We start from the raw sequence: 57105 nt of genomic DNA, 5'->3' as shown, positions 1-57105 counted from the left end.
GAGCTGCCCGATCTCGACTGGCGCACCGCCGAGACGCAGAAGGACGTCGTCGACGCGATCGGCGAGTTCGGCGACACCCTGCGCGAGCGCAACGAGTCCGAGGAGCGGCGCCTCGCCTACGTCGCCGTGACCCGCGCCCGCCACCACCTGCTGCTGAGCGGATCGTGGTGGGCGGGGCAGTCCAAGCCCCGCGGGCCCGGCGTGTTCCTCCGCGACCTGGCCGAGGCCGGCACGATCCCCGAGCTCCCCGTCGAGCCCTCCCACCTCGAGAACCCCCTCGAGCGCGCCCCGCGCACCTTCCGCTGGCCGCACGATCCGCTCGGATCGCGCGGGGAGCGCGTGCGCGCTGCCGCCGAGCGGGTGCGGATCGCCGAGCCGGGGCTCCAGGGCCCGCGAGGCGACGACATCCGGCTGCTGCTCGCCGAGCGCGCCGTGCGACTCGCCGGCGGGGAGCGCGTCGCGCTGCCCGTGCGCATCCCCGCCTCGCGCTTCAAGGACGTCATCAGCGCGCCGGAGGAGGTCGCCGCCCAGCTGCGCCGGCCGATGCCCGAGCGCCCGTACCGCCAGACCCGGCTCGGCACGACGTTCCACTCCTGGGTCGAGAACCGCTTCGGCGTCCAGGGCGAGGCTGAGGCGGTCGACACGTTCCCCGACGAGCTCGACGACCTCGGCGGGGCGAGCGTCGAGCAGGAGCGGCTCGCCGCCCTCGTCGAGACCTTCGAGCACTCGGAGTGGGCGACCCGCCGCCCGGAGGCCGTCGAGATCGAGATCCACCTGCAGCTCGCCGAGCACGTCGTCGTCTGCAAGATCGACGCTGTCTACCCCGTCGCAGGCGGCTACCAGATCGTCGACTGGAAGACCGGCCGCGCCCCGAAGGACGCGGCCGACCTCGAGCTGAAGCAGTTCCAGCTCGCGCTCTACCGGCTGGCCTTCGCGAAGTGGAAGGGCGTGCCGCTCGAGAGCATCGACGCCGTCTTCTACTTCGTGGCCGACGACCTGGTGCTGCGACCCGAGCGGTTCTACTCGGAGCGGGAGCTCTCGGAGTCGCTCTCCTCGGCCCTCGGGGCGAGGCCGCGGCCGTGAGCCGAGGCGCCGGTCCGGGCGCCGGGCGTGCGGTTCAGCAGCTCCTCGACCTCCGAGACCTCGAGCACCGGGCCCGTGTCGGACGACAGCGGGGCGGAGAGGTCGCCGAGCACGCTGTCGACGAGCGTGTCGAGCATCGCCACCGCGTCGTCGACGATCGCGGAGTCGTCGGTCTCGGTGCCGTGCAGCAGCCAGCGCGCCAGCTCGAGCTCGGCGTAGAGCTGCGCCCGCTGGCGCAGGGTCCGGTCGACCGCTCCCGCGCGCATCCGCGAGTAGGCGGCGAAGGCGGTGCCGGCTCCGGGGGCGCTCAGCAGCCAGTGCAGATCGCGTGCCGGGTCGCCGACGCGCAGCGCCGCCCAGCCCAGCACCGCGGTGACGACCTCGCCCGAGCGCAGGAAGGAGTCCGACGTCATCGAGCCGTTCACCACGGTCGGGTCGAACTGCCAGAGCGACTCGTCCGAGGACGCCGTCTCCCAGCGCGCGACGAGCGCCGCGGGGACGTGCCCGGTGTCGGCGGCGCGCTCGATCACGGCGACCGTCTCGTTCACGCTGTCGCGGGCGGTCGAGACGGGCAGGCCCGCCTCCTGCACGAACGACGCCGGCAGCGAGTGGATCGCTCCGATCGCGCGACCGATCGAGTCGGCGAGCCCGCTCGCCGGGGCGACGTCGTCGATGAGGACGCGGTCGCCGTCGAGGAACTCGTAGACCACGGCCCGGGTGCCGTCGAAGGGCGCCTGCCCGACGCTCGTGTGGAGGTCGAACGGCAGGCGGCTGCGGATCCCCGCGGTCAGCGCGCGCAGCGCGACGAGGTCGCCGAGCTGCTCCTGCTCGGCCAGCGGCGAGGTCGGCACGCGCACGAGGAGCCGGGCCCCCTCACGGGTCGAGAGCAGGGCGGAGTCGAAGTCCCCGTGGGTCGAGTGGGTGAACGCGCGCGCGGTCCGGACGTCGAGGCCCTCGACGGCCGAAGTGGCCAGCGCGGCTAGAGTGAGATGGGATCTGGCCATGGCTCCAGGTTAGGTCGCTCCGCCCCCGACCGGCCCGTCCGCCACGCGCTCTCCCGCCGATGCCGTGCTCGGGAGACGGCTCCGGCCCAGCGGCTCCGCCCGACCCTTCCCGCGCCTCCCGATCCCGCGGCACCGCCTCCTGGAAAGAGCTCCGAATGACCACGCCCTTCATCGAACGCCTCCCGCTCGCCCGTCAGGCCGTCGATCGCGACTACCTCACCCGCGCCCGTCCGGATCTCTACGACGAGCTGCTCGCCGATCCCGCCACCCGGGTCCTCGCTCTGCGGAAGGATCGCGCCCTCGTCGACGGCGACGCCCTCGCCCTGCAGAGCGCGAGCGCGGTCACCGCGGGCACCCTCCGCGTCTACCTCGGCCGCACCACCGTCGACGCCCCGGGGGAGCCCGCGGGCACGCCCGTCGTCGCCACGGTCCTCACCGAGGCCGCCGCGCTCGAGCTCGAGCCGGACGAGGAGCGCTGGAGCGCGCTGCGCCCGATCGCCGAGCGCCTCAGCCGCCGCGACGCCGGCCTCTTCACCGAGGCGCTCGCGATCGCCAACTGGCACGCCTCCCACGCCTACTCTCCGCGCAACGGCGACCCGACGATCGTGGAGCAGGGCGGCTGGGTGCGCCGCTCGCCCACCGACGGCAGCCAGGTCTTCCCGCGCACCGACCCCGCGATCATCGTCTGCGTCCTCGACGCCGACGACCGCCTGCTGCTCGGCTCGAACGCCATGTGGGGGGCCGACCGCTTCTCGCTCCTCGCCGGCTTCGTCGAGCCGGGGGAGTCCCTCGAGGCCGCCGTCGTCCGCGAGATCTTCGAGGAGTCGGGCATGCGCGTCGTCGATCCCGTCTACCTCGGCTCGCAGCCGTGGCCCTTCCCCGCCTCGCTGATGGTCGGCTTCACCGCCCGCCTCGCGCCCGACCAGGAGCCGGCCGCTCTGCTCCCCGACGGCGAGGAGATCGTCGACCTCCGCTGGTTCACCCGCGACCAGCTGCGCGACTCGCTCGAGTCGGTCCTGCTGCCGGGCCGCTCCTCCATCGCCCGCGCCATGATCGAGGACTGGTACGGGGGCGAGCTCGAGAACGGGCCCATCGCGTGAGCCTGCTCGACGGACTCGACGAGGGGCAGCGCGAGGCGGCGGAGGCGCTGCTCGGCCCGGTCTGCGTGCTCGCGGGAGCGGGCACGGGCAAGACCCGCACCATCACGCACCGCATCGCCCACGGCGTCGCGACCGGCGTCTACACGCCGAGCCGGGTGATGGCGCTGACTTTCACGAGCCGGTCCGCAGCGGAGCTGCGCTCGCGCCTGCGCGTCCTCGGCGCCGGGGGAGTGCAGGCCCGCACGTTCCACGCCGCGGCGCTGTCGCAGCTGGGCTACTTCTGGCCCCAGCTCGTCGGCGGAACGATGCCGCAGCTGCTAGACGGCAAGGCCCGCCTGCTCGGCCACGCCGCCGAGCGGCTCCGGCTGAAGCTCGACACTGCGACGCTGCGCGACCTCTCGGCCGAGATCGAGTGGCGGAAGGTCTCGGCGCTGTCGCTCGAGCAGTACGCCGTCGCGGCCCGCACCCGTGCGCTCCCCGGTCGGCTGACGCTCGAGCAGACCGTCGCTCTCGTCGACGAGTACGAGGGGCTGAAGGACCAGCGCCGCCAGATCGACTTCGAGGACGTCCTGCTCGTCACCGCGGGCATGCTCGAGTCGGAGCCGGCGATGGCCATGCAGGTCCGCGAGCAGTACCGCTTCTTCGTCGTCGACGAGTACCAGGACGTGAACCCGCTCCAGCAGCGGCTGCTCGAGCTGTGGCTCGGCGACCGCAGCGACCTGTGCGTCGTGGGCGACGCGAGTCAGACGATCTACTCCTTCGCCGGCGCCCGCGCCGACTACCTCCTCGACTTCCCGGGCCGCTGGCCCTCCGCCACCGTGGTGCGCCTCGAGGAGAACTACCGCTCCGCGACTCCGATCGTGCAGACGGCGAACCGCCTGATGCGCGGTCGCCCCGGCGCGCTCGTCCTGCACGCCGTCGAGAAGGGCGAGGCGCCCGAGCCCTCCATCGACGCCTACCCCGACGACATCGCGGAGGCGCGCGGAGTGGCCGAGCGGGTCGCCGCCGACATCCAGGCGGGCGTCCGACCCTCCGACATCGCGATCCTCTTCCGCACCAACTCGCAGTCGGCGGTGCTCGAGCACGCGCTCACCGAGCGCGGTGTCAGCGCGCACATGCGCGGCGGCAAGCGCTTCTTCGACCTGCCCGAGGTGAAGCAGGCGGTCATGCAGCTGCGCGCAGCCTCGGTCTCGATCGCCGGCGAGCCCCTCTTCAAGTCGGTCAGCGACGTCCTTCGCTCGCTCGGCTGGAGCGCCGAGCCGCCGTCGGCCCCCGGCGCCGTCCGCGATCGCTGGGAGTCGCTCGACACCCTCGCCCGCCTGGTCGACGAGGCCCCCGCGGGCTGGAGCTTCCGGCAGTTCACCGACGACCTCCTCGCCCGCCAGCAGGTGCACCACGAGCCCGACCGGGCGGCGGTGACCCTCGCGACCATCCACTCCGCGAAGGGCCTGGAGTGGGAGTCGGTCCACCTGATGGGCCTGTCGGAGGGGCTGCTGCCGATCTCGTACGCGAGCGGTCTCGAGGGCATCGACGAGGAGCGCCGCCTCCTCTACGTCGGCATCACCCGCGCGCGCAGGCGGTTGCGCCTGTCGTGGTCGCGCTCGACCGTGGGCCGCGTCACGAGGCGGGAGCCGTCGAGGTTCCTGGAAGAGCTCGGCACGCGCACTCGCGGTGCGGCTCCAGCCTCCGCTCGCTGAAGCCGCCCGAGGCGTCGGAGTAGGTGCGCTCGCTCTCGCGCAACGCCGTCGATCCCGCGAGGACCCGGCGGAGCACCGCATCGGCCGCAACCACGGCGATCGAGGCGCTGGCGAGGCCCGTCCTGGTCGGGGCGCGGCGGCCGAGCACCTGGATCACGAGCCGCGGCCACTCGGGGTCGAAGTCGATGCGGTCGCGCTCGGCGCAGTGCAGGCAGGGCCCCGCGCCCGGCTCGACCAGCGGGCCGACCCGGACGGCCTCGTCGCCGAAGACCACCGCGAGGTGGGGGACGTCCGCCGCCAGCCAGTGCGCCGCCCGTGCGGGAGCGACGGCGAAGTCGGCGAGGAGCACCGCCACGTCCGGGACCTCGTCCTCCGCCACCAGCTCGCAGCCTTCGCCGCGCAGCAGGGTGCGCAGGGCGTCCGCCGCGGCTCCATCGCCCTCGACGACGACGCGCGGCGCCGGCGGCGGGGCGGGGGAGACGTTGCGGGAGAGCACCGGGCGCAGCGTCTCGAGCAGGTCGTCGATCCGGTCGTCGGAGGCGCCCGCCCGTCGCGCGATCAGCCGAGCGGTGCCGGCGCTCGTCCCGACCCGCAGGGCGTGCAGCAGCAGCTCCTCCGCGTAGCCGACGCCCTCGAGGACCGCGTGCGGGCGGTCGAGGCCGATCTGCACCGCGGTCGCGGAGCGCCAGAGGACGGGGAGTCGGGGATCGAGCCGGAGGACCATGCCGAGAGCATGGCCGAAACGACGGAGGGGCCCGCGGAGTTCTCCACAGGCCCCTCGCAGGCGTCGGATCAGACGGGACGGTCGCCCGTCGGGCCGGTGCCGTCCTCGGAGGAGGCGTCGGGCGTCCCGCCGTTCAGGAGCTCCTCGAGCGCGAGGTCCATCTCGTCCGGCTCCGGAGTCTCGCCCCGGGCCTCCGCGCTGAGCCGCGCCACGAGGCGGCTCGGGTCGTCCAGGTCCTCGGAGCCGGGCAGCAGGTCGGGGTGCGACCACAGGCTGTCGCGCGCCTCCGCTCCGACCGCGTCGGTGACGGCCTGCCACATGGCGGCGGCGTCGCGCAGACGCCGCGGCCGGAGCTCCAGGCCCACGAGGGTCGCGAACGCCGACTCGGCCGGCCCCCCGGAGGCGCGGCGGCGGCGGACGGTCTCGGCGATCGCTCCGGCACTGGGCAGGCGCGTCGTCGCGGCGGCGGTCACCACGTCGACCCAGCCCTCGATGAGCGCGAGGACCGTCTCGAGGCGGGCGTGCGCAGCGAGCTGCTCCTCCGTCTTCGGCGGGATCAGCGCGCCGGAGGTCATCGCGTCGCGCAGCTCCTCGGGGTTCGAGGGGTCGAAGGTCTCGGCGAGCTCCTCGAGGCGGGTGGTGTCGATGCTGATGCCGCGCGCGAAGTCGGTGATCTGCGAGATCAGGGCCAGGCGGAGCCACTTGCCGTGGCGGAAGAGGCGGGCGTGGGCGAGCTCGCGGACCGCCAGGTAGATCTGGACCTGGTCGATCGGGATGTCGAGGCCCTCGCCGAACGCGGCGACGTTCTGCGGCAGGATCGCGGCGTCGCCCTCTTCGAGCAGCGGGATGCCGATGTCGCCGCCCGAGACGACCTCGGCCGCGAGCTGCCCCACGACCTGCCCGAGCTGGAGGGCGAACAGCGTGCCGCCGATGCCGCGCATCATGTTCTCGGCGCCGGCGATCATCGCGCGCATCTCCTCCGGAGCCTGCTCGCGCATCACCCGGGTCAGAGCGTCCGAGATGCTCAGGGCGACGGGCTCGGCGAGCTGCGTCCACACCGGCATCGTGAGAGAGATCCACTCGAGGCGGCTGATGCTGCGCGGCGCACGGCTGAGCTCGGACACGTGGGCGACCTCGTCGAGCCAGAGGGCGGCGACGCCGAAGGCCCCGTCGAGCGGTGCGCGCACGGAGTCGGTGACCGGCACCGAGTCGGTGCGGGCGAGCTGCTTGGCCTGCTCGCTCGCGAGCGTCCAGTTGATCCCGTCGCCGTTCTGCTGCATCGCGCTCTGCAGCTGCGAGAGCAGGTTCTGCAGCGCGACCGGGTCGTTGGGCAGCCCGGCGGCACCGGCCAGCTGGGAGGGATCGATCGGCCCGTCGCCCGAGAGGAACCGGCTCAGCATCTCGCGGAACTCGTCCTCCGAGCCCTCGCCGGGTCGGTCAGCACTGTCGCCTGCGGCCATTCGGATCAGCCCTCCGTCGTTCGCGTGAACGCCCGGGATCGTGACTCGACTCCCAGTCGTGCAAGCTACGTTAGCCCGAGTGCCCGGGCGATCGGCCTGAAGACGACCGCAACCGCAGGGCCCGCTTCCGCCCGCCGCGAACACTCCGGCGGAGCTTCCCCGCACGCCCTGAGGAAGGCCCCCGTGACGCTGTTCTCCGACGATCCCCGGCGCTCTCCCACGCTGGAGCGGCGGGCCTGGGTGGGGCCGGCCGTGCTGTTCTCGGGAGTCGCGCTCGTCGTGGTGCTGGGCGTCGCCCCGGCCCCCTACGTCATCGAGCAGCCGGGCCCCGTCTTCGACACCCTGGGCACGAGCGAGGCCGACGGCGAGGACGTGCCTCTCATCTCCATCCCCGACGAGCCGACCTACCCCACCACCGGAACCCTCGACATGCTGACCGTCTCGGTCGTCGGCAACCCCGAGAGCCTGCCGAGCTGGGTCGAGATCGTCGGCGCCTGGTTCGATCGCAGCAAGGCGGTCGTGCCGGTCGAGTCGATCTTCCCGCGGTCGGTCACCGTCGAGCAGCGCGACGAGGCGAACCAGGCCGAGATGACGGATTCGCAGCAGGAGGCGATCGCCGCCGCGCTGACCGAGCTGGGGTACCCGGTCGAGCAGCGCGTGTCCGTCGTGCAGATCCCCGAGGGGTCGCCGTCGGTCGACGTCCTCGAGCCCGGAGACGCGGTCGTCGCGGTCGGGGGCGAGCCGATCACCGACGTGGCCGCGCTGCGCGAGGCGGTGCAGGCGTCCGAAGCGGGCTCGCCCGTCGACCTGACCGTCGAGCGCGACGGGGAGCAGCAGGACGTCCGCGTCGTGCCCGTCGACCGCGACGGCTCCGCTGTCCTCGGCATCGTCGCCGGCGCCGCGTTCGACTTCCCCTTCGAGGTCGACATCCAGCTCGACGACGTGGGCGGCCCCAGCGCCGGCATGATGTTCGCGCTCGGCATCATCGACAAGCTCACCGAGGGGTCGCTCAACGGAGGAGCGGCGGTGGCCGGCACCGGCACCATCGACGCCGCCGGCGAGGTCGGGCCGATCGGGGGGATCCGGCAGAAGATGTTCGGAGCGGTCGACGCCGGAGCCGACTGGTTCCTCTCTCCTGCGCAGAACTGCGGAGAGGTCGTCGGGCACGTGCCGGACGGGCTGCAGGTGCTCAGCGTCTCGACGCTCGACGAGGCGCTCGCCGCGCTCGAGGGCATCGCAGCGGACGACGTCTCCGGGCTGCCGACCTGCGACGCGGCCGAGCCGATCGACTGATCTGCGACTCCCGGCGGTCGGGGCCGACGCTCAGGTGGGCCGGACACCCGTCGCATAGCATGGGTGCCCTCCCCTCACATCTCGACAGCAAGAGGCTTATCCGTGAGTTCCACAGCAACCGAAACCCCGCCGCGGAAGAGACGGAGCGCCCTCGCCGTCACTGTCGTGGTCGTGGCCGCTCTGGTGGTGGCGTTCTTCGTCTTCGCCGGTCTCTACACCGACATCCTCTGGTACGACCAGCTCGGCTTCCTCTCCGTGCTCACGACGCAGTGGGCGGCCGCGGGCGGGCTCTTCGCCATCGGCTTCGTCGCGATGGCCGTCCCGGTCTTCATCAGCCTCAGTCTGGCGTACCGCCTCCGGCCGGTCTACGCGAAGCTCAACTCGCAGATCGACCGCTACCAGCAGGTTGTCGAGCCGCTGCGGCGCCTGGCGACCTTCGGGATCCCGGCGGTCCTGGGCCTCTTCGCCGGAGTGTCCTCCGCGTCGCGCTGGCAGACCAGCCTGACCTTCTGGAACCGCACGCCCTCGGGTGACGTCGACCCGCAATTCGGTCTGGACACCTCCTTCTACCTCTTCGAGCTGCCCTTCTACCAGAGCATCGTCGGCTTCGCCTCCGCCGTCCTCATCATCTCGGCGCTCGCCACCCTGGCCACCGGCTACCTCTACGGAGCGATCCGCGTGAACGGCCGCGAGGTGCGCGTCTCGAAGTCCTCCCGCATCCAGGTCGCCATCATCGCTGCGCTCTACCTGCTGGTGCAGGCGGTCAGCCTCTGGCTCGACCAGTACGCGACCCTCACCGACCAGGGAGCCCGCATCACCGGAGCGACCTACGCCACCGTCAACGCCACGATCCCGGGTCTGCAGATCCTCGCGCTGGTCGCGGCGCTCGTCGCGGTCCTCTTCGTCGTCACGGCGTTCATCGGCCGCTGGCGCCTCCCGGTCATCGGAACCGCGCTGCTCATCGTGTCGAGCCTGCTCGTCGGGTCGCTCGCCCCCTGGGTCGTGCAGACCTTCCAGGTGGTGCCGAACGAGCGCACGCTCGAGTCCGAGTACATCCAGCGCAACATCGACATGACCCGGCAGGCTTACGGCGTCGACGACGTCGAGGTGATCCCGTACGACGCAACGACCGATGCCGCTCCGGGGGCGCTGCGATCGGACGCGGAGACCACCGCGAACATCCGCATCATCGACCCCGCGGTCGTGACCGACGCGTTCTCGCAGCTCCAGCAGTTCCGCCAGTACTACTCCTTCGGCGACGACCGCAACTCGCTCGACGTCGACCGCTACTCGATCGACGGCTCCACCCAGGACGCGGTCGTCGGCGTCCGCGAGCTGAACCTCAACGGCCTGGGCAACAACCAGACCTGGTACAACCAGACGCTCGTCTACACCCACGGCTACGGCCTCGTCGCCGCCTACGGCAACCAGCGCTCGGCCGACGGTGAGCCCGTGTTCATCGAGTCCGGTGTGCCCACGACCGGCGACCTCGGCGACTACGAGCCGCGGATCTACTTCGGCGAGAACTCGCCGGCGTACTCGATCGTCGGCGGCACCGAGTCGCGCGACATCGAGCTCGACTACCCCTCGGGCACCGACGGGGCGCAGCAGACGTACACGACCTTCGACGGCGAGGGCGGTCCGTCGCTCGACAACGTCTTCAAGAAGCTCGTCTACGCGATCAAGTTCCAGTCCGAGCAGATCTTCCTGTCGGACGGCGTGAACAGCGAGTCGCAGATCCTCTACGACCGCAATCCGGTCGACCGCGTGCAGAAGGTCGCTCCCTACCTGACCCTCGACTCCGACGCGTACCCGACCGTCGTCGACGACCGCGTGGTCTGGGTGGTGGACGGCTACACCACGTCGGCCGAATACCCCTACTCCGCTGTGCAGAGCCTCTCGCAGGCGATCGCCGACACCAACACCCAGCAGCAGTTCCCGACCGACGACGTGAACTACATCCGCAACTCGGTGAAGGCCACGGTCGACGCCTACGACGGCAAGGTCACCCTGTACGCCTGGGACACCGAGGACCCGATCCTGCAGACCTGGCAGAAGATCTTCCCGTCGACGGTGAAGCCGGTCAGCGACATGTCGGCCGACCTGATCAGCCACGTCCGCTACCCGGAGGACCTCTTCAAGGTCCAGCGCGCGGTGCTCGGCACCTACCACGTGACCGAGGCGGGGTCCTTCTACTCCCGTGAGGACGCCTGGTCGACGCCGAACGACCCGACGAGCGGAGCCGCGACCACGGCCGCCGCGACCGGCGACACCCTGCAGCCGCCGTACTACCTGACGCTGCAGACCCCCGACCAGGACGTCCCGTCGTACTCGCTCTACTCGACGTACATCCCGGCGAGCGTCGCGGGCAGCCAGACGAGCCGCAACGTGCTCACCGGCTACCTCGTGGCCGACTCCGACGCGGGATCCGCGGACGGCGAGGTGGCCGACGGCTACGGCACGCTCCGCCTCCTCGAGCTGCCCAAGGACGACACTGTCCCCGGACCCGGCCAGGTGCAGAACGCGTTCACGACCGACCCCACGGTCGCGAACGAGCTCAACATCCTGTCGCGCGGTGACACCACGGTCACCCGAGGCAACCTGCTGACGCTCCCCGTCGGCGGCGGTCTGCTGTACGTGCAGCCGATCTACGTCCGCTCCAACGGCGACACGAGCTTCCCGCTCCTCCAGAAGGTGCTGGTCGCGTTCGGTGACGACATCGCGTTCGAGGACACCCTCGACGCCGCGCTCGACAGCCTCTTCGGCGGCGACTCGGGAGCGACGGCCGGCGACACGGGCACGCCCACGACTCCGGACACCGGCACCGACCCGGGCACCGACGTCGGGACGGATCCGGGAACGGACACCGAGACCGGTGGATCGGACGCCGACACCGGCGACCAGACGCCGCTGCAGCAGGCGCTCAGCGACGCCCGGACCGCGCTCGACGCTCGCGAGGCGGCCCTGCGCGCCGGCGACCTGACCGCGTTCGCGGCGGCCGACGAGCAGCTGACGGAGGCCCTCGCCCGGGCCCTCGAGGCCGAGGGGGCGCAGTAGCACGATGGTCCAGGTCGACCGCGGCGAGCACCTGCGCTCGGGGGAGTGGCTCGATCTGAACCGCGCCCTCTGGGACGAGCGCGTCGCCGCGCACGTCGACAGCTCGTTCTACGACCTGTCGGCGCTGCGCGGCGGGGCGGGCCGGCTCTTCCCCGTCGAGGAGGAGTCGCTCGCCCGCGTCGCGCCCGACGGCTGGGAGGGCAAGCGGGTGCTGCATCTGCAGTGCCACTTCGGCGCCGACACCCTGGCGCTCGCCCAGCGCGGCGCGGACGTCATCGGAGTCGACTTCTCGATGCCGGCCGTGCGCAAGGCGCGCGAGCTCGCGGCGGAGCTGGGCCTCACGGACCGCGCCCGCTTCGTCTGCGCCAACCTCTACGAGCTGCGGCACATGCTGCCGGAGCCCGACTCGTTCGACGTCGTCGTCACCACCTGGGGCACCGTCGTCTGGCTGCCGGACCTCGTCGAGTGGGCGCGCATCGTGGAGTGGTTCCTCGCTCCCGGCGGCTCCTTCGTCTTCGTCGACACGCACCCCGCAGCGGCGGTCTTCACCGGCTCGCCCGAGGGGCAGGAGCCGCGGTTCCAGCAGCCCTACGACGGCCGCGGCGAGCCCGTCGTCGTCGAGAACTCGGGTGACTACGCGGTGTCGGACGCCTCGTTCGAGAACGTTCGCGCCCACGAGTTCAGCCACCCGATCGGCTCGATCGTGTCGGCGCTGCTCGGTGCGGGCCTGTCTCTGACGGAGCTGCGCGAGGAGCCGATCGCGCCGTGGCGGGTCGTTCCGCAGCTCGTCGAGAGCGACGGAGTGTGGTCCTGGCCCGACCGGGAGTGGCTGCCGCTGGCGCTCGCGATCACGGCCGTGAAGCGGCGCTGACGGTCGGACCCTGCCGCCTCCTGCCTCTCGATTTGCATCGCTCGCGATCCGCGTGTAATGTCTTCTCTTGTGCCGCGGGGTGGAGCAGTTCGGTAGCTCGCTGGGCTCATAACCCAGAGGTCGTAGGTTCAAATCCTGCCCCCGCAACAAGAAAGCGAAACCCGGTCTCCTCGGAGGCCGGGTTTCGTCGTTAACGGGCACCCGATTGTCGCCCCTTCGCCGATCGAGCAGCCCGCGTCTCCTGCTGATCGAGTAGCCCGCGCAGCGTGCGTATCGAGATCCACGTACTCCAGCGGCCCCGCCTCCCGCACTCCGTGCTGTGAGGGTCGCGGCACGGTGACCGACGGTCAGGGGATGCGGGTCTCGATACGCCCCTGCGGGGCTACTCGACCAGCAGGCAGACGGGGTCTCCTGTCTGGAGGTCTGCCTCCGCGTGCCCGGCCCGTGGAGGTCGCCTCTCCTCGTGCTGATCGAGCAGCCCGGGCAGCGGGCGCATCGAGCTCCGGTTCAGTCCGCGGCGATCACGCTCAGCACGTTGCCCGCCGGGTCGCGGAACCACGCGATCTCCGGGCCGTGTCCGCGCATCACTCCGGTCGCGTCGGTGGGGAGCTCGTCGTCGTCGTAGATCTTCGTCACGACGTCGGCGCGGTTCAGCTCCGCCACCGCGTCGTCGACCGACTCGACCGAGAGGTTCAGGATCGTGAAGGTCGCGGGCACGTGGTCCTGCTTGGGATACGCGATCGCGTGACCTCCACCGGGGAGGGCGATCTCGAGGATGCCCATCGAGTTGAGCGACACGTCGAACCCCAGCGTCGTCCCGTAGAAGGCCCTCGCCGCCTCGATGTCGTCGACGCTGAAACCGCTGAACACGCGCTCGCTCCGGACCACGGTGCATCACTTCCCTCCGCGGGTGGCGCCGTTGCCGCCCTCTCGGGCCAGACGCTACTCTGGTCGGCTGCCCGCGTCACCACCGCGGAGGAGGGATCGGCATGGCCCCGGCCCTCCCTCGCGCGCTCCGCCCCTTCGAGACGCGCGGCTACCGCTTCCTCGCCGGCTCCCTCGGCCTCTCCCTCCTCGCGAGCGGGGTGTGGATCGTCGCCCTCGTCTGGCAGGTCATCGCCCTCGGCGGCGGCCCCGGGGACGTCTCGCTGGTGGCGACGGCCAGCGCCCTCGGCCTCGTGCTCGCGGTCCTGCTCGGGGGAGTGCTGGCCGATCGGGTGCCGCAGCGGCGCATCCTGATCGTCGTCGAGGCGGTGCGGGTGCTCGTCGTCCTCGCCGCGGTCGCCCTCTCGTCGGCCGGGATCCTCACGGTCTGGCAGCTGACCGCGGTCGCGTTCGTGCTCGGCGTCGGCGAGGCGTTCTTCTTCCCGGCGTACTCCGCGCTCCTCCCTCGCCTGCTGCCGGCCGATCAGCTCCTCGCCGCGAACGGCGTCGAGGGGGCTCTGCGCCCGATCGCTCAGAGCGCCGCCGGGCCCGCGGTCGCGGGTGCGGTGATCGCGGTGTCGGCGCCGTCGGCGGCGTTCGCCGTCGCGGCGGTCGGGTACGCGCTCGCACTCGCGGGACTGCTCCTGGTGGGACCCGTCCCGTTCGAGCGGGCCGTAGACGCCGGAGGGAGCGCGCTCGGCTCGGCGGTCCGCGACCTCCGCGAAGGTTTCGGCTACATGGTGCGCACGCGGTGGCTGCTCGCGACGCTGCTGTTCGCGATCGTCCTCGTGTTCCTGGTCGTCGGTCCGATCGAGGTGCTCGTGCCCTTCGCGGTGCGCGATCAGACCGGGACCGGCGCCTCGGGCTACGCGCTCGCCCTGACGGCCTACGGCGTGGGCGGCGTCGTCGGATCCCTCGTCGTCTCCTCGCGCCCCGTGCCGCGCCGCTACCTGACCACGATGATCCTGCTGTGGGGCTTCGGTGCGCTGCCCTTCGTCCTGCTCGGCGTCGTCGACCAGCTGTGGATGATCGCGGCGATCCTCTTCCTCGACGGCGTCACCGGGGCGGCGGCGCAGGTGCTGTGGGGGACGCTCCTGCAGCAGAGGGTGCCGTCGGCGCTGCTCGGGCGCGTGTCGAGCCTCGACTTCTTCGTGTCCCTCGCTCTGATGCCGGTGTCGATGGCCGTCGCGGGCCCGGTGGGCGAAGCGGTCGGGATCGCGCCGACGTTCGCGGTGGTCGGCGTGCTCGCGGCGGCATCGGCGGTCGTCACGCTCCTGCTCGCACGGCTGGGCCCGGACGAGCTCGCCCATCCTCTCCGGGACGGGTGAGCAGGGTCGCCGTGCCGGGTGTCGCAGGGCGGTGTGTCGGAGGTGGTCGGCCGGTATCCTCGACGGGGACGCGAAGGGTGACGGTGTGACGGACGAACAGGTGGACGGGACTCCGACGGCCGGCGACGGATCCGGAGCGATCGACCACCCGACCCGGCGCAGTCGCCGGGCCGCCGAGGCGTCGCTGGCGTCCTCGCTCTCCGACTCCGTCCCGGGAGAGGCCGCCCATCGCGGCGATCGACCCGCTCGCGCCGCCGCCGGCCGCCGCGCGGCCCCGGACGCTCCCGTCCTCGCCGTGACCTCGCCCGTCCTCGCTCCGCGGGTCCCCTCCGTTCCGCCCGTGCGCCGCCGCAAGGCCGCGGTGCTCCGCGGAGCGGTCAGCACCGCCGCGGTGGCCGCGATCGCCGGCATGGTCGCCGTCATGGCGCTCCCCGCCTACTCGTTCGACCCCGCCGACGACTCGCAGGCCGCGATCGAGGCGGAGGCGCGCATCCGCGCCCTCGGCACGCAGAAGCTCACCGTGTCGGCATCGGCCGCCCAGGAGCAGGTGATCCGCGACTCCTTCACCGCGCCCACCCAGCAGCAGCTCGACGAGGCGGCCGCCCAGGCCCGCGCCCTCGCCGAGGCCGCCGAGAAGGCCGCCCGCGAGGCCGAGCTGGCAGCGTCGGCGGCCGCGGACCCGACGGCGGCACCCGGCTCCTCGAGCACCTCCGTCACTCCCCGCGAGGAGGGCGACGACTACCCCTGGCGCGACCAGCTCACCGACGACCAGGGCGGCGGCCTCTCACCGCTGCGCTACTACTACCGCGAGTGCGTCGACTTCGTGGCGTGGCGCCTCAATCGCGACCAGGGCTCGACCGGTGCGCCGTGGAAGTGGACCTGGGGCAACATGACCCCCGGCGGCGGCAGCGCCTACGCGTGGGCGGGCCAGTGGGCCTCCCACGGATGGCAGACCAGCACCACTCCGGTCCCCGGCAGCGTCGCCTGGTTCACCGGCAACCACGTGGCGTACGTGCAGTCGGTCAACTCCGACGGCACGGTCTCGCTGGAGGAGTACAACTGGGGCAACGACCACTCGTACCACACGCGCACGATCCCGGCCTCGAGCGTGCCGCTCTTCCTCTACCCGCCGAGCTGATCGTGTCCACCCGACCCGCTGCGGGCATCGGATTCGCCGTCGCCCAGTTCGCGCCGGTCGCCGACCGCGACGAGAACCTCGCGACCATCCGGCGACTCGTCGAGGTCGCCGTGCAGCGCGGGGCGCGCGTGGTCGTGCTCCCCGAGTACAGCTCCTCCTTCGCCGACCCGCTCGGTCCCGGGACGCTCGCCGCGGGGGAGCCGCTCGACGGCGCCTTCGTGCAGGGGCTCGGAGCGATCGCCCGCGAGCTCGACGTGTTCGTGGTCGCCGGCATGGTCGAGGCCATCGAGGGGGAGCGCCGCGTCGCCAACACGCTCGTCGCCGTGGATCCCGAGGGCGCGCTGGTCGCGCACTACCGCAAGCTCCACCTCTACGACGCGTTCGGGCAGACCGAGTCGGAGTGGATCGCCCCCGGCGAGATCGGCGTGCCCGAGACCTTCGCCGTCGGCGACCTCGTCGTGGGGCTCCAGACCTGCTACGACCTCCGCTTCCCGGAGGTGACGCGCTGGCTCGTCGACGCGGGGGCGGATGTCGTCGCCGCGCCCGCCGAGTGGGTCAGGGGGCCGCTCAAGGAGGCGCACTGGCGCACGCTCGTCACCGCACGGGCGCTCGAGAACACGATCTACCTCGTCGCCGCCGACCAGACGCCGCCGATCGGCGTCGGGAACAGCATGATCGTCGACCCGATGGGCGTCGAGATCGCGACGCTCGGCGAGGCCGAGGACGTGGCGGTCGCCTGGCTGTCCCGCGAGCGGATCGACGCGGCGCGCGCGAAGAACCCGGCGCTCGCCCTGCGGCGCTTCACGGTCCGTCCGCTGTAGGAGCCGCCGACGGGTCCGCGGAGGACCCCGTCAGGCCCGCAGGCGGGCGAGCCGCCCGGCCGCCTCCTCGAGCACCTCGAACCGCTTGCAGAAGGCGAAGCGCACCAGCGAGCGGTACCCGGCCGCGTCCTCCGGCCGGCAGAAGGCCGAGACCGGCACCGCGACCACACCCGCGAGCTCCCGGAGCGACCGGCAGAACGCCGTCCCGTCGGTCCAGCCCAGGGGAGCCGCGTCGGCCACGACGAAGTAGCTCCCGGACGAGGGCGACACCGCGAAGCCCGCGGCCGCGAGCCCGGCCGAGAGGATGTCGCGCTTGCGCTCGAGGGTGCCCGCGATCCCGCGGAAGAAGGAGTCGTCGAGCCCCAGACCCCGGGCGACCGCCCCCTGGAACGGCGAGCCGCTGACGTATGTGAGGAACTGCTTGACCGCGAGGACCGCCGTGATCAGCTCGCGCGGCCCGGTGATCCAGCCGATCTTCCACCCGGTGGTGCTGAACGTCTTCCCGGCCGACGAGATCGTCAGCGTGCGCTCCCATGCGCCGGGCAGGGTCGCGATCGGCACGTGCGGCGAGTCGAAGCGGAGGTGCTCGTAGACCTCGTCGGTCACGATCAGCGCGTCGTGCCGGTGCGCGAGCCGCACGATCAGCTCGAGGGTCTCGACCGGCAGCACCGAGCCGGTCGGGTTGTGCGGGTCGTTGACGAGGATGATCCGCGTGCGATCCGTGACCGCCGCCTCCAGCTCCGCGTGGTCGACCGAGAAATCCGGTCCGCGCAGCAGCACCGTCCGGTGCACGCCCCGGGCGAGGGCGATCAACGCCCCGTACGCGTCGTAATGCGGAGTGAACGTGACGACCTCGTCCCCGGGCTCCAGCAGGGCGAGGAGGGTCGCGGCGAGGGCCTCGGTGGCGCCGGTGGTGACGAGGACCTCGCCGTCCGGATCGGGCTGGAGACCGTAGAAGCGCTCCTGGTGCGCGGCGACCGCGGTGCGGAGGACCGGGAAGCCCGGACCCGGCGGGTACTGGTTCAGGCCCGACGCGATGGCCTCGCGCGCGGTCTCGAGCACCTCGCGCGGTCCGTCCTCGTCGGGGAAGCCCTGACCGAGGTTGATCGCGCCGGTGCGCTGCGCGAGCGCGCTCATCTCGCTGAAGACGGTGGCGGCGACCTCGCCGCGGGGACCGAGTAGGCCGGCGCCCGCGGCGGCGCGGGTCCAGGATCCGTGGATGCTCACGGCCCCAGTCTGCACGCTCGGGCGGGTGTGGACTTCGAGTCCCGCTTCCAGCCCGGTCATAAGGAACCCCCAGGTTCGGTGGCCAAGCTGACTGAGCTTGGAAGGAGCACTACCCATGACCGAGAGTCACGAGGGTCCTCGTCAGCCCGAGGATCCCACCACGCCGACGGACCCGCAGGCGTCCGCGGCGGCCGAGCAGGGCCGCGGGTCCGAGCACCCCACCCTCCCGCTGCCCGAGGCGTCCGCGCCCCGCCACGAGGCACCCGCGCACCCTGCGGCGGCCCCCAGCCCGCCTCCTCCACGGGTGACGAGGCGCGCCCCGTCGCACCCGCCCCCCGGTACGGCCAGTACGCACCGCCCGCGGCGAACACGGTCCACAGCTCCGAGAACCCGCCCTCCTCGAGCGCGTTCGGCCCCGGCGGCGAGCAGCCGCCCGCGCCGACGACCGCTCCCGCCAAGCGCCGTGCCGGCGTCAGCGTCGTCGCCGCCCTCGCCATCGGCGCGGTCGTCGGGGGAGTGGCCGGCGCCGGCGTGTTCGGCCTCTGGTCGGCATCGAACGGCTCCGCCACCCGCGTCGTCTCCGCCGGCGGCGGGCAGACCATCACGGTGAACAACGCCGAGGACGCGACCACGGCGACCGCGGTGGCCGCGAAGGCCACTCCGAGCGTCGTGACGATCGCGGTGAGCGGCGGCTCGTCGGCGGGCACCGGCTCGGGCATCGTCCTGTCCGACGACGGCTACGTGCTCACCAACACCCACGTCGTCACCCTCGACGGAGGCGTCGCCGACGCGGCGGTCACGGTCACCACGAGCGACGGCCGGATCTTCGACGCGACCATCGTCGGCACCGACCCGACCCTCGACCTCGCCGTCATCAAGCTGACCGACGCGAGCGATCTCACTCCGATCACCTTCGCCGACTCCTCCGAGATCAACGTCGGCGACACCGCCGTCGCGATCGGAGCGCCGCTGGGCCTCTCGGGCACGGTCACCGACGGCATCGTCAGCGCGCTCAACCGCAGCATCCAGGTCGCCTCCTCCGCGGCGCCGGACGACTCCGGCGACAGTTCGAGCGGCGGCACCGACAGCCCGTTCAACTTCGACATCCCGGGTCAGGCTCCGCAGACGCAGGCGACGAGCACGATCTCGCTGCCGGTCATCCAGACCGACGCGGCCATCAACCCGGGCAACTCGGGCGGTGCGCTGCTCGACAGCGACGGCGAGCTCATCGGGGTCAACGTCGCCATCGCGAGCGCGGGCTCCTCGAGCTCGGGCGACCAGAGCGGCAACATCGGAGTCGGCTTCGCCGTTCCGAGCGCGGTCGCCGAGCGCATCGCGAAGGAGATCATCGAGAACGGATCGGCGACGCACGGCCTGCTCGGGGCGAGCGTCACCGACTCCACGGAGGACGTCCTTGGCGCAGCCATCCGCGAGGTCACCTCGGGCGGCGCCGCCGAGGCCGCCGGCCTCCGGGCGGGCGACATCGTCACGGGGATCGACGGCACCCCCATCACGAACGCGTCCGACCTGACCGCGCAGGTGCGCGCCCGCGCGGCCGAGGCCGACGTGCAGATCACCTACGTCCGCAGCGGCCAGAGCTACGAGCTCGACGCGACGCTGGGCACCATGGCGACCAGCTGATCCGCTCCTTCCGCACCATCGGCAGCCCCCGCGGATCCGTCCCCGGGGGCTGCTGCTAGTGTGGGGCGGACTTCTGCCCGGACGCTCTCGAGCGGCCGGATCCTCCCGCACGAACTGGACACATGCAGCCCGAGAACCCGACGGACCAGGCCTCGACGGACGACCTCTCCGGCCTGCCCGGCGTCTCGTACGTCATGCCCGTGCTGAACGAGGTCACGCACGTCCGCGCCGCGGTCGACTCGCTGCTCGCCCAGGACTACACCGGTCCCTTCGACGTCGTCCTCGCCGTCGCCCCGAGCATCGACGGCACCGAGGCGCTCGTCGAGCAGCTGAGCGCCGCCGATCCGCGGATCCGCGTGGTGCCCAACGGCGTCGGCTCCACTCCCGCCGGCCTGAACGCGGCGATCCGCGCCTCCCGTCACCCGGTCGTCGTGCGGGTCGACGCCCACTCGGTGCTGCCGCGCGACTACGCGCGGGTGGCGGTCGAGACGCTCCAGCGGTCCGGCGCGGACAACGTCGGCGGCGTCATGGCGGCGGAGGGGCTCACGCCGTTCCAGCGCGCCGTCGCCCGCGCCTACGGCTCGCGCATCGGCCTCGGCGGCACCCCGCACCACGTCGGCGGAGCGGAGGGACCGGCCGAGACCGTCTACCTCGGCGTGTTCCGGCGGTCGGCTCTCGAGCGGGCCGGCCTGTTCGACGAGCGCTTCAAGCGCGGCCAGGACTGGGAGCTGAACCGCCGGCTGCGCGAGCAGGGCGGCACGGTCTGGTTCACTCCGCGGCTCACGGTCACCTACCGCCCCCGTCCGTCGATGCGCGCGCTGCTCCGCCAGTTCCTCTCGACGGGGATGTGGCGCGGCGAGCTGACCCGCCTGTTCCCGGCGTCCCGGTCGCTGCGCTACTTCGCTCCGCCCGTGCTCGTCGCGCTGCTCGCCCTGGGGCTGCTCCTCGGTCTCGCCGGGGTCGTGCAGGCGCTCGTCGGCGCGGCGCCCTGGCTGCTGCTCGGATTCGCGGTCCCTGCCGGGTACCTCCTGCTCGTCGCGGCCGCCACCGTCGCCGTCGCCCGGGTCGACGGCCCGCGTGCGATGCTGTGGTTCGCCGTCGTGATCCCGTCGATCCACGTGGCGTGGGGCACCGGGTTCGTGCTCGGCTTCGCCGGGCTGACGAGCAACATCTCGGCCGCCCGCAACCAGCCGCGCACGCAGGGAGTACCGACCGGCACCGACGGCACCGACACTGCGAGGGGCGCATGACCGCGACCACGAGACCCCGATCCATCGCCGAGCTGAAGGCCGTCGCGCAGCCCCCCGAGGTGCGCGGGCGTCGCAACGCCGAGCACTGGACGGCATCGCTCTACCTCCGCCGCTTCTCGCCGTACCTGACCTGGGTGCTGCTGCGCACGTCGATCTCGGCGAACGGCGTCACGGGTCTGATGATCCTCGTCGGCTGGAGCGCGGCCGCCGCGCTGCTGATCCCGGGAGTCGCCGGCGCCGCGCTGGCACTGCTCCTCGGGCAGCTGCAGATGCTGGTCGACTGCTGCGACGGCGAGGTCGCTCGCTGGCGGCGCACCTCCTCGCCGGCCGGCGTGTTCCTCGACAAGGTGGGCCACTACACGACGGAGTCGCTCATCCCGATCGCTCTGGGCCTCCGAGCCGCGGGCTTCCCGTTCGAGGCGCCGGGCGACTTCCTCTGGACCACGATCGGCCTCGCGCTGGCGCTGGTCATCGTGCTGAACAAGGCGCTCAACGACATGGTGCACGTGGCGCGCGCGAACGCCGGGCTGACGAAGCTGGCCGACACGAAGGGCGAGGCCGTCCCGTCGTCGTCCGGGCTCGCGGCGCTGCGCCGAGCCGCGCGCTTCGTGCCGTTCCACCGCCTCTACCACTCCGTCGAGCTCACGATGCTCGCCTTCGCCGCCTCGCTCGTCGGCCTGGTGATCGGAGCGGGCACCGCCGACCGCGGGCTGGTGTCGGCGCTCCTGCCGCTCGCGCTGCTCGCCCTCGCCGGGCACTTCGTCGCGATCATGGCCTCGCAGCGTGTCCGCTCCTGACGCGGTTCCGGAGGCGCTGCCCCGCGTCGGCGTCGTCGTCCTGACCCAGGGCACGCGGCCCGACGACCTCGCGGCCGGACTCGCGAGCGTCCTCGCCCAGCGCGGTGTGGAGCTCGACGTGGTCTGCGTCGGGAACGGCTGGACCCCCGAGGGCCTGCCCGACGGGGTGCGCCCGCTCGCGCTCCCCGAGAACCTCGGGATCCCGGCCGGGAGGAACGCCGGTGTGCCCGCGACCCGCGGCGAGTACCTGTTCTTCCTCGACGACGACGCGCGCGTGCCGTCCCCGGACTTCCTCCGCGATGCGATCGCACTGCTCCGGTCTCCGCGGCGCATCGGACTCGTGCAGCCGCGCGTCGACAGCACCGACGGCACTCCCGCCCCGCGGCGCTGGATCCCGCGGATCCTGAAGGGCGACCCGCGGCGCTCCGGACCGGTCTTCTCGGTCTGGGAGGGCGCCGTCGTGCTGCGCCGCGACGTGTTCGAGGAGATCGGCGGCTGGGCCGATCCGTTCTTCTACGCCCACGAGGGCATCGAGCTGGCCTGGCGGGTCTGGGACACGGGCCGCACCACCTGGTACGCGGGCGAGCTCGTCGCGCACCACCCGGTGATCCAGCAGACCCGGCACGCCGACTACTACCGGCTCAACGCGCGCAACCGCGTCTGGCTCGCGCGGCGCAACCTGCCCGCTCCGCTGGCCCTCGCCTACGTCGGCTCGTGGACCGCGATCCAGTGTCTGCGCTGGGCGCGGGACGCTCCGGCCCTGCGCGCCTGGTTCGCGGGCTGGCGGGAGGGGTGGCGCACGGACGCCGGTCCGCGGCGCGTGCTGTCGTGGCGGACGGTGCTCCGCATGGGTTTCGCCGGTCGTCCGCCCATCGTCTAGCATCGGGGCAGCCGCTCCCGCCGGGGCGGATGCCCCCCGGAAGGACGACGGTGTTCGATTCGACGCAGCTGCTCTCCACGGTGCGCGAGCACCTCGACGAGGGGGACGTGGTCGGCGACGACGACGAGTTCCGCGCTCGTCTCGAGGCGCACCTCCCGCGCCTGGTGGAGCTGCTCGCCCAGGTCTACGGTCACCGCGAGGACCTCGCCGAGCAGATCCTCGGCGTCGTGGCCCTCGCCGCCGCAGCCAGGGCCCAGCGCCCCGAGGAGCTCCGCGCTCTCGACCGCACCCGCGAGCAGCAGCCCGACTGGTTCCTCTCGAACACGGCGCTCGGCGGCGTCTGCTACGTCGACCGCTACGCCGGCGACCTCGAGGGCCTCCGGGCCGAGATCCCGTACTTCCGGGAGATCGGACTCAACTACCTGCACCTGATGCCGCTCTTCGACGCGCCCGAGGGCGAGTCCGACGGCGGCTACGCGGTGTCGAGCTACCGCCGGGTGCGGCCGGACCTCGGAGACATGGACCAGCTGCGCCTGCTCGCCGCGGACCTCCGCGCGCAGGGCATCGCCCTCGTCGTCGACTTCGTCTTCAACCACACCTCGAACGAGCACGAGTGGGCGCAGCGGGCGCTCGCCGGCGAGAAGCGGTTCGAGGACTACTACTGGATCTTCCCGGACCGCGAGCAGCCGGACGCCTTCGAGCGGACGACCCGCGAGATCTTCCCCGAGGACCACCCCGGCTCCTTCGTCCCTCTGGAGGACGGCCGCTGGGTCTGGGCGACGTTCCACCGCTACCAGTGGGACCTCAACTACTCCAACCCCGAGGTCTTCCGCGCGATGGCGGGCGAGATGCTGTTCCTCGCCAACCACGGGATCGACGCCCTCCGGATGGACGCAGTCGCGTTCATCTGGAAGGAGCTCGGCACGACGTCGGAGTCGCGCCCCGAGGCGCACCTGCTGCTGCGGGCCTTCAACGAGGTGTGCCGCCTGGCCGCTCCGTCGCTGCTGTTCAAGTCCGAGGCGATCGTGCACCCGGACGAGGTCGTCGAGTACATCGACGTGCAGGAGTGCCAGCTCTCGTACAACCCGCTGCAGATGGCGCTGACCTGGGAGGCGCTCGCGACGCGCGACGTCCGGCTCCTCGCGCAGGCCCTCGAGCGCCGCCACGCGCTGCCGGAGGGCACGGCGTGGGTCAACTACGTGCGCGGCCACGACGACATCGGCTGGACCTTCGCCGACGAGGACGCCGCAGAGCTCGGGATCGATGCTGTGGGCCACCGCCGGTTCCTCAACGACTTCTACACCGACCGCTTCGACGGCAGCTTCGCGCGGGGCGTCCCGTTCCAGGAGAACCCGCGCACCGGCGACCGCCGCGTCTCGGGGACGACGGCCTCGCTCGCCGGCGTCGAGGCGGGCGATCCCTACGGCATCGAGCGGGTCCTCCTCGCCCACTCGATCGCGCTCAGCACGGGCGGGCTGCCGCTGCTCTACCTCGGCGACGAGGTCGGCCAGCTGAACGACTACGGCTACCGGGAGGACCCCACCACCGCGGGCGACTCGCGCTGGGTCAACCGGCCCCGCCGCCCCTCCGAGCGCTACGCCCAGCGCGAGACCCCGGGGACCGACGCGGGCGAGATCTTCGGCGGTCTGCTGCACCTCATCGCGATCCGCAAGGCGGTGCCGCTGTTCGCCGGCAACGCCCTCACCGTCTTCGACGCGCAGAACCGCCACGTGCTCGGCTACCAGCGCCCGGGCGACGGCGAGGCCCTGCTCGTGCTGGCGAACGTCTCGGACGAGGTGCAGGAGATCGCGCCGGAGCGCTTCGGCGGACTCGATTCGGTGGCCCTGGATCTCGTGACCGAGATCACGGTGGACCTGCACGAGGGCTTCCGGCTCGCTCCGCTGCAGTTCGTCTGGCTCCGGGTGACGACTCCGCGCTGAGCGCGCCCCCGGCGTGCGCGGGGAGGCTTGTAGCCTGGAACGATGACGTCCCGCGATCTCCTCCACCGTCTCGTCCGGGATGCGCGACTGGCGCGGAAGGTCGGCAGCGACCTGCTCGCCTCCCGTCGGGCCAGGGCCACCGTGGCGCGGATCCTCGCCAAGCGGGCGCCCCTGCCCGAGGACCGCTTCGAGATCGGCGTCTACTTCGCCGACGGCGACATCAACCTGTACCAGGTGCGGCAGTGGTACCGCCCGCTGGTCGAGCTCGCGAAGACGCATCCGGTCGTCCTGCTGACCCGGAACGCGAGCGCCGCCGCGGTCCTCCTGCGCGAGAGCCCGGTCCCCGTCGCCTACGTCCGGTCGGTCGTCGACCTCGAGGACACGATCGCCCGCCAGCCGCTGCGCATCGTGCTGTACGTCAACCAGAACGCGCGCAACTTCCAGATGATGCGCTACGGGCGCCGCTGGCACGTCTTCGTCAACCACGGCGAGAGCGACAAGATGTACATGACGACGAACCAGTTCAAGGCCTACGACTACAGCTTCATCGCGGGGGACGCCGCCCTCGCCCGTCTGCACCGGGTGCTCTGGGACTTCGACTTCGCCAAGCGGGCGATCCCGATCGGCCGTCCGCAGGCCGACCACTTCGCCGGCCGCACGCCGTTCACTCCGGACGAGCGCCAGGTGGTCCTGTACGCCCCGACATGGGAGGGCGACCGGGCGGCCGCGGGCTACGGCTCCGTCGCGAGCCACGGCGTCGCCCTCAGCAGAGCGCTCCTCGCCGATCGCCGCTTCCGCCTCGTCTACCGACCGCACCCCCGCAGCGGAGCGGTCGACCCCGCCTACGGGGCGGCGAACCGCGAGATCGTCGCTCTGATCGCCGCGACGAACGCGGCCGACCGCAGTGCGCAGCACGTCCACGACACGGGAGGCGAGCTCGGCTGGCAGCTGGCCGCCGCCGATGTCGCGATCCTCGACGTGTCGGCGATGGTCTACGACCGACTCGCGACCGGGCGCCCCCTGATGGTCACGCGACCCGTGAGCGCCGACGCCGACGTCGACGAGTCGGGCTATCTCGGCGACGCGGAGTGGCTCCTCGCCCGGGACGCCTCATCGATCGCGTCCCGGATCGACGGTCTCGAGCACGACGCGGAGGCCGTTGAGCGTCTGCAGCGCTGGGTCGGGCACTACTTCGGCGACACCCGGCCGGGAGCGGCGACCGAGCGCTTCCACGCCGCGATCGAGCACCTGCTGGAGGAGTGGGAGCACCACGCCGCCCTGCACCGCGACGATCCGGCCGTCGACGACCACGATCCGGAGGGCTGACGGCAGGACGACGGCACCCGCGTCAAGTCCCGGTCGAGGCGGAGGGGCGCCTTCTGCGCGCCGCTACGCTCGTCCCATGAGGACCAGACGCATGTTCGCCCGCGCCCGACGGCGCACGGCGGCGCCGACACCGCCCGCGGTCGATTCCGACATCGTCGTGTCGGCCGACCAGGAGCGCCCGGTCTTCACCATCCGCTCGTTCCGCATCGGCCTCTTCGGCGGTCTGGGCGTGCTCGTCGCGCTGGTGCTCGGCGGCCTCGTGGTCGAGCTCAGCACGGTGCTCACCTACGTGTTCGTGGCGCTGTTCTTCTCGCTGGGCCTGGACCCGCTGGTGTCGTGGCTCGAGCGCAAGAGGATCCCGCGCGCTCTCGCGATCACCATCGTGTTCGCGGTCGTGGTCCTGGGCTTCGCGGGGCTGCTCCTCTACATCATCCCGATCCTGGTGGCGCAGCTCACTCTGTTCGTGACCGACGCCCCGCGGATCGTCACCGACATCGCTTCGCAGCCCTGGGTCCTCGATCTGGAGCAGCAGCTGCGGGGCGTGATCAATGTCGACGAGCTGATCCAGACCGTCCAGACCTTCATCGGCGACCCGCAGAACCTGCTCTCGCTCGGCGGCGGCCTGCTCGCTGTCGGGACCGGCATCGCCAGCGGCGTCACCGGCGCGATCATCGTGCTGATCCTGACCCTGTACTTCCTCGCGTCGCTGCGCTCGATGAAGTCGGTCGCCTACCGCTTCGCCCCGGCCTCGCACCGCGCGAAGGCCCGCGAGGTCGGCGAGGAGATCACTGGAGCGGTCGGCCGCTACGTGGTGGGCCAGGTGACGCTCGCGGGCGTCAACGGCGTCCTCACGTTCATCCTCCTGGTCTCGATCGGCGGACCGGTGCCGGCGCTGCTCGCGTGCGTGGCGTTCCTCGGATCGCTGATCCCGCTCGTCGGCACGATCTCGGGCGCGGCGATCATCTCGCTCGCCTGCCTGCTCGCCTCGCCGCTGACCGCCCTCGTCGCGGCGATCTACTACCTCGTCTACATGCAGGTCGAGGCGTACGTGCTCAGCCCGCGCATCATGGCGCGCGCTGTCTCCGTTCCCGGCGCCGTCGTCGTGATCGCGGCCGTCGCGGGAGGCACCATCGCGGGTGTGCTCGGGGCGCTCGTCGCGATCCCGGTCGCCGCGTCGATCATCATCGTCGTGCAGAAGGTCGTGTTCCCGCGGCAGGACGCGAAGTAGGGCGCTGCTGCCCGTGCAGCCCGCCGATCAGGAGTGGTCGGGCCGGGTCGCGTCGACGCCCCGGACGAACGCCTCCACCGACGGCGGGGGCGAGCCCTGCACTCCCGTCGCGAGGACCGGCGGCAGCGTCCGGGTGACCAGCGGCACGACTCCGGCCCAGACGCCGTCCGTCTGCTCGGCGTCGTCGGAGGGCCCTGCCGCGCGGATCTTGACGCTCGCCTCGGTCAGCGGCATCCGGAGTACCAGGGTCGCGGCGATCTCCCGCGAAGTGGTGGGGCGCACCTCCTGCGCGCGTCCGGGGAGCAGGCGGTCGACAAGCACGTCGAGCGCCCGGCGCTTCTCCTCGCCCTCCAGGGTCTCGGCCGCGCCGAGGATCATCGCCGAGCGGTAGTTCATCGAGCTGTCGAAGGTGGACCGCGCCACCACGAGTCCGTCGAGGAGCGAGACCGACACCGTCAGCAGCGAGCCCTGTGCGGCGGAGCGCAGCAGTCCTCCTCCGCTCGACCCGTGCAGCAGGAGGGAGTCGCCGTCGCGCGCGAACAGGATCGGCAGCACGATCGCGGCGCCGTCGCGCACCACGGCCACGTGCGCGACGAGCGCCTCCTCGAGCAGGGCGTCGAGGACGGCGCGGTCGGTGACCTGCCGCTCGCGGATCCGGGTGACTCGGGTGCGGTCGGTGACGGGGAGGGTGCTCATGCTCCGATCCTGGCGCGCGTCTGGATCTGTCAGAATGCCACCGGGCCCCGATCCGAGTGGTCCAGAGCGGAGGGCTTCATGGCGTCCGGTGATCTCGAGATCCCGCTGCTGCTGGCACCGTCGCCCCGGGGGTCGGTCCGAGCGCACCTCGCGGAGGCGCTGCGCGCCGCCGTGCTCGACGGCCGCTACGCCCCCGGTGAGCCGATCCCGTCGAGCCGCGTGCTGGCCGGGCAGCTCGGAGTCTCGCGCGGGTCGGTCGTGGCCGCGGTGGACCAGCTGGTGGGCGAGGGCTACCTCGTCGCCGAGCCTCGCGCCGCCGTGACGGTGGCGGCGGACGGAGTGGTGGTTCCGGTGCGCGTCACGAGGCCGAGCGGGGAGCGTGCTCCGACCGAGCGCACCGCGCCGCTCCTGGACCTGCGGCCCGGCCGTCCGGACACCCGCGGTCTCGACACCCCCGAGTGGCGCGCGGCCTGGCGGCCGGCCCTCGCCGCGCCGCCCTCGGCCCTTCCCGCGCCGACCGGCGATCCCGGCCTCCGCGCGCAGATCGCCGACCAGCTCCGGCGCTCCCGCGGCGTCGACGTCACTCCTGCCGACGTCGTGGTCACGAGCGGCACCGCCGACGCCGTCGCGCTGCTCGTGCGCGCCGCCTCGACCGAGCTCGGACGCTCCGTGCGGGTCGGGGTGGAGGACCCGGGCTACCCGGCCGTGCGGCGCCGCCTGCTCGCCGAGGGGCACGAGGTGGTCGGCATCGGTCTCGACGCCGACGGGATCGACCTCGCGGCGCTCTCCGCAGCCCGACCCGACGTGGTCGTCGTCACTCCCTCGCACCAGTACCCGACCGGCGGCCGGCTCGCCCTCGCCGCGCGCCTCGAGCTCGTGCGGCGCGCGACGAGCGAGCGGATGCTCGTGATCGAGGACGACTACGACAGCGAGTTCCGCTACGTCGGTGCTCCGCTGCCCGCGCTCGCCTCCCTCGACGCGACCGGGGGAGTGGCGCACGTCGGCTCCTTCTCGAAGACCGTCTCGCCCTGGTTGCGCGTCGCGTTCCTCGCGCTGCCGGCCGCATCGTGGCTGCGCCCGGCGCTGGCCGGCCTCGACTCCGAGCGCGACGCCTCGGTCTCGGGTCCGACGCAGGAGGCGCTCGCCGCGTTCATGGCGGGCGGCGCGTTCCGCCGGCACCTCACCCGCACACGGCGGAGGTACGCGCACCGGCGCGAGCTGGTCCGCGCGTTCTCGGAGCGGATCGGCTGGGGCGAGGCCCGCGGGCTCGACGGAGGGCTGCACGTCGTCCTCTCGCTGCCCCGCTCCCTCGCGGCGGCCGAGGTCGCCGCCGCACTGGCCCGGGAGGGGCTCGAGGTGGCGACGCTCGACGCGTACGCGCTGTCGGGCAGGGCGGACCGACCGGCGCTGGTCCTGGGCTACGGCCACCTCACCGACCTCGAGCTGACGGCCTCGCTCGGGACGATCGACCACGTGGTCCGGCGTCTCGCGGACGAGCGTGGTATCCCTGAGGGATGACCTCCGACGCGCTCCACATCACCGACGACCCGGACGCCGACGCGCTGCTGACGCGCGATCCGCTCGCCCTCCTGATCGGCATGCTCCTCGACCAGCAGGTCGCGATGGAGACCGCGTTCGCGGGCCCGCTCAAGATCGAGCAGCGTCTCGAGGCCCTCGGGGCGTCCTTCGACGCCGAGGCGATCGCGGCCCTCGACGAGGAGGCCTTCTCGGAGCTCTGCCGCACCCCGCCGGCCGTCCACCGCTACCCGGCCAACATGGCGGGGCGCGTGCAGACGCTCTGCCGGGCGATCGTCGACGACTGGGGCGCGGACGCCTCCGCGATCTGGACCCGCGACGAGCCCGACGGCAAGGCCGTGCTCGCACGCCTCAAGGCGCTGCCCGGTTTCGGCGACCAGAAAGCGCGCATCTTCCTCGCGCTGCTCGGCAAGCAGCGCGGCTTCGACGGTGCGGGCTGGCGCGAGGCCGCCGGCGCCTACGGCGAGGAGGGCTCGTTCCGCTCAGTCGCCGACATCGTCTCCCCGGAGTCGCTGACGAAGGTGCGCGCGACGAAGCAGGCCGCGAAGGCCGCGGCCAAGGCGTCGAAGTAGCGGAGCCCCGCTAGAGCCGGTCCTCGACCGCGGCGATCAGCGCCGGTCGGTCCTCGCGCAGGATCGAGGATCCCGCGCCGGGGACGCTGCGCACCTCGATGCCGTGGTCCGAGAGCACGCCGGCGAGCGACGGATGCGCGATCGGGTCCTCCGGGAGCACCGCGAGCGTCGGCACCACGACGATGTCGGGGGCGTCGGCGGCACCGCGTGCGGTGAGTCCGCCGGCGGACGCCGGATCCCAGAGCCGATGCGCAGAGACGTCGAGCTCGATCTGCTCGTCGGTCCAGATCGCGTGGCGGCGCCGCAGCTCGCCGGCGTCGCCCTTCTCGACCTTCGTCAGGGAGCGGGAGCCGCGCAGAGCGGCGGCCGGCCCGCGGGAGTCGGAGAAGGCGGGGTCGAGCAGGATCACGCGCTCCGGCCGGTACTCGTCCGCCAGTCGAGCCGCGACGACCGCGCCGAGGCCGTGCCCGATGATCAGGTCCGGGGTCTGCAGCACCGAGCCGCGCACGTCCGACGCCCAGCGCTCCGGCGAGTAGGCGGTCGACTTCGGCGACCCGCCGTGCCCCGCGAGATCCGGAGCGATCACCCGGTAGCCGTGCTCGTGCAGCGTCGGCACGAGGGCGTACCAGGTGCGCGAGTCCGAGGCGAGTCCGTGCAGGAGGAGCGCCACCCGGTCGCCCTCGCCGCCGTAGTCGCGGACGTGCAGCTCGAGCGGCTCGTACGTGCCGGCGGTCAGCGCGCGCTTGCGCTCGGAGCGGGTCGGCTCGATCACCAGGGCGTTGCCGAAGACCTGCGGGGCGGGACCGAAGGCGTCCCGGGCGTTCTGGACGACCTTCCGGCCGAGCATCGCGTTGCCGACACCTCCGATGGCCGCGCCCACGCCGAAGGGCATGGCGCGCCCGACGAGGCCCGCACCCTGCTGCGTGAGGAAGTGCCGGGTGAAGGAGCGCTTCGCGCGATCGGCGAGCTCCCCGACGAGGAACGAGGGGAGCCCCTTGGTGACCACCGAGCCCCAGTACTGGGTGAGGCCCGCGCCGCCCGCGGCCTGCCCGGCGACCTGGCGCACGAGCTCGCTCCCGGAGGAGCCCATCATCAGCGTGAGGACGAGGGCGCGGGCGCGCTCCGGGTCCTCGAGCCGGATGCCGTGCACCTCGGTGACCGACTGCGCGAAGAGGGCGCTCGCCTCGAGGAACCCGACGGCGCCGGCGCCCGAGAGCGCCACGGAGGCGGCGGTGCCGATGCCGGGGACGACGGCCGTCGCTCCGATGGCCGCCCCGCCGGCCGCGACGCTCGAGAGGTACTGCCGCTCGAGCGAGGTGATGAGCTGCTCCGGGCTCGCATCCGGCCGGCGGCGGCGCAGCGCCCGGATGTTCGCGAGCACGGCCGGCCGCTGCACGGCGAGCACCCTGTCGAGGAGCTTCGCGAACTGCGCGGGGTCGACCGCTCCGGGCTCCGACTTCTCGATGTCCCGGCCGCGGTCCTTCGGCGCCATGTGCTGCAACTCCTGCGTCGTCCGGATGCCGATCGCTCGGCTCCGTCGTCAGTCGGCGGGAGTCGGCGGCTTCGGCGCGTAGTCCTCAGCGTAACGCGCGAGCACCTGATCGATCGGTGCATCCAGCACCAGGGAGCCCTTGTCCAGGTAGAGCCCGCGGGTGCAGAAGCGGCGGAGGTCGCGCTCGTTGTGCGAGACGAAGAACAGCGTGCGCCCGGCCGCCAGGAGCTCCTCGATGCGGGCGTAGCACTTCTCGCGGAAGGCCTTGTCGCCGACCGCGAGCACCTCGTCGACGAGGATGATCGGCTCCTCGAGCCGAGAGACGACCGAGAACGCGATGCGGACCTTCATGCCGCTCGAGAGGTGCTTGTAGGGGGTGTCGAGGAAGTCCTGGATCTCGGCGAACTCGATGATCGAGTCGAAGCGCTCGTCGACCTCGCGCCGCGACATGCCGTGCAGACCCGCCGTGAGGTAGACGTTCTCGCGCACGCTCAGATCGGCGACGAACCCGCCGGTGATCTCGATCAGCGGAGCGACTCCGCCGCGCACCTCGACGACGCCCTCGTCGGGCAGCACCACTCCCGCGACGAGCTTCAGGAGGGTCGACTTGCCCTGGCCGTTGCGGCCCACGACCCCGATGGCCTCGCCCTGCCGCACCTCGACGTCCAGACCGCGCAGGGCCCAGAACTCGCCGGGGCGCGAGCGGCGCGCGCGGCCGGCGAAGAGGTCCTTGAAGGAGCGGGTGCCCCGGCGGTTGCGCCGGAAGCGGATCCCGAGACCGCGGCAGGCGATGACGACCGGTTGCTGATCGGGGGAGGACGTCGAGGTCATCACAGCTCCTTCAGCACGGCGCGCTCGGAGCGGCGGAACACGATCAGGCCGACGACGAGCAGGAGCACCGAGATCAGGGCCGAGGTGAGGATCAGCGGCACGTCGAGCTCGCTCGCGAAGAAGGTGGAGCGGTAGAGCGCGAAGATCCCGCTCAGCGGGTTGAGCGCGGCCCACGGCTGGATCTCGACCGGCAGGTTGTCGGTCGAGTAGATGATCGGCGACGCGTAGAAGAGGAAGCGCAGCACGAGCTTGATGACGCGCTCGAGGTCGCGGAAGAAGACGACCAGCGGAGCGACCAGGAGCCCGACGCCGAGCGTCAGCACCCCCTGCAGGAGGATCGCCACCGGGAACAGCAGGACGGCCCAGGTCACCTCCGCCCCGGCGACGACCGCGAACAGCACCAGCACGGGGATGCTCGCGACGAACTCGATCCCCTTCGACAGCACGATGCGTCCGACCCAGATCGTGCGGGGGATCGACGTCGAGCGGACGAGCTTCGCCTCCTTGAGGAACGCGCGCGTCGCGTCCGAGGTGGCCTGGTTGAACCACATCCAGGGCAGGAGCCCGGCGAGGAGGAAGACGATGTACGGGTCCTCGCCGACCGAGCGGTCGAAGACGACGGTGAAGACGAAGTAGTAGATGCCCGACATCACCAGCGGGTCGAGGATCGACCAGAAGTAGCCGAGGGCGCTGGTCGCGTAGCGGACCGTCAGATCGCGGCGGGTGAGCAGCCAGAGGGAGTGGCGGTAGCGCCAGCCCGACGAGCGCCGGTGCCGATCGGCGACCGCGGTGCTCGTGCCGCCGGCGGTGCTCGTGCCGTCCGCTCTGCTCACTGCGCGCGACTCCTCACCCGGCTCGGATCGAGCCGGGGAGGATCCGGGCGTCAGACGAAGAGGTTCGCGCGCTCGAGGTCCTCGGCGAAGTCCACCTCGACGGCGTAGAGGTCGGAGATGTCCATCGGCTCGACGAGCAGTCGGTCCTGCTCGATCGCCAACTCTATGCCACGCTCGAAGTAGTCCTGGGCGTCGACCCGGGCGAGCTGGCGGATGAGCGCGGGCTTGTCGGCCGCCGAGACGTAGTTGATGCCGACGGCCTCGCCGAGACCGCCGCGGACGGTCTTCGAGAGCTCCTCGATGTAGCCCTCGGCGCTCGTCGTGTACTTGACCTCCTCGTCCGAGACCTTGGCGGTGTTCACCGTGACGAAGGACGCGTCCTTCGCGATGAGGGCCGCGGCGCGGTCGAGGATGCGCGGGTCGAAGACCACGTCGCCGTTCATCCAGAGCACGCCGCCCTGGCCCGAGGCCTGGAGGGCGCGGAGCAGGCTCTTGGAGGTGTTGGTCTGGTCGTACTGCTCGTTGTAGACGAACGACGCCGACGGGAACGCCTCGATGATGTGCTCGAGCTTGTAGCCGACCACGATGCTCACGGGCACCGAGGTGCCGAACGCGTGGTGGATGTTGTCGAACTGCTGCTGCATGATCGTGCGGCCGTCGCTGAGCGGCGTGAGCGGCTTGGGGAGGGAGCGGCCGAGGCGGCTGCCCATGCCGGCGGCGAGGATCACGACGGTGGCGGGCGTGCTGCTCGTGCTGCTCGCCTGGCCCCGGTTCGTTCCGTTGTTCGTCATCGTCTGCTCGTCTCCTCGAATTAACCGCTGCGTATCGATCTGATTGCTCCTCGGGTCGAGAGATAGTGTACAGTCCCCGCCCTCGAGGGCCAGGGTGGTTGACCTCGGCCGTGTCGGCGGGTGCGGCGCGGGCCCCGGCCGACCGCCGGTCGGGCTTGGTACCGTTGCCGGATGACGTCGACGAACGCCGAGGGGACCGAGCGCTCGCCGCGCCCCGCCGACCCGGAGGGCGCCGTCCGTCCCGATGCGCCCGCCGATCCGGCGCCCGAGGGGCACCCCGTCGTCTACGAGCTCCACGCCGTCACCCGGACCTTCGGCCGCACCGTCGCGGTCGACCGCATCGATCTCGCGGTCCGTGCCGGGACGTTCTACGGCATCATCGGCCCGAACGGCGCGGGCAAGACGACCACCCTCTCCATGATGACCGGGCTCCTGCGCCCCGACACCGGCCGCGTCCTCGTCCACGGCGTCGACGTCTGGAAGGACCCCGCGGCGGCCAAGAAGCTGATCGGCGTCCTGCCCGACCGCCTCCGCCTGTTCGACCGCCTGACCGGGGCGCAGTTCCTCTTCTACGCGGCGGCTCTGCGCGGGATCGACAGAGCCACCGCCAAGCAGCGGGCGCAGGAGCTCGCCGAAGCGCTGGGCCTGACGGACGCGCTTGAGCGCCTCATCTCGGACTACTCGGCCGGCATGGCCAAGAAGGTCGCGCTCGCCGGAGCGATGATCCACGCGCCGCGGGTGCTCGTCCTCGACGAGCCGTTCGAGTCCGTCGACCCCGTGTCCTCGGCGGCGGTGATCACCGTGCTCCGCCGCTTCGTCGCGGGCGGGGGCACCGTCGTGCTCTCGAGCCACGGGCTCGACTTCATCGAGCGCGTCTGCGACGACGTGGCCGTGATCGTCGGGGGCCGGGTGCTCGCCTCCGGAGCGGTGGAGGACGTCGCCGGGACCGTCACCCTCGAGGAGCGCTTCCTCGAACTGGCGGGCGGCAAGCAGATCGCCGAGGGGCTGCAGTGGTTGCACGACTTCTCCGGCTGAGGCTCGACGTGCTGCTCGGGGCGTTCCGCTCCGGGCCGGCGCGCACCGCCGGGGTGCTCCTGGGGGTCGTCGTCGCGATCGCGGCCGCCGCGGGGATGCTCGCCGGTCTCGGCGCCCTGGGCGGGGATCCCGCCCTCGCGGCGGATGCGAGCATCGCGGTCGGCGCCCTCGTGACAGCCGGGTTCCTCGTGCTGCCCTTCCTCCTCGGCCCGCTGGATCCGATGGATCCGCGGGCGTTCCGGCTCTTCGGGATCCCCAGCGCCCGCCTGGCGGCCGCGCTCGCCCTCGCGGGGCTGATCTCGGTGCCGGTGCTGGCGCTGCTCGTGGTCGCTCTCGCGCTGGTGCCCGTGTTCGCCGGTGCAGGAGTCCTCGCGGTGCTCGGGCCCCTGGTCGCCGTCGCCACAGCGGTCCTCTGCGCGCGGATCGGTCTCGCCGCCTCGGCGGCGCTGGTCCCCTCGCGCACCGCCCGCGAGCTCCTCGCGATCCTGGGCCTCGTGCTGCTCCTGGCGGTCCCCGCGGTGCTGGTCGTCGTCACCGGACTCGACTGGGGTGGAGCCGGGACGCGCGCTCTCGACTCCCTCGCGTCGGCGCTCGGCGCGACTCCGCTCGGTGCCGCGTGGGCGATCGCTCCGAGCGCGGTCGCGGGCGATCCCGCCGGTCCGCTCGTCGTCGCCCTGCTCACGCTCGCCGCCCTCGGCGGGCTCTGGTGGCTGCTCGTGCGCCTGCTCGTCGAGCGGCCCGAGCGCACCCACCGTCCGGCGCGGGGACTGCGCCTGGGCTGGTTCGACGTCCTCGGCGCCTCGCCCGCCGGAGCGGTCGCCGCCCGCAGCATCACCTACTGGATCCGGGATCCGCGGTATCAGGCGTCACTCGTCGCCGTGCCGGTGCTGCCCGTCGTCGTGATCGTGCTGCTGGCCGTCGTCCAGGTGCCGTTCCCGCTGCTGTCGCTCCTCCCGGTGCCGCTGGTGGTGCTCTTCCTCGGCTGGTTCCTGCACAACGACGTCGCCTACGACGGCTCGGCGTTCTGGCTGCACGTGGCGGCCGGAGTGAGCGGGCGCGCCGACCGCCTCGGCCGCGCGTTCCCGACGCTCCTGCTCGGCCTCCCCGTCGTGGTGCTCGGCTCGCTGGTGTCGAGCGCCACCTCGGGGCTCGACAGTGCACTCCCCGTCCTGCTCGCCGCCAACACCTGCCTCCTGCTGGTGCCGGCCGGAGTGGCGAGCGCCGTGTCCGCGCGGCTCGCGTACCCCGCACCGCGACCGGGCGACAGCCCGTTCGTGCAGCCGCAGGCACCGGGAGCCAGCGGAGCCGGGCCGCAGGCTCTGGCGTTCGGGCTCGGACTCCTGCTGGCCGCACCGGCCGTGGTGCTGGCGATCCGCGCGCTCTTCCTCGATCCGGAGGTGGCGTCGGCCGCGGTGCTGACGGGCTTCGGCAGCGCCGTCGTCGTCTTCGTCCTCGGCGTGCTGGTCGGCGGATGGCTCTTCGACCGCCGGGCCGCCGAGCTGGTCTCGTTCACGAGCCGGTACTGAGCCCGGCTGCGAGTCCTCCCGACCCCGACCCCGCGGTCGTCCGCGCGTAGGATCGAGGGCATGACGACCCGCCCCGAGAACAGCAGCACCGACCCTCTCGAGGGAGGCGGAGGAACCGCCACCCTCGACCGCGAGCTCGAGGAGCTCCTCAATCAGGAGACGATCGAGCCGGGAGACCACGAGCGGTTCTCCCACTACGTGCAGAAGGACAAGATCCTCGAGAGCGCCCTCACCGGCAAGCCGGTCAAGGCGCTCTGCGGCAAGAAGTGGCTGCCGGGACGCGACCCGGAGAAGTTCCCGGTGTGCCCCTCGTGCAAGGAGATCTACGCGCGGATGAAGTGATCCGCAGGGCCCGTGCCGCCGTCGGCGGTGCGGGCCCTCACGCGTAGCGCGTCGGGATGACCGGGTCGCCTCGCCCCAGGCGCAGCGCGTCGAGGGGCAGCTCCGCCACTGCGGCGGCCCGGTGCTCGCGCGCCGCGGACGTGCCGGCGGCTCCGAGCGCCTCGCCCAGGATCTCGCCGCTCTCCACGAGCGGCACGAGCAGCGGACGCTCTCCTGCTCCGACGCCGCCCTCCGGTCCCGCGCCCACGTGCACGACCTCCTCCTCGGCCACTCCGTCCGAGAGCAGCCGGCCCGCCGCCTTGCGGCCGCCGATCGAGGCCTTCGAGGCCGACTTCTTCGCGACGGCGACCCACTCGCCCGCGTCGTCCTCGTGGGCGACGAGCTTGTAGACCATGCCCGCCGTCGGGTGACCGGATCCCGTCGCGACCGAGGTGCCGACGCCGTAGGAGTCGACGGGGGACGCGGCGAGGCCGGCGATGCCGTACTCGTCGAGGTCGTTCGTCACGGTGATCCTCGTGCCGGTGGCCCCCAGGGCGTCGAGCTGCGCGCGCACGGCGGCCACCTGCTGCGGCAGATCGCCGGAGTCGATCCTCACCGCGCCGAGTCCTGTTCCGGCCACGCGCACGGCCAGGTCCACCGCGGCGGTGACGTCGTAGGTGTCGACGAGGAGCGTGGTGCCGGGGCCGAGGGCCGCGACCTGCGCGCGGAACGCGTCCTCCTCCGAGTCGTGCAGCAGCGTGAACGCGTGCGCGGAGGTGCCCATCGTCGGCACGCCCCAGCTGCGGCCCGCCTCGAGGTTGGAGGTGGCGCCGAAGCCGGCGATGTACGCGGCGCGCGCGGCGGCGACGGCCGAGCGCTCACCGGCCCGTCGCGAGCCCATCTCGGCGAGCGGGCGGCCGTCGGCGGCCGAGACCATGCGGGCGGCGGCGCTCGCGACGGCGCTGTCGTGGTTGAGCACCGAGAGTGCGAGCGTCTCGAGCAGCACGCCCTCGGCGAAGGGCGCCTCGACGATCAGGACGGGGGAGCCGGGCAGGTAGACCTCGCCCTCGCGGTAGCCCCAGACGTCGCCGGTGAAGCGGTAGTCGGCCAGCCAGTCGAGGGTGCGGGAGTCGACCACGCGGTTCTCGCGCAGCCAGTCGAGCTCCGGCTCGCCGAACCGGAAGCGCGAGACGAGCTCGAGCAGCCGCCCCGTGCCGGCGAGGATCCCGTACCGCCGGCCGGCCGGCAGGCTCCGCGCGAAGACCTCGAACATGCACCGCCGATCGGCCGTGCCGCTGCCGAGGGCGCCCTCGACCATCGTGAGCTCGTACCGGTCGGTGAGGAAGGCCGTCGCGTCCATGCCCGCAGTCTTCCACGAGGCGGACGGAGCGCGGAGGGGGCTCGCGGGCGCGGCTGGGGCGGCGGGCTCGCGACGCCGCGGAGGGTCGCGGGTAGGCTGGTCGATCGTGACCGACGCGCCCCTGGGAATCTTCGACTCCGGTGTCGGCGGCCTCACGGTGGCCCGGTCGATCATCGACCAGCTGCAGAACGAGTCGATCGTCTACCTCGGCGACACCGCGCACTCGCCCTACGGCCCGAAGCCCCTGGCCGACGTCCGCGCCTACGCCCTCGACACGCTCGACACCCTGGTCGACCAGGGGGCGAAGCTGCTCGTCATCGCCTGCAACACCGCGTCGGCGGCCATGATGCGGGATGCGCGCGAGCGGTACACGATCGGCCGCGGCATCCCCGTGGTCGAGGTGATCCAGCCTGCTGTGCGCAGCGCCGTGCGCGACACGCGCAACCGCCGCGTCGGCGTCATCGGCACGGTCGGCACCATCCGCTCCCGGGCCTACGACGACGCGTTCGTCGCCGCTCCCGATCTCGAGCTCGTGACCGCGGCCTGCCCGCGCTTCGTCGAGTTCGTCGAGGCGGGAGTCACGTGGAGCGACGAGCTGCTCGCCGTCGCCGAGGAGTACCTCGCGCCGATGAAGGCCGCGGGCGTCGACACGCTCGTGCTCGGCTGCACGCACTACCCGCTGCTCCGCGGCGCGATCGCCTACGTGATGGGGCCGGACGTCCGCCTCGTCTCGAGTGCCGAGGAGACCGCGCTCGACGTGTACCGCACGCTCGTCGCCCACGGCCTGCAGCGGACCGCCCCCGCGCCGCCGACCTACCGGTGGGAGGAGACGGGCTCGAGCGACTTCGTCCGCCTCGCCCGCCGCTTCCTCGGCCCCGAGGTCTCGAGCGTCGACCTCGTCGAGACCGGCACCATCAACCTGCGCGAGCTGGACCAGTCCGCGCCCCATCGAGGGAGAAGCCAGTGACCGACACCACCCCGAAGGCCGTCGTCCGCAAGGACGGCCGCGCACCCGACGAACTGCGCACCGTGACCATCGAGCGCGGCTGGAGCACGCAGGCCGAGGGCTCGGCCCTGGTGTCGTTCGGGAACACGAAAGTGCTCTGCACCGCGTCGTTCACCAACGGGGTGCCGCGCTGGCTGCAGGGCAAGGGGAAGGGCTGGGTGACCGCGGAGTACGCGATGCTGCCCCGCTCCACCAACTCCCGGATGGACCGCGAGTCGATCAAGGGCAAGGTCGGCGGGCGCACGCACGAGATCTCGCGCCTGATCGGCCGCAGTCTCCGCGCCGTCGTCGACATGAAGGCTCTGGGCGAGAACACCCTCGTCATCGACTGCGACGTGCTCCAGGCCGACGGAGGCACCCGCACCGCCGCGATCACCGGCGCCTACGTGGCCATGGTCGACGCGATCGAGTGGGCCCGGGGCAAGAAGTACATCGGGCAGAAGGCGGTGCCGCTGATCGACAGCCTTTCGGCCGTCTCCGTCGGCATCATCGACGGCGTGCCGATGCTCGACCTCGCCTACGTCGAGGACGTGCGCGCCGAGACCGACATGAACGTGGTCGTCACCGGCCGCGGGCTCTTCGTCGAGGTGCAGGGCACCGCCGAGGGCGCCCCGTTCGACCGCCGCGAGCTCGACGCCCTGCTCGACCTCGCCGTGTCCGGAGCGTCGGACCTCGCGCGCATCCAGGCCGCGGCGCTCGCCGGGGAGGCCGGCGCGTGAGCCTGGACCTCGTCCTCGCCACCCACAACCCGGGCAAGGTCGAGGAGTTCCGCGCCATGCTCGCCGAGTCCCTGCCGGGCGTCGGCGTCCGCGCCTACGACGGTCCGGAGCCGGTCGAGGACGGGGTGACCTTCGCCGAGAACGCTCTGATCAAGGCGCGCGCCGCTGCCGCGCACACGGGCCTCGTGGCGCTCGCCGACGACTCCGGGATCCGGGTGGACGTCCTCGGCGGCTCTCCCGGCATCTTCTCGGCGCGCTGGTCGGGCACGCCGCACGACGCGGTCGCGAACCTGGAGCTCCTGCTCGCCCAGATCGCCGACGTGTACGAGGAGCACCGCGGGGCGCACTTCGTCTGCACCATCGCCCTCGTCGTCCCGGACCGGGTGCTCGCCGGCGGTCAGGAGATCGTCGTCGAGGGGCGGTGGCCCGGCGCGATCGCCGTCGCCCCGCGCGGGACGAACGGGCACGGCTACGACCCGGTCTTCGTGCCCGAGGGGTCCGACCGCACGGCGGCCGAGCTCTCGCCCGAGGAGAAGAACGCGGCGAGCCACCGCGCGCGGGCGTTCACCGCTCTGCGCGGGGAGCTGACGGAGCTGGCGGCGCGCCTGGCCTGAGGGCCGGGCGACCCGACGGCCGGGCGACCCGACCGGCTCAGTGCTCGCGGCGGCCGTGCGCGCGACGCTCGTCGTCGAGCGTCGCCGGGTCGAGGACGAGCGCGCTCGCCTCGGCCGCGTCGGTCTCGGGATCGACGGAATGCCTGGCCTTGCGCTGCTGCTGGAAGAAGTGGAACAGCGTCGGCACGATCGCGAGCACGACCGCTCCGATCAGGATGACGTCGATGTAGTGCGACACGAAGTCGGCGACCGGCGGGATGAACGCGAGCAGCCAGCCCAGGAGGGTCACTCCGCTGCCCCAGATCAGCGCACCGATCAGGTTGTAGAGGCTGTACTTCTTGTAGTTCATGTGCGCGACGCCCGCGGCGATCGGCGCGAAGGTCCGCACGATCGGGACGAATCGCGCGAGGATCACGGCGAGCCCGCCGAAGCGCTCGAAGAAGGCGTTGGTGCGGCGCACGTTCTCGACGCTGAAGAAGCCCGACTCCTTGCGCTCGAAGATGCGCGGACCGGCCTTGTGCCCGATCAGGTAGCCGACCTCGCCGCCGACGAACGCCGAGAAGCCGATGGCCAGGCAGATGATCCAGATCGGGACGCCGAGCCCGCCGTTCGAGGCGTTCTCGTGCGCGAGGAGGCCCGTGATGACGAGCAGGGTGTCGCCCGGGAAGAGGAAGCCGATCAGCAGCCCGGTCTCGGCGAAGACGATCAGGCAGACCACGAGGACGCCCCACGGCCCGAACGAGGTGAGGATCGTCTCCGGGTCGAGCCAGGGGATCAGGGCGGCGTGGTTCAACAGGTCTCCAGTCGTCTGCAGTGCCGTGGGGCCGGGAGGCGGTCGGGCGGCGTGACAGCGCACAGCGTACCGGTCGACTCCTCACGCGAGCCGTGGATCCGCGACCGGTCGGCACAGGGTCCGCGACCGGCGGACGGGACGACGACGTGGTGCGGAAGGAGGGACTCGAACCCTCACGCCTCTCGGCACAGGAACCTAAATCCTGCGTGTCTGCCATTCCACCACTCCCGCGGGTGCCGCTCCAGTGTAGGAGGGGAGCGCCGCGGCTCAGTGGCCTGGGCGGCGGTGCGGCAGGTACCGCGGGATCCAGCGGGCGAGCGCTCCCGCGCCGACGAGGCCGAGGACTCCGATCGCCCCGGCTGCGAACGGGAGGGAGACCGCCGCGGTGAGCGCCGAGACGACGATCGGAGCCGTCGCGTTGCCGACGTCGCCCGTGAAGCGGAACGCGCCGAGGAACGGGGCGGGGTCCTCGCGCGGCGCCAGGTCGGCTCCGATGGTCATGAGGATGCCCGAGCCGATGCCGTTCGCCACCGCCAAGACGCACGCCACAGCGATGAACCACGGCACGGGGTCGCCGGCGAGGAGGGTGAACGCCAGGACCACGTGACCGACCCCCAGTCCGATCATCGAGGGGATCGCCGTCGCGCCGCGGCCGAAGCGGTCCATCAGCTGCCCGCCCGCGTAGAACAGGGCGAAGTCGAGCCCGCCGGCGATGCCGATGACGATGGCCGTGTCGGTCTCGCCCATCCCGATGCTGACCGCCCAGAGCGGCAGGATCACCGTGCGGCTCGCCCGGAGCGCGCCGATCATGGCGGCGCCGCTGCCCATCCGGGCGAGGACCCCGCGGTGCTGGCGGAGAGTGGCGACCAGGCCCTGCTGGGGCTCAGGCTCCGGAGCCTCCTCGACCGGGGCGGCCGAGCGGCGGAGGATCGTGGCCGGGTCCGGGACGAGGAGCAGCACGGCGACCGCCGCGACGCAGCAGACGATGTGGATCCAGAAGACGGACTCGACGGTGCCGGTCAGGTGCACCACCCCCGCCGACACGAACGGGCCGATCAGCCAGCCGGCGCGGAACGCCCCGGCGAGGGCGGACAGGGCGCGCGCCCGGTAGCCCACCGGCACGAAGGACGTCATGAACGCGTGCCGCGCCAGCGCGAACACGGCGGTCGCGACCCCGATCACGAACACGCCGACGGTCAGGCCCACCCACGAGGTCGACAGCAGGCAGATCACGAGACCGAGGATCGACGCGGCCGACGCGGCGAGCATCGCGCCGCGCTCGCCGATGCGCGAGACCACCCATCCGCTGGGCACGTCGCCCGCGAGCTCGCCGATCATGATCATGCCCGAGACCAGGCCCGCGATCGCCAGCGTCGCCCCGAGGTCGCCGGCCGCGACCGGCAGCAGCGGGATGATCGCACCCTCGCCGATCGAGAAGAGGAGGGTGGGGAGGAACGTCGACAAGAGGAGCGGCCCCACGGGGAACGGGCGCTCGGCGGGGACGGTCACCATCCCCAGCGTACGCGGGGGCCGCGGGTGGTCCCCGGTAGTCTGGGGGCACCATGCTGGACAACGACTTCACCGAGCAGATCACTGCTCTCCGCTCCACCTTCGACGACATCCGCGCCGTGATCGACGTCGATCGCCTCCGCACCCGCATCGCGGAGCTGAACGAGCAGGCCGGCGCCCCCGATCTCTGGGACGACACGGTCAACGCGCAGAAGGTCACGAGCGCGCTCAGCCACCGGCAGTCCGAGCTCGCGCGCATCACCTCGATCGAGCGCCGCCTCGACGACCTCGAGGTGCTCGTCGAGATGGCGAACGAGGCCGAGGACGCCGACTCCGAGCAGGAGGCGATCGCCGAGCTCGCCTCGCTGCAGAAGGTGATGGGCGAGCTCGAGGTCCAGACCCTGCTCGACGGCGAGTACGACGACCGCCCTGCGGTGGTCACCATCCGCGCCGGGGCCGGCGGCGTCGACGCCTCCGACTTCGCCGAGATGCTCATGCGCATGTACCTGCGCTGGGCCGAGAAGCACAAGTACTCCGCGACTGTGATGGACGCGAGCTACGCGGAGGAGGCGGGCATCAAGTCGGCCACCTTCCAGATCGACGCCCCATACGCCTTCGGCACGCTGTCGGTCGAGGCCGGTACGCACCGCCTCGTCCGGATGAGCCCCTTCGGCGCTGCGGGCAAGCGCCAGACGTCCTTCGCGGCGGTCGAGGTCATCCCGCTGATGGAGGAGGCCGGAGCGATCGAGATCCCCGACAACGACATCCGCGTCGACGTCTTCCGCTCCTCGGGCCCCGGCGGCCAGTCGGTCAACACCACCGACTCCGCCGTCCGGCTCACCCACATCCCCACGGGCACGGTCGTCTCGATGCAGAACGAGAAGAGCCAGATCCAGAACCGCGCGGCCGCCATGCGCGTGCTGCAGTCGCGGCTCCTGCTGCTGCAGAAGGAGCAGGAAGCGGCCACCAAGAAGGAGCTCGCCGGGAACATCACGGCGAGCTGGGGCGACCAGATGCGCAGCTACGTGCTCGCTCCGTACCAGATGGTCAAGGACCTCCGGACGGACTACGAGGTCGGCACCCCGGCGCACGTCTTCGACGGCGACCTCGACGGCTTCATCGCCGCTGGGATCCGCTGGCGCAAGTCCGCCTGAGCCGCTCCGCAGCGCTCTCCCGGTCGCCTCGCCCGGCGCGCCGGGGGAGCCCGGCGGCGGCCGCCGGGGCATCGTCGCTTACCCTCGTATCGACATGATTCGCTTCGACAACGTCTCCAAGCAGTATCGCGGCGGCACGAGACCCGCCCTGAACGCCATCGACCTCGAGATCCTGCGGGGCGAGTTCGTCTTCCTCGTCGGCGCCTCCGGGTCCGGCAAGTCGAGCTGCCTCCGCCTGATCCTCAAGGAGGAGCGGCCCTCCTCGGGGTCGATCCACGTGCTCGGGCAGAACCTCGGCAAGATCTCCAGCCGCAAGGTCCCGTACTTCCGCCGCAACATGGGCGTGGTGTTCCAGGACTTCCGTCTGCTGCCCAACAAGTCGGTCTTCGACAACGTCGCGTTCAGCCTGCAGGTCATCGGCAAGTCCAAGGGCTTCATCCAGGAGGCCGTCCCGGACACCCTGAAGATGGTCGGCCTCGCCGGCAAGGCGTCGCGGCTGCCGCACGAGCTCTCGGGCGGCGAGCAGCAGCGCGTCGCCATCGCCCGCGCCGTCGTCAACAAGCCCGCCGTCCTGCTCGCCGACGAGCCCACCGGCAACCTCGACCCCACGACCAGCGCCGGCATCATGGCGCTCCTCGAGCGGATCAACGCCGGCGGCACGACCGTGATCATGGCCACGCACGAGGCCGGCATCGTCGACCAGATGAAGCGCCGCGTCATCGAGCTCTCGGCGGGCAGCATCGTCCGCGACGAGAGCCAGGGCGGCTACGGCCAGACCGAGAGCATCACCGTCGTGCACGACGGAGTGGTCGTGGTCGCGGCCGACGACCACCCCGCCGTCGAGCCGGTCGCCGAGCCCGTCGCCGCCCCCGTGCTGATCGACGGCGAACTCGCTCCCGCCGAGGTGCCGGAGGTGGACCTGCGGCGCAGCGCTGCACCCGTGGAGCCCGAGGCCGCCTCGCGCACCGGGTCGTTCCTCCGCCCGCGCCTGTCGCAGACCGCCGCGCAGCCCGTCGTGCCCGAGGGGCGCCGCTCCGCTGCCGCGCCGGATCCGGCGCCTGCCGCTCCGGCCGCCGAGGAGTCGACCCCCGCACCCGCCCCCGCCGAGCCGGAGGCGCCCGCCGCCCCGCGCGTCGAGCTCCAGAGTCAGACCGGTCCGATCTACCTCCCCGCCGACACGGGCACTCTGCCCGAGGAGTCCCTCGCGGCCCGCCTGGGCCTGCGCGCGCACGCGGGAGAAGGCGACGAGACCGGCGACGACCAGCAGAACGTAGGACCCGTCAAGTGAGAATGGCACTCATCTGGTCGGAGGTCGCGAGCGGCCTCCGACGCAACGTCTCCATGGTCGTCTCGGTGATCCTGGTGACCTTCATCTCCCTCACCTTCGTCGGCACGGCGATCCTGCTGCAGATGCAGATCGGCCAGATGAAGAACTTCTGGTACGACAAGGCCCAGGTCGCGGTGTACATGTGCACCGCCACCTCAGGCGGCTCGAACTGCAGCGGCTCCGACGCGACGCAGGAGCAGATCGACTCGGTCGAGACGCAGCTCGACGGCTCGACCCTCGCGCCCTACATCGACCGCTTCTACTTCGAGGACCACGACCAGGCGTACGCGAACTTCCAGGAGCAGTTCGCCGGGAACCCGGTCGCCGAGTACGTCACTCCGGACCTGCTGAACCAGACGTTCTGGATCAACCTCCAGGACCCGACGCAGTCGGACGTGCTCGTCGAGAGCCTCTCGAGCGTCTCGGGCGTGGAGAGCGTCACGGACCAGCGGCAGTACCTCGACCAGATCTTCTCGATCCTGAACGCGGCGAGCTACACGGCGATCGGGATCGCGGTGCTCATGCTCGTGGCGGCGGTGCTGCTGATCGCCACGACCATCCGGCTCTCGGCGTTCTCGCGCCGGAGGGAGCTCGGGATCATGCGCCTGGTGGGTGCGTCGAACCGCTTCATCCAGACCCCGTTCATCCTCGAGGGCGTGTTCGCCGCGCTGCTCGGCTCCCTGCTGGCGGGTGTGGCCGTGGTGGCGATCGTGCAGTTCTTCGTGCAGGGGTTCCTCGCCTACCGCATCCCGCTCACATCCTTCGTGGGCCTGGACGACGCGCTGATCGTGGTCCCGATCCTGGTGGTGGTCGGCGCGATCCTCGCGGCGATCGCCTCCAACGTCGCGATCGCCCGGTACCTGCGGGTCTGACCCGACGGCGCGCGTATACTGATGGGCTGCCCCGGACGGGGCGGCCCATCATCGCTCTCGGACGCAAGGAGCCGCCGTGCCCAGGGAACAGGGACAGAAGGTCGTCGCGACCAATCGCAAGGCGCGCCACGACTACCTCATCGAGGACACCTACGAGGCCGGCCTCGTGCTCACCGGCACCGAGGTCAAGTCGCTGCGCGCGGGGCGGGCGTCCCTCGTCGACGGCTACGCCTTCGTCGACGGCGGAGAGGCGTGGCTCGACGCGGTCCACATCAACGAGTGGGCGCAGGGCACCTGGACGAACCACCCGCCCCGCCGCAAGCGCAAGCTGCTGCTGCACAAGGCGCAGATCCTCAAGATCCACAACAAGGTGAAGGAGGGCGGGTACACGCTGATCCCGCTCTCGCTCTACTTCAGCGACGGCAAGGCCAAGGTCGAGCTCGCCGTCGCCAAGGGCAAGAAGGACTACGACAAGCGCCAGGTGCTCCGCGAGCGCCAGGACCGCCGCGAGGCCGACCGCGCCATGGCGACCCGCCGCCGCCTGGGGGAGTAGGCCGGGAGGGCGTCCGCGCGCAAGCCGGGTCACGGCTCGGCGCGTGCTGGGAGACTGGACGGCGTGACCGCCTCCGAGAGCTCCCCCGACGCACCGCGCACCGCCGCCGAGGAGAGGACCCGCTGGCGGGCCTTCGCCGTGGCGGTGTCGGTGGCGGCCTTCACGATCCTGGACCTCTCGAAGGTCAACGTCGGCCTGCCGTCGATCGAGAAGTCGCTCTCGGCGGACGCGAGCCAGCTGCAGCTGATCGTCGCGGGATACGCGCTCGCGTTCGGTCTCTCGCTCGTGCCGGCCGGACGCCTGGGCGACATCCGCTCGCGACGGCTGCTCTTCCTGATCGGCCTGACCGTCTTCACGCTGACGAGCCTGCTCTGCGCCGTCGCGCCGTCGATCGAGCTGCTCGTCGTCGCCCGCTTCCTGCAGGGGATCGCAGCGGGCATCCAGATGCCGCAGGTGCTCGGACTCGTGCAGCAGCTGTTCACCGGCGCCGAGCGCGCCCGGGCGTTCGGCGTGTTCGGCGCGGTGATCGGCCTGTCGACGGCGTTCGGTCCGACGCTGGGCGGGCTGCTGATCGCGATCGGTGGCGAGCAGGACGGCTGGCGCCTGCTGTTCTGGATGAACATCCCGCTGGGTGTCGCCGCCCTGGTCCTCGCGTGGCGCCTCCTGCCGCGGGTGCAGCGGAAGTCGGCCGGGGACACCTCTCTCGATCCGGTCGGGCTGCTGCTGCTGGGCGTCGCGATCTTCGCCTTCATGCTCCCGTTCCTGCTGACCACCGGGGCGTCGAGCGATTCGTCGTACCGCTGGTTCTGGCTGCTGCTCGCGGTGGCGGCCGCCGCCGTGTTCGTGCGCTGGGAGTCGCACTACGCGTCGCTCGGGCGCACCCCGGTCATCGACTTCCGCATCTTCCGCACCAGCTCGTACCGCAACGGGATCCTCGTCGCGACGTCATACTTCGCGGCCATCCCGGCGACGTTCCTCCTGACCACCCTGTTCCTCCAGCAGGGCCTCGGGCTCGCGCCGGTGTTCGCCGGCATGGTGAGCATCCCCTTCGCCCTCACCTCGGCGCTGACCGCCTGGTACGGCGGCAAGCTGGTGCAGACCTACGGCCGCGCCCTCGTCGTGCTGGGCATCGTGCTGGTGGTGGTCGGCTTCACGCTGGTGCTCCTGGCGGCCGAGCTGATGCCGGCCGACACGGCGGCGTACGGCATGGCCGCGGCGATGCTGGTCGCGGGAGCGGGCGGCGGGTTCGTCGTCTCGCCGAACCAGACGCTGACGCTGGCCGAGATCCCGCCGGAGCAGGGCGGAGTGGCGGGGTCGGTCGGGCAGCTCGGCCAGCGCCTCGGCACCGCGGTCGGCACGGCCTGCGCTTCCGCCGTCTTCTTCGCGACGCTCGCCAGCGAGGCGGGCATGACCGAGGGTCTCGTGGCGTACCACGACGCGTTCCGGAACGGCTACTTCGTGACTCTCGGGCTGATCGCGCTCGCGCTGGTGCTCGGCCTGCTGGACCTCCGGCGTCGACGGGTGACGGCGCGCGCCGAGTCCTGAGCCGCGGCCCCACGCGCTCGCAGGAGCGGCTAGAATGGTCTTCTGCCACTGCGGTTCCACCCGCTCGCGGCAGCCGCCGCTCCTCTCGGGGAGCAGCGGATCCACAATTCGACAGTGTGCGACGACGACCCACTCCAGGGCGGTGCTTCCCAGCATCCGCACCGAGTGCTCGCGGGGATGATCGGTTTCGACATTGCCTGCGAAACTGCGAGAAGCGGGTCGAGGATTCAGGGTTATCTCGTTAACGATCTCTGAAAAACACAGGTGCCGAACAGAAGCGCACCGACTTCGCTCTCGCTGCCTAAGCAGAGTCGATAGTCCGTCAGCCCGTGGGTGCGTCCTCGCCCCGGATCCTGGCGTCATCTAGAGGACTTGCTGCGTCGTTACGCCTGAGGGCGACGCGGGACTCGAACTCGGGCTGGGCCCGTCGACCGATGCGTCAGTGGTAACGGTCGGGGCCGAGTAGAACGCTTTCACTGGCTACACCCGTAGAAGGCGCAGAATCACAGCGATGGACGGGGGTTCAATTCCCCCCATCTCCACCACCGGTCGTCGTCGCACACGTCGAGCAGACAGAAGCCCCGCTCCCGAGAGGGAGGCGGGGCTTCTGCACGTCCGGCGCGGCTCACTCCGGCCGCACATCGAGCTGGCGCAGTCGACCGTAGAGCGTCAGCAGCTCCACGCGGTCGGCCTCCTCCCGCGCGGGTCCTGCGAGCGTCACGGGCGCGGCCCACGAGCGGTACAGCTCGGTGGGCGTCAGCGCGGCGGCGGCGGTCCCGGGCGGGTAGTCCGAGTGCCCTCGGACGGGCAGCTCGGCGAAGGCGTCCGGGAGGACCCTGGTGAGGGCGTCGATCAGCGGACGCAGCCGCTCGGAGCGCTCCGCGTCGACCGTGAGGGTCACGGCGTTCATCGCGGCGAGGGCGGCGGAGACGTGCTCGACCGTGTGGGCGTCGTCGCACTCCTCCGTCACGAGCAGCGAGACGATGCCGCGGGCCTTCAGCCAGCCCAGCGTCGCGGCGTCGGCGTCGCCGTGCACGGACAGGACCTTGTCCGAGGCGACGGTGTAGTCGCGCAGCACGGCGGCCCAGTCGGAGTGGCCGCCCTCCTCGAGGGCGTCGGCGGCGGCGATGAGCGCCGTCTCGTGGCGGATGCGGTCGAAGAGAGTGTCCGCGGGCGCGAAGTCCCGCTCGGTGACGGAGCGCCGTTCGGGTGGATCGGCGCTGGTCTCGTGCTGCATGGACGACTCCTCGTCGCTCGTCCGGCGCCCCCCGGGCCGTTCTCGGGTGCCTTCACAGTGCGCCGACTGCTGGCGCGTGTCAACGGGTCCGGGGCAGGGATTGACGGTCGGCGGCGGCCGCACAGCGATCCCGCTCGTCAGCGGGCGGCGCCGAAGAGCGTGCCGGCGGCCGGCCCCGTGATGGGATCGAACACGGCGCAGAGGATCGTGCGATCGCCGTGCCTCCAGCTCACCTCGGAGGGCACGATGCTGCGGTACTCCAGCGCGGAGGCGCCGTACGCGACGCCGATCGCGGCCGGGAACTCCAGGTCGCACGCGGCCTTCGCCTGAGCGAGGAGGGTGTTCCGGCTCGTGTAGTCGTCACCGGGTTGCTCGAAGGCGTGGAACACCTCGAGGTCGTGCACGTCGGCGCACGGCACGAGTTCGACGTCGGCGAGGCGGGACCCGTCGGGAGCGAGGAGGCAGTCGCCCCTCCGCACCGAGAAGGCGTCGACGACGCCCGCCGTCACCACTGCTCCGGCCTCGTCCCGGACGGCGTCGGGGGAGTCGGAGCCGACCACCGAGGAGCAGGAGGCGAGCGCCAGGACGAGGGCCGCGCCGGCGAGGAGGGAGAGGCGGCGCCTCATCGGGCCGCCACGATCGCGAGGATCTCGTCGTGCAGGACGCCGTTCGTCGCCAGCGAGCTGCCGTGCCACGGCCCGGGCTCGCCGTCGGCCGAGGTGAAGCGGCCGCCGGCCTCCTCGACGATCGGCACGAGGGCCGCGAGGTCGTAGGGCTTCACGTCGAACTCGCCCGCGCCGTCGAGCAGGCCCTCGGCGACGAGCATGTACGCCCAGGCGTCGCCGTACGCGCGGTCGCGCCAGACGCCGCGCGCCAGCTCGAGCAGCTGATCGAGGCGGCCGGCGCCGTCCCACTGCTGGATGCTGTTGTAGCTGAAGGTCGCGTCGGCCAGGTCGGCGATGCCCGAGACCCGGATCCGGCGCGGCTGCTGCACCGCCGGGGCGGCGAGGACGCCGCGCAGCTCGTCCGGCAGCTCGATCCGGCCCACGGCTCCGGTGCTCTCGTCCGTCCACGCGCCGGAGCCCTTCGCGGCCCACCAGCGCTTGCCGAGGGCGGGCGCCGAGACGACGCCGACGACGGGGACGCCGTCGACCGCGAGGGCGATGAGCGTGGCCCAGATCGGCACGCCGCGGAGGAAGTGGGCCGTGCCGTCGATCGGATCGAGGATCCACTGGCGGGACGCCTCGCCCGAGGTGCCGAACTCCTCGCCCAGGATCGAGTCCTCGGGCCGCTCCTCGCCGAGGATTCCGCGGATCGTCTCCTCGACCGCGCGGTCGGCGTCGGTGACCGGGGTGCGGTCGGGCTTGGTGGTCACGACGAGGTCCCTCGCGAGGAACCGCTCGCTCGAGACGGCGTCGGCCGCGTCGGCGAGGCGGAGGGCGAGGCGGAGGTCGTCGTCGAGGCTCGGAGTCACGGCTCCACGATACTGAGCGGGTCCGTCGCGGGCGTCTCGGGCCGGGTGCGCCCCGCCGTCGCCGCGTCGATTTGACGAGACGGGGGGAGCCACTGCTAATGTGATTCCTCGGTTCGGAAAGCATGTTTCCTTCGGACCACGGCAGCATCGCCACGCACCTCTAGCTCAATCGGCAGAGCAACTGACTCTTAATCAGTGGGTTCTCGGTTCAAGTCCGAGGGGGTGCACCACCCGAGACGCCCGCCCCTCCGGCGGGCGTTTCGTCGTTCCGGGGCGCGGTCGCCCCACGCGCGAGCGGCTCGTCCCGATCCTGGGACGCCCTGCCGCACCTCGCACCCGCCTGGGCATCCGCACGACGTCGCCCCGGCGCTCCCGACCGCGCGGCTCGTCCGTGGAAGGCTGGGCCGCTCGCTCGCCCCCCTCCCCGACGAAAGGACCGACGTGCCCGAAGACGTCCTCCCCGAGATCGGCGGCATCGCACTCGCGGTCGCCGTCGCCGTGGTGATCGCCGTGGTCGTGACCGCCGTGGTCGCCCTCGCGATCCGCATGATCGGCAAGCGCAAGATCTGGGCGCGGCTGCTCATCCGCCGCGTCCGCATCCCGTTCCGCGTGCTCCTGCTGACGATCGCCGTCTGGATCGCGCTGGCCGCGACGGTGACCGGCGACGTCGCTCCCGAGCTCGTCGACCGGGTCTTCCAGATCGCGACGATCGGAGCGTCGGCCTGGCTGGTCGGCGCGCTCTTCGTGTTCCTGGAGGATCTGGGCGCCGAGCGCTACCGCACCGACACCGTCGACAACCGCCGGGCCCGCCGCCTGCGGACCCAGATGACGATCATCCGGCGCGTCGCAGTGGCCGCCGTCGTGGTCGTGGCCATCGGAGCCGCCCTGCTGACCTTCCCGCAGGCGCGCACCGCGGGAGCGAGCCTCCTTGCCTCGGCGGGTGTGCTCTCGATCGTGGCGGGCCTCGCCGCGCAGTCGAGCCTCACGAACATCTTCGCCGGGGTGCAGCTGGCCTTCAGCGATGCGATCCGCCTCGACGACGTCGTGATCGTCGAGGGGGAGTGGGGGCGGATCGAGGAGATCACGCTGACCTACGTCGTGGTGCACCTCTGGGACGACCGCCGCCTCGTGCTGCCGACGAACTACTTCACCACCCAGCCGTTCCAGAACTGGACCCGCACCGGCTCCGAGCTGCTCGGAGCGGTCGAGCTCGATCTCGACTGGCGCGTGCGCCCGGACGAGATGCGCGAGGAGCTGCACCGGATCCTCGAGCAGACCGACCTCTGGGACCAGCGCGTCAGCGTCCTCCAGGTGACCGATGCGGTCGGCGGGTTCGTGCGGATCCGGGTCCTCGTCACCGCGAAGGACGCGCCGACGCTGTTCGACCTCCGCTGCTACGTGCGCGAGCGGCTCGTGCAGTGGCTGCACGAGAGCGACCCGGTCGCCCTGCCCCGCCAGCGCGTCGAGATGGAGCGGCAGGAGCCCGGAGCGAACGGCGCGGCCCGGCCGACGCCGCCGCGCCAGCACGCGACTCCGGACAACCTGTTCTCGGGGGACGCCGCGTCGAACGAGCGCGGCGCGCTGTTCACCGGGCTGATCGACCTGCGCGAGACCCGCCGGCCCGACTGAGGCGAGCGGAGGCCGCCTTCCGCAGGCGGCCTCCGCTGCCGGTCAGCGTCCGATCGAGGACATGTCGGCGTAGCGCTCGCCCACCGGCGGCTCGATGGCCGTGAGCGCCGCGAGCTGCTGCCCGGTCAGGACCAGCGCATCCGCCGCCGCGTTCTCCTCGATCCGCGACACGCGCTTCGTGCCGGGGATCGGCGCGATGTCGTCGCCCTGCGCGAGCAGCCACGCGAGCGCGACCTGCGCCGACGTGGCGCCGACCTCGGCCGCGACCCGGTCGACCTCCTCCACGATGCGGATGTTCGCCTCGAGGTTGCCGTCCGCGAAGCGGGGGTTGGAGCGGCGGAAGTCGTCGTCGCCCAGCGCGTCGACGGAGCGGATGGCTCCGGTCAGGAAGCCGCGTCCCAGCGGCGAGTAGGGCACGAAGCCGATGCCGAGCTCGCGCAGCAGCGGCAGCACCTCGGCCTCGGGGTCGCGCGTCCAGAGCGAGTACTCGGACTGCACGGCCGTGACGGGATGCACGGCGTGGGCCCGGCGGATCGTCGCGGGCGCCGCCTCCGACAGTCCGTAGGCCCTGATCTTGCCCTCCTGGATCAGCTCGGCGAAGGCGCCGGCCGTCTCCTCGATCGGCACGCCCGGGTCCATCCGGTGCTGGTAGTAGAGGTCGATCCGGTCGGTGCCGAGGCGCTGCAGCGACCCCTCGACCGCGAGGCGGAGGTTCTCGGGGGAGCCGTCGAGGCCGCGCTCGCCGGAGCCGCGGTGCTGGATCATGCCGAACTTGCTGGCGATCACCACCTCGTCGCGGCGGTCGGCGAGGGCGCGGCCGACGAGCTCCTCGTTGGTGAACGGGCCGTAGATCTCGGCGGTGTCGATGAAGACGACGCCGAGGTCGACGGCGCGGTGCAGGGTGCGGATCGACTCCGCGTCGTCGGTTCCGGCGCCGGAGTAGAAGGCGGACATGCCCATGGCGCCGAGGCCGAGGCGGGAGACGTCGAGGGCGGTTCCGGGGTCGCCGGCGCCGAGGGTGATCTTCTTCACGAGGTGGTCCTCTCCTGGTAGGCCGCGATCTTGATGTCGATCGCGGCGAGACTGCGGTGGGTCCGCGCGAGCTGCTCCTCGACCTCGGCGCGGTGCGCCCGGAGGAGGGCGAGCCGTTCGGGCTCGCTCGCGGGGCCGATCCTGAGCAGGCCCGCGTACTCGCGGATGCGCGCGATCGGCATCCCCGTGGCGCGGAGCTTGGTCAGGAAGTCCACCCAGCCGACGTCCGAGGGGCTGTAGCGCCGGTGCCGCGACGACGCCCGCTCGACGGGCTCGAGCATGAGCCCGACGCGCTCGTAATAGCGCAGCGTGTGCACGGTGAGACCGGTCGCCGCGGCGACCTCCGAGATCGACAGCACGTCGGCGGCGGGCGCCTCGGCGAGGGGGGTGGTGGACATGGCGTCACCCTAGGACTTCGAGCGCGCTCGAAGTCAAGCCGCCCCGGATCCGCGCCCGCTCAGCGCTCCGCCGTCAGGAACGCGGTCAGCGCCTCGGCCAGCTGCGCATCCGACTCCTCGTGGCCGATCGTCGCGACGCCGTCGCCCGGCTGCGGGCCGTACCAGCCGAAGGCGGCGTGGTTCGCGCCCTCGATCTCGACGGACTCCGCGGAGGCGGGCAGCAGGTCGCGGGCGGCGGCGACCTTCGCGGGGGTGCTCAGTCCGTCCTCCGATCCGCTGACGCTGAGGACGGGGAGGCCGCTCTCCGAGAGGTCGTTCGCACAGTAGCTGCCCAGCAGCACGAGGCCGGCGACGTCGTCGCCTCCCGCCCACTGGCAGGCCTTCACGCCGCCGAGGGAGTGACCGCCGACGAACCACTCGTCGACCCCCTCCGCCTGGTCGGTGAAGCTCTCGAGCGAACGGAGGTCGAAGAAGGCGAGGTTGAGGACCGGGCGCGTGATGACGACCGTGACGCCCTCCGCCACGAGCGGGGCGAGGGTCGCCTCGTACGACTCCGCATCGACCTTGGCGCCCGGCACGAAGACGAGACCCTCGCCCGACGCGCCGCCGGTCGGAGTCATCACGATCGCGGAGTCGGTGCGCTCGACGCCCACTCCGGGCTCGGCTCGCACGCGCTCGAGGGCCGCCTCGTCCGGCCCGAGGACGATCGAGGACCAGGTGAGGAAGCCGAGCACGGCGACCGCGAGCAGCCCGCCCAACGCGAGCAGCACGATCCGGAGCGGCCGGCGCCGACGCGCTCTCATCGGCTCGCCGCGATCGCGTCGGCGGCCTGCACGAGAGCGAGGTGCGAGAGCGCCTGCGGAGTGTTGCCGGCGTGGCGGCGGTTCTCGACGTCGTACTCCTCCGACAGCAGGCCCACGTCGTTCGCGAGCGACACCAGCCGGTCCATCAGCGTCCGCGCGTCGTCGAGGCGCCCCGAGGAGGCGTACTGCTGGACGAGCCAGAACGAGCAGGCGAGGAACGGGTGCTCGCCGCCCGGCAGGCCGTCGACCGAGGACTCGGTGCGGTAGCGGTGCAGGAGCCCCTCATGCAGGAGCACGCGCTCCATCTCGGCCACGGTGCCGGTCATCCGCGGATCCTCGGCGTCGACGTAGCCGACCATCGGCAGCACGAGGAGCGACGCGTCGACCTCCGTCGATCCGTACGACTGCACGAAGTGACCGCGCTCGGCGTCGAAGCCCTGCGCGTCGATCTCGGCGCGCACCTCGTCGCGCAGCGCCTCCCAGGTCTCGACCGGGCCGTCGAGGCCGTGCTCGCGGACCGCCCGCACGCCGCGGTCGAGTGCGGCCCAGATCATGACCCGGGAGTGCGTGAAGTGACGGGGCTCGCCGCGGATCTCCCAGATGCCGTTGTCGGGTCGCTGCCAGTTCTCCTCGACGAAGCCGAGCAGGGCGCGCTGGAGAGGCCAGGAGAACCGGTTCTCGTCGACACCCGCGGTGCGCGCCTCGTGCAGCGCGACCATGACCTCGCCGATGACGTCGGCCTGGTACTGGTCGACCGCCGCGTTGCCGATCCGCACGGGCGAGGCACCGTCGTAGCCGGGCAGGCTCGGCATCGTGCGCTCCGCGAGGTCCCGCTCGCCGGCGATGCCGTACATGATCTGCACGTCGGCCGGATCGCCCGCCACCGCGCGGAGCAGCCAGGCGCGCCACTTCTGCGCCTCCTGCTCGAAGCCGTGAGCGAGCAGCGCCTGCAGTGTCAGCGCGGCGTCGCGGAGCCAGACGTAGCGGTAGTCCCAGTTGCGGCTGCCGCCGAACTCCTCCGGGAGCGACGTGGTCGCGGCGGCGACGATGCCGCCCGTCTGGTCGTCGGTGAGGGCGCGGAGGGTGAGCAGGGAGCGCACGACCGCCTCGCGGTACGGGCCGTCGTAGCGGATCGATCCGGCCCACTCCGACCACCAGGCCAGCGTGGTCTCGAGGGCCCGATCGACGTCGAGGGCCTTGGGGGAGCGGTGGTGGGAGGGGAACCAGGCCATCGAGAGATCGGTGACGGCACCCGCGGCCACGTCGAACTCGGCGCTGTGGACGTGGTCGGTCGCCGTCAGCCGCACACCGCGGACGACGACCGCGTCCGGCCCTGCCACGGCGACCAGCAGCGGAGCCTCGTCCGTGCCCTCCTGGCGCACCCACGGCACGACCCGCGCGTAGTCGAAGCGGAGGCGCAGCTCCTGCCGCATCCGCACCGTGCCCGAGACGCCGCGCACCCGGCGCACGAGCTCGGCCCGGTCGTCCCGCAACGGCATCACGTCGGTGACCTCCACCACTCCGCTCGACGTCGTCCACCGGGTGAGCAGGGCGAGCGTGTCGCCGAGATAGCGGCGCTCGACGCGGGCGTCGGGATCGACCGGCCGCAGGGACCAGCGCCCCTGCTCGTCGCCGCCGAGCAGGGCGCCGAAGACGGACGGGGAGTCGAAGCGCGGGAGGCAGAGCCAGTCGATGCCGCCGTCGCGGGAGACGAGAGCGGCGGTGCGGCAGTCGGAGAGGACCGCGTAGTCCTCGATCGGGGAGACCATGCACGGATCCTCTCAGCACGAGCCGGGCACTCCCCGTCAAGGCGGAGCGTCGGTCCTCACCCGCGCCGTAGGGTGAGCCGCATGACGCACTCGGTCTCGACACTGCTCATCCTCGGAGCGACGGGGGACCTCTCCTCCCGGCTCCTGCTCCCCGCGATCGGCCAGCTGCTGACGCGCGAACCCGACCGGAGGCTGCAGCTCGTCGGCGCCGGCCGCGAGGACTGGACGCAGGAGCACTGGCACGAGGTCCTCTCCACCTCGCTCGCGACGGTCGAGACGAGCGGCACCGGAGCCGACGAGATGGTGGCGGGCACCCGGTACCAGCAGATCGACGTCACCGATCCGGAGGCGCTCGCCGCGCTGCTCGCGAGCTGCGAGGGCCCCGTCGCGATCTACTTCGCCCTGCCGCCCGCGATCGCGGCGAAGGCGTGCGACGCGCTCGCCGCGCACGACCTGCCCGCGGGAACCGTGCTCGCGCTCGAGAAGCCCTTCGGCGTCGACGAGGAGAGCGCCCGTGCCCTCAACGAGCGCCTCGCCGCGCTCGTGCCCGAGGAGCGGGTCCACCGGGTCGACCACTTCCTCGGCCGCGCCACCGTGATGAACCTGCTGGGCCTGCGCTTCGCCAACCGGATCCTCGAGCCGCTGTGGTCGGCCGAGCACATCGAGAGCGTCGCCATCGTCTACGACGAGCAGCTCGGGCTGGAGGGGCGCGCCGGCTACTACGACGGCGCCGGCGCCCTGATCGACATGATCCAGAGCCACCTGCTGCAGGTGCTGGCGGTCGTCGCCATGGAGGCGCCGTCGACGCTCGACGCCGCCGACCTGCGCGACGCCAAGGGGATCGTGCTGCGCGCCACGCGGATCCGCGAGGAGGAGGGCTCTCGCCGGG

At 72.3% G+C, this 57105-nt stretch carries 51 protein-coding genes, 3 tRNA genes and 1 other RNA gene (2 of these 55 only partly in view); 34 read left to right on the top strand and 21 right to left on the bottom strand.

Annotated elements, in window-relative coordinates:
• On the top strand, window positions 1–1083 hold the final stretch of the coding sequence (locus C1I63_RS16935; protein ID WP_107575522.1) for an ATP-dependent DNA helicase. It extends 2130 nt beyond the left edge of the window; only the last 1083 of its 3213 coding nucleotides appear in the window; its start codon lies beyond the left edge, outside the window; it ends in the stop codon at window positions 1081–1083.
• Here the strand turns inward: C1I63_RS16935 and C1I63_RS16930 are convergent.
• On the bottom strand, window positions 1020–2087 hold the full coding sequence (locus C1I63_RS16930; protein ID WP_055793657.1) for a phosphotransferase: 1068 nt from the start codon (window positions 2085–2087) through the stop codon (window positions 1020–1022). The two genes, C1I63_RS16935 and C1I63_RS16930, sit on opposite strands and share 64 nt — an antisense overlap.
• A 155-nt stretch (window positions 2088–2242) precedes the next feature.
• Here C1I63_RS16930 and nudC point away from each other — a divergent pair, with 155 nt between their 5' ends.
• Together nudC and C1I63_RS16920 are read left to right on the top strand one after the other, a co-directional pair.
• Window positions 2243–3187 carry an NAD(+) diphosphatase gene (gene nudC / locus C1I63_RS16925; protein WP_107575521.1) on the top strand — a complete coding sequence of 315 codons (945 nt, stop codon included), beginning with the start codon at window positions 2243–2245 and terminating at the stop codon, window positions 3185–3187.
• Window positions 3184–4884, top strand: coding sequence for an ATP-dependent helicase (locus C1I63_RS16920; RefSeq protein WP_107575520.1), 1701 nt, complete (start codon window positions 3184–3186; stop codon window positions 4882–4884). The genes nudC and C1I63_RS16920 overlap by 4 nt, the downstream gene beginning before the upstream one ends.
• Here the strand turns inward: C1I63_RS16920 and C1I63_RS16915 are convergent.
• Both C1I63_RS16915 and C1I63_RS16910 read right to left on the bottom strand, forming a co-directional pair.
• Window positions 4805–5608, bottom strand: coding sequence for a hypothetical protein (locus tag C1I63_RS16915; RefSeq protein WP_107575519.1), 804 nt, complete (start codon window positions 5606–5608; stop codon window positions 4805–4807). The two genes, C1I63_RS16920 and C1I63_RS16915, sit on opposite strands and share 80 nt — an antisense overlap.
• A gap of 68 nt (window positions 5609–5676) precedes the next feature.
• Window positions 5677–7068 (bottom strand): zinc-dependent metalloprotease, encoded by a 1392-nt coding sequence (locus tag C1I63_RS16910; protein WP_230673900.1) that lies wholly within the window; start codon window positions 7066–7068, stop codon window positions 5677–5679.
• Between the two features lie 183 nt (window positions 7069–7251).
• Between C1I63_RS16910 and C1I63_RS16905 the strand changes: the two genes are divergently transcribed.
• From C1I63_RS16905 to C1I63_RS16890, 4 genes are all read left to right on the top strand, one after another.
• Window positions 7252–8361, top strand: a complete 1110-nt coding sequence (locus C1I63_RS16905) for a YlbL family protein (protein ID WP_107575518.1) — start codon at window positions 7252–7254, stop codon at window positions 8359–8361.
• 102 nt (window positions 8362–8463) lie between these two features.
• Window positions 8464–11418: a UPF0182 family membrane protein gene (locus C1I63_RS16900; protein ID WP_107575517.1), complete on the top strand. Its 2955-nt coding sequence runs from the start codon at window positions 8464–8466 to the stop codon at window positions 11416–11418.
• A 4-nt stretch (window positions 11419–11422) separates the two neighbouring features.
• Window positions 11423–12289 (top strand): class I SAM-dependent methyltransferase, encoded by an 867-nt coding sequence (locus C1I63_RS16895; RefSeq protein WP_055793645.1) that lies wholly within the window; start codon window positions 11423–11425, stop codon window positions 12287–12289.
• A gap of 73 nt (window positions 12290–12362) precedes the next feature.
• Window positions 12363–12436 (top strand) — tRNA-Met (locus tag C1I63_RS16890).
• Window positions 12437–12796: 360 nt separating this feature from the next.
• Here C1I63_RS16890 and C1I63_RS16885 read toward each other — a convergent pair.
• On the bottom strand, window positions 12797–13177 hold the full coding sequence (locus C1I63_RS16885) for a VOC family protein (protein WP_055793643.1): 381 nt from the start codon (window positions 13175–13177) through the stop codon (window positions 12797–12799).
• Between the two features lie 101 nt (window positions 13178–13278).
• Here C1I63_RS16885 and C1I63_RS16880 point away from each other — a divergent pair, with 101 nt between their 5' ends.
• The 3 genes from C1I63_RS16880 to C1I63_RS16870 all read left to right on the top strand — a co-directional run bounded on the left by C1I63_RS16880 (window position 13279) and on the right by C1I63_RS16870 (window position 16500).
• Window positions 13279–14541: an MFS transporter gene (locus C1I63_RS16880; RefSeq protein WP_107575516.1), complete on the top strand. Its 1263-nt coding sequence runs from the start codon at window positions 13279–13281 to the stop codon at window positions 14539–14541.
• Between the two features lie 85 nt (window positions 14542–14626).
• A complete protein-coding gene (locus C1I63_RS20155) occupies window positions 14627–15679 on the top strand; it encodes a CHAP domain-containing protein (RefSeq protein ID WP_146168481.1) in 1053 nt (350 codons plus the stop codon).
• A gap of 2 nt (window positions 15680–15681) precedes the next feature.
• The gene (locus C1I63_RS16870) at window positions 15682–16500 is read left to right on the top strand and encodes a carbon-nitrogen hydrolase family protein (RefSeq protein WP_244907138.1); all 819 of its coding nucleotides are present in this window, start codon (window positions 15682–15684) and stop codon (window positions 16498–16500) included.
• Between the two features lie 30 nt (window positions 16501–16530).
• On the opposite strand, the gene C1I63_RS16865 is transcribed toward C1I63_RS16870, so the two are convergent.
• Window positions 16531–17727 carry an aminotransferase class I/II-fold pyridoxal phosphate-dependent enzyme gene (locus tag C1I63_RS16865; protein WP_107575930.1) on the bottom strand — a complete coding sequence of 399 codons (1197 nt, stop codon included), beginning with the start codon at window positions 17725–17727 and terminating at the stop codon, window positions 16531–16533.
• A 516-nt stretch (window positions 17728–18243) separates the two neighbouring features.
• Between C1I63_RS16865 and C1I63_RS16860 the strand changes: the two genes are divergently transcribed.
• The 7 genes from C1I63_RS16860 to C1I63_RS16830 all read left to right on the top strand — a co-directional run bounded on the left by C1I63_RS16860 (window position 18244) and on the right by C1I63_RS16830 (window position 26789).
• On the top strand, window positions 18244–19368 hold the full coding sequence (locus C1I63_RS16860; RefSeq protein ID WP_280523129.1) for a S1C family serine protease: 1125 nt from the start codon (window positions 18244–18246) through the stop codon (window positions 19366–19368).
• A gap of 122 nt (window positions 19369–19490) precedes the next feature.
• Window positions 19491–20618, top strand: a complete 1128-nt coding sequence (locus tag C1I63_RS16855) for a glycosyltransferase family 2 protein (RefSeq protein ID WP_082481577.1) — start codon at window positions 19491–19493, stop codon at window positions 20616–20618.
• Entirely contained in the window at window positions 20615–21415 is an 801-nt protein-coding gene (locus C1I63_RS16850) for a CDP-alcohol phosphatidyltransferase family protein (protein ID WP_107575514.1), read from the top strand. The genes C1I63_RS16855 and C1I63_RS16850 overlap by 4 nt, the downstream gene beginning before the upstream one ends.
• Window positions 21402–22295, top strand: coding sequence for a glycosyltransferase family 2 protein (locus C1I63_RS16845; RefSeq protein WP_107575513.1), 894 nt, complete (start codon window positions 21402–21404; stop codon window positions 22293–22295). The genes C1I63_RS16850 and C1I63_RS16845 overlap by 14 nt, the downstream gene beginning before the upstream one ends.
• Window positions 22296–22345: 50 nt before the next feature.
• Window positions 22346–24235 (top strand): amylosucrase, encoded by a 1890-nt coding sequence (locus C1I63_RS16840; protein WP_425326981.1) that lies wholly within the window; start codon window positions 22346–22348, stop codon window positions 24233–24235.
• A 42-nt stretch (window positions 24236–24277) separates the two neighbouring features.
• A complete protein-coding gene (locus tag C1I63_RS16835) occupies window positions 24278–25561 on the top strand; it encodes a hypothetical protein (RefSeq protein WP_107575511.1) in 1284 nt (427 codons plus the stop codon).
• A gap of 76 nt (window positions 25562–25637) precedes the next feature.
• Window positions 25638–26789 carry an AI-2E family transporter gene (locus C1I63_RS16830; protein ID WP_244907137.1) on the top strand — a complete coding sequence of 384 codons (1152 nt, stop codon included), beginning with the start codon at window positions 25638–25640 and terminating at the stop codon, window positions 26787–26789.
• Window positions 26790–26816: 27 nt separating this feature from the next.
• Here C1I63_RS16830 and C1I63_RS16825 read toward each other — a convergent pair whose 3' ends face one another.
• Window positions 26817–27485 (bottom strand): pyridoxamine 5'-phosphate oxidase family protein, encoded by a 669-nt coding sequence (locus C1I63_RS16825; RefSeq protein ID WP_107575509.1) that lies wholly within the window; start codon window positions 27483–27485, stop codon window positions 26817–26819.
• Window positions 27486–27563: 78 nt separating this feature from the next.
• Here C1I63_RS16825 and pdxR point away from each other — a divergent pair, with 78 nt between their 5' ends.
• Window positions 27564–29003: a MocR-like pyridoxine biosynthesis transcription factor PdxR gene (pdxR, locus tag C1I63_RS16820; RefSeq protein WP_107575508.1), complete on the top strand. Its 1440-nt coding sequence runs from the start codon at window positions 27564–27566 to the stop codon at window positions 29001–29003.
• Entirely contained in the window at window positions 29000–29593 is a 594-nt protein-coding gene (locus C1I63_RS16815; protein WP_107575507.1) for an HhH-GPD-type base excision DNA repair protein, read from the top strand. The genes pdxR and C1I63_RS16815 overlap by 4 nt, the downstream gene beginning before the upstream one ends.
• A gap of 10 nt (window positions 29594–29603) precedes the next feature.
• On the opposite strand, the gene C1I63_RS16810 is transcribed toward C1I63_RS16815, so the two are convergent.
• The 4 genes from C1I63_RS16810 to C1I63_RS16795 form a co-directional block, all read right to left on the bottom strand.
• A complete protein-coding gene (locus C1I63_RS16810) occupies window positions 29604–31085 on the bottom strand; it encodes an alpha/beta fold hydrolase (RefSeq protein ID WP_107575506.1) in 1482 nt (493 codons plus the stop codon).
• A 48-nt stretch (window positions 31086–31133) separates the two neighbouring features.
• A complete protein-coding gene (locus C1I63_RS16805; protein ID WP_107575505.1) occupies window positions 31134–31916 on the bottom strand; it encodes an ABC transporter ATP-binding protein in 783 nt (260 codons plus the stop codon).
• Window positions 31916–32647, bottom strand: coding sequence for an ABC transporter permease (locus C1I63_RS16800; RefSeq protein WP_230674088.1), 732 nt, complete (start codon window positions 32645–32647; stop codon window positions 31916–31918). The genes C1I63_RS16805 and C1I63_RS16800 overlap by 1 nt, the downstream gene beginning before the upstream one ends.
• 152 nt (window positions 32648–32799) lie before the next feature.
• On the bottom strand, window positions 32800–33540 hold the full coding sequence (locus C1I63_RS16795) for a phosphocholine cytidylyltransferase family protein (RefSeq protein ID WP_077222987.1): 741 nt from the start codon (window positions 33538–33540) through the stop codon (window positions 32800–32802).
• A gap of 171 nt (window positions 33541–33711) precedes the next feature.
• Between C1I63_RS16795 and C1I63_RS16790 the strand changes: the two genes are divergently transcribed.
• Genes C1I63_RS16790 through C1I63_RS16780 form a run of 3 tightly spaced genes read left to right on the top strand, consistent with a single transcriptional unit; the run spans window position 33712 to window position 36443 of the window.
• Window positions 33712–34575 carry an ABC transporter ATP-binding protein gene (locus tag C1I63_RS16790; RefSeq protein WP_107575504.1) on the top strand — a complete coding sequence of 288 codons (864 nt, stop codon included), beginning with the start codon at window positions 33712–33714 and terminating at the stop codon, window positions 34573–34575.
• On the top strand, window positions 34551–36101 hold the full coding sequence (locus C1I63_RS16785) for an ABC transporter permease (protein ID WP_146168479.1): 1551 nt from the start codon (window positions 34551–34553) through the stop codon (window positions 36099–36101). Before C1I63_RS16790 ends, C1I63_RS16785 begins: the two co-directional genes overlap by 25 nt.
• Window positions 36102–36161: 60 nt before the next feature.
• On the top strand, window positions 36162–36443 hold the full coding sequence (locus tag C1I63_RS16780) for a DUF3039 domain-containing protein (RefSeq protein ID WP_055793615.1): 282 nt from the start codon (window positions 36162–36164) through the stop codon (window positions 36441–36443).
• Window positions 36444–36480: 37 nt separating this feature from the next.
• Here C1I63_RS16780 and C1I63_RS16775 read toward each other — a convergent pair whose 3' ends face one another.
• Window positions 36481–37782: a nicotinate phosphoribosyltransferase gene (locus C1I63_RS16775; RefSeq protein ID WP_107575502.1), complete on the bottom strand. Its 1302-nt coding sequence runs from the start codon at window positions 37780–37782 to the stop codon at window positions 36481–36483.
• A gap of 106 nt (window positions 37783–37888) precedes the next feature.
• Between C1I63_RS16775 and murI the strand changes: the two genes are divergently transcribed.
• The 3 genes from murI to rdgB are packed head-to-tail and all read left to right on the top strand — an operon-like array spanning window position 37889 to window position 40121.
• Entirely contained in the window at window positions 37889–38749 is an 861-nt protein-coding gene (gene murI / locus C1I63_RS16770; protein WP_107575501.1) for a glutamate racemase, read from the top strand.
• Window positions 38746–39507 (top strand): ribonuclease PH, encoded by a 762-nt coding sequence (gene rph / locus C1I63_RS16765; RefSeq protein ID WP_055793609.1) that lies wholly within the window; start codon window positions 38746–38748, stop codon window positions 39505–39507. Before murI ends, rph begins: the two co-directional genes overlap by 4 nt.
• Window positions 39504–40121, top strand: coding sequence for an RdgB/HAM1 family non-canonical purine NTP pyrophosphatase (gene rdgB / locus C1I63_RS16760; RefSeq protein ID WP_107575500.1), 618 nt, complete (start codon window positions 39504–39506; stop codon window positions 40119–40121). The genes rph and rdgB overlap by 4 nt, the downstream gene beginning before the upstream one ends.
• Window positions 40122–40158: 37 nt before the next feature.
• On the opposite strand, the gene C1I63_RS16755 is transcribed toward rdgB, so the two are convergent.
• From C1I63_RS16755 to C1I63_RS16745, 3 genes are all read right to left on the bottom strand, one after another.
• Window positions 40159–40917 carry a DedA family protein gene (locus C1I63_RS16755; RefSeq protein WP_425326992.1) on the bottom strand — a complete coding sequence of 253 codons (759 nt, stop codon included), beginning with the start codon at window positions 40915–40917 and terminating at the stop codon, window positions 40159–40161.
• A 144-nt stretch (window positions 40918–41061) separates the two neighbouring features.
• Window positions 41062–41145 (bottom strand) — tRNA-Leu (locus tag C1I63_RS16750).
• A 36-nt stretch (window positions 41146–41181) separates the two neighbouring features.
• Window positions 41182–42426 (bottom strand): MFS transporter, encoded by a 1245-nt coding sequence (locus C1I63_RS16745; RefSeq protein ID WP_107575498.1) that lies wholly within the window; start codon window positions 42424–42426, stop codon window positions 41182–41184.
• A 50-nt stretch (window positions 42427–42476) separates the two neighbouring features.
• On the opposite strand from C1I63_RS16745, the gene prfB reads away from it, so the two are divergent.
• The 6 genes from prfB (at window position 42477) to ssrA (ending at window position 48419) form a co-directional block, all read left to right on the top strand.
• Entirely contained in the window at window positions 42477–43577 is a 1101-nt protein-coding gene (gene prfB / locus C1I63_RS16740) for a peptide chain release factor 2 (protein WP_055793603.1), read from the top strand.
• A 94-nt stretch (window positions 43578–43671) separates the two neighbouring features.
• The gene (gene ftsE / locus C1I63_RS16735) at window positions 43672–44865 is read left to right on the top strand and encodes a cell division ATP-binding protein FtsE (protein WP_107575497.1); all 1194 of its coding nucleotides are present in this window, start codon (window positions 43672–43674) and stop codon (window positions 44863–44865) included.
• Window positions 44862–45776, top strand: coding sequence for a permease-like cell division protein FtsX (ftsX, locus tag C1I63_RS16730; protein WP_055793599.1), 915 nt, complete (start codon window positions 44862–44864; stop codon window positions 45774–45776). Before ftsE ends, ftsX begins: the two co-directional genes overlap by 4 nt.
• Before the next feature lie 76 nt (window positions 45777–45852).
• Window positions 45853–46329 carry an SsrA-binding protein SmpB gene (smpB, locus tag C1I63_RS16725; protein ID WP_055793597.1) on the top strand — a complete coding sequence of 159 codons (477 nt, stop codon included), beginning with the start codon at window positions 45853–45855 and terminating at the stop codon, window positions 46327–46329.
• Between the two features lie 54 nt (window positions 46330–46383).
• A complete protein-coding gene (locus tag C1I63_RS16720) occupies window positions 46384–47874 on the top strand; it encodes an MFS transporter (RefSeq protein ID WP_107575496.1) in 1491 nt (496 codons plus the stop codon).
• Window positions 47875–48047: 173 nt separating this feature from the next.
• Window positions 48048–48419: a transfer-messenger RNA gene (gene ssrA, locus C1I63_RS16715) on the top strand.
• 80 nt (window positions 48420–48499) lie between these two features.
• Here the strand turns inward: ssrA and C1I63_RS16710 are convergent.
• From C1I63_RS16710 to C1I63_RS16700, 3 genes are all read right to left on the bottom strand, one after another.
• Window positions 48500–49111 carry a hypothetical protein gene (locus C1I63_RS16710; RefSeq protein ID WP_107575495.1) on the bottom strand — a complete coding sequence of 204 codons (612 nt, stop codon included), beginning with the start codon at window positions 49109–49111 and terminating at the stop codon, window positions 48500–48502.
• A gap of 137 nt (window positions 49112–49248) precedes the next feature.
• On the bottom strand, window positions 49249–49737 hold the full coding sequence (locus C1I63_RS16705) for a septum formation family protein (protein WP_107575494.1): 489 nt from the start codon (window positions 49735–49737) through the stop codon (window positions 49249–49251).
• Window positions 49734–50585: an inositol monophosphatase family protein gene (locus C1I63_RS16700; RefSeq protein WP_107575493.1), complete on the bottom strand. Its 852-nt coding sequence runs from the start codon at window positions 50583–50585 to the stop codon at window positions 49734–49736. The genes C1I63_RS16705 and C1I63_RS16700 overlap by 4 nt, the downstream gene beginning before the upstream one ends.
• A 154-nt stretch (window positions 50586–50739) precedes the next feature.
• Between C1I63_RS16700 and C1I63_RS16695 the strand changes: the two genes are divergently transcribed.
• A tRNA-Lys gene (locus tag C1I63_RS16695) sits at window positions 50740–50815 on the top strand.
• Between the two features lie 211 nt (window positions 50816–51026).
• Complete coding sequence (locus C1I63_RS16690; protein ID WP_244907127.1) at window positions 51027–52214, top strand: mechanosensitive ion channel family protein; 1188 nt, start codon at window positions 51027–51029, stop codon at window positions 52212–52214.
• A gap of 42 nt (window positions 52215–52256) precedes the next feature.
• Here the strand turns inward: C1I63_RS16690 and C1I63_RS16685 are convergent, their stop codons facing one another.
• The 4 genes from C1I63_RS16685 to C1I63_RS16670 are packed head-to-tail and all read right to left on the bottom strand — an operon-like array spanning window position 52257 to window position 56216.
• On the bottom strand, window positions 52257–53246 hold the full coding sequence (locus tag C1I63_RS16685; protein ID WP_056867677.1) for an aldo/keto reductase: 990 nt from the start codon (window positions 53244–53246) through the stop codon (window positions 52257–52259).
• Window positions 53243–53644, bottom strand: a complete 402-nt coding sequence (locus tag C1I63_RS16680) for a MerR family transcriptional regulator (protein ID WP_055793587.1) — start codon at window positions 53642–53644, stop codon at window positions 53243–53245. The genes C1I63_RS16685 and C1I63_RS16680 overlap by 4 nt, the downstream gene beginning before the upstream one ends.
• A 59-nt stretch (window positions 53645–53703) precedes the next feature.
• On the bottom strand, window positions 53704–54447 hold the full coding sequence (locus C1I63_RS16675; protein WP_107575492.1) for an alpha/beta hydrolase: 744 nt from the start codon (window positions 54445–54447) through the stop codon (window positions 53704–53706).
• Window positions 54444–56216 carry a glycoside hydrolase family 15 protein gene (locus C1I63_RS16670; protein ID WP_107575491.1) on the bottom strand — a complete coding sequence of 591 codons (1773 nt, stop codon included), beginning with the start codon at window positions 56214–56216 and terminating at the stop codon, window positions 54444–54446. The genes C1I63_RS16675 and C1I63_RS16670 overlap by 4 nt, the downstream gene beginning before the upstream one ends.
• Window positions 56217–56297: 81 nt before the next feature.
• On the opposite strand from C1I63_RS16670, the gene C1I63_RS16665 reads away from it, so the two are divergent.
• A protein-coding gene (locus C1I63_RS16665) for a glucose-6-phosphate dehydrogenase (RefSeq protein WP_211315637.1) crosses the window boundary here: on the top strand, window positions 56298–57105 show its 5' portion. It continues 557 nt past the right edge of the window; the window shows 808 of its 1365 coding nt (coding positions 1–808); the start codon lies at window positions 56298–56300; its stop codon lies off the right edge, out of view.

This window comes from Rathayibacter caricis DSM 15933, from assembly GCF_003044275.1.
GTDB lineage: Bacteria > Actinomycetota > Actinomycetes > Actinomycetales > Microbacteriaceae > Rathayibacter > Rathayibacter caricis.
Note: the sequence above shows the minus strand (reverse complement) of the source record. Positions and strands in the feature narration are given on the sequence as shown.

Bases quoted from the DNA above. Each gene is read 5' to 3' on its own strand.
- C1I63_RS16895 (WP_055793645.1), top strand. From the start codon at position 11,423: ATGGTCCAGGTCGACCGCGGCGAGCACCTGCGCTCGGGGGAGTGGCTC.
- C1I63_RS16680 (WP_055793587.1), bottom strand. From the start codon at position 53,644: ATGTCCACCACCCCCCTCGCCGAGGCGCCCGCCGCCGACGTGCTGTCG.
- C1I63_RS16825 (WP_107575509.1), bottom strand. From the start codon at position 27,485: ATGAGCACCCTCCCCGTCACCGACCGCACCCGAGTCACCCGGATCCGC.
- C1I63_RS16910 (WP_230673900.1), bottom strand. From the start codon at position 7,068: ATGGCCGCAGGCGACAGTGCTGACCGACCCGGCGAGGGCTCGGAGGAC.
- C1I63_RS16710 (WP_107575495.1), bottom strand. From the start codon at position 49,111: ATGCAGCACGAGACCAGCGCCGATCCACCCGAACGGCGCTCCGTCACC.
- C1I63_RS16915 (WP_107575519.1), bottom strand. From the start codon at position 5,608: ATGGTCCTCCGGCTCGATCCCCGACTCCCCGTCCTCTGGCGCTCCGCG.
- C1I63_RS16775 (WP_107575502.1), bottom strand. From the start codon at position 37,782: ATGGACGCGACGGCCTTCCTCACCGACCGGTACGAGCTCACGATGGTC.
- C1I63_RS16745 (WP_107575498.1), bottom strand. From the start codon at position 42,426: ATGGTGACCGTCCCCGCCGAGCGCCCGTTCCCCGTGGGGCCGCTCCTC.
- C1I63_RS16815 (WP_107575507.1), top strand. From the start codon at position 29,000: ATGACCTCCGACGCGCTCCACATCACCGACGACCCGGACGCCGACGCG.
- pdxR (WP_107575508.1), top strand. From the start codon at position 27,564: ATGGCGTCCGGTGATCTCGAGATCCCGCTGCTGCTGGCACCGTCGCCC.
- C1I63_RS16880 (WP_107575516.1), top strand. From the start codon at position 13,279: ATGGCCCCGGCCCTCCCTCGCGCGCTCCGCCCCTTCGAGACGCGCGGC.
- C1I63_RS16930 (WP_055793657.1), bottom strand. From the start codon at position 2,087: ATGGCCAGATCCCATCTCACTCTAGCCGCGCTGGCCACTTCGGCCGTC.
- C1I63_RS16790 (WP_107575504.1), top strand. From the start codon at position 33,712: ATGACGTCGACGAACGCCGAGGGGACCGAGCGCTCGCCGCGCCCCGCC.
- C1I63_RS16810 (WP_107575506.1), bottom strand. From the start codon at position 31,085: ATGGCGCCGAAGGACCGCGGCCGGGACATCGAGAAGTCGGAGCCCGGA.
- C1I63_RS16795 (WP_077222987.1), bottom strand. From the start codon at position 33,540: ATGACGAACAACGGAACGAACCGGGGCCAGGCGAGCAGCACGAGCAGC.
- C1I63_RS16805 (WP_107575505.1), bottom strand. From the start codon at position 31,916: ATGACCTCGACGTCCTCCCCCGATCAGCAACCGGTCGTCATCGCCTGC.
- C1I63_RS16705 (WP_107575494.1), bottom strand. From the start codon at position 49,737: ATGAGGCGCCGCCTCTCCCTCCTCGCCGGCGCGGCCCTCGTCCTGGCG.
- prfB (WP_055793603.1), top strand. From the start codon at position 42,477: ATGCTGGACAACGACTTCACCGAGCAGATCACTGCTCTCCGCTCCACC.
- nudC (WP_107575521.1), top strand. From the start codon at position 2,243: ATGACCACGCCCTTCATCGAACGCCTCCCGCTCGCCCGTCAGGCCGTC.
- C1I63_RS16850 (WP_107575514.1), top strand. From the start codon at position 20,615: ATGACCGCGACCACGAGACCCCGATCCATCGCCGAGCTGAAGGCCGTC.
- C1I63_RS16830 (WP_244907137.1), top strand. From the start codon at position 25,638: ATGAGGACCAGACGCATGTTCGCCCGCGCCCGACGGCGCACGGCGGCG.
- C1I63_RS16670 (WP_107575491.1), bottom strand. From the start codon at position 56,216: ATGGTCTCCCCGATCGAGGACTACGCGGTCCTCTCCGACTGCCGCACC.
- C1I63_RS16675 (WP_107575492.1), bottom strand. From the start codon at position 54,447: ATGAGAGCGCGTCGGCGCCGGCCGCTCCGGATCGTGCTGCTCGCGTTG.
- C1I63_RS16780 (WP_055793615.1), top strand. From the start codon at position 36,162: ATGACGACCCGCCCCGAGAACAGCAGCACCGACCCTCTCGAGGGAGGC.
- ftsE (WP_107575497.1), top strand. From the start codon at position 43,672: ATGATTCGCTTCGACAACGTCTCCAAGCAGTATCGCGGCGGCACGAGA.
- C1I63_RS16855 (WP_082481577.1), top strand. From the start codon at position 19,491: ATGCAGCCCGAGAACCCGACGGACCAGGCCTCGACGGACGACCTCTCC.
- C1I63_RS16835 (WP_107575511.1), top strand. From the start codon at position 24,278: ATGACGTCCCGCGATCTCCTCCACCGTCTCGTCCGGGATGCGCGACTG.